The sequence below is a fragment of the Chryseobacterium sp. 22458 genome (assembly GCF_052044975.1).
Taxonomy (GTDB): domain Bacteria; phylum Bacteroidota; class Bacteroidia; order Flavobacteriales; family Weeksellaceae; genus Chryseobacterium.
In genome coordinates this window covers 115,344-173,014 of the sequence record NZ_JBQEOA010000002.1, presented here as the reverse complement: position 1 = coordinate 173,014, position 57,671 = coordinate 115,344, and the positions used below count along the sequence as shown (strand labels likewise).

Sequence of the window (57,671 nt, the reverse complement as noted above, 5' to 3'; positions counted from 1 at the left end):
CAATTCATACAGTATCAAAAAAAATCCCCAGATACAATCTGAGGATCTATTATTTCTATAAATCTATTTCTAAAACTTGTAAGCAAGATTCCAGGCAAATCCCATATTGAATTTAGAAGAGCTTCTCCCAAAGCCAGGAACAATCATGGGAGAAATATCATCTTGCTTGGAAGTGTATACCCAATATCTGGGCTGAAGGTTTACATCAATATAAAAGTTAGAGTTGAACAACTGTACTCTACCACCCAATGTTCCTTCCAGCCAGAAAGTTGACTGTGAAGAAGAAGGGAACGCTACAGAAGAATTACTTCCTCCAAATCCACGAACCGGGATGGCCATATACTCCTGATTGTAGAATGCTCCAGCAACTTTTCCTCCCACGTAAAATCCGTTGAATTCATTTTCCGCATCTTTTGCCAGCATATAAAATGCACCTAACTTCACAAAAGGGCCGTTTACCTTGGCATCATAACCATTTTTCTGATAGATATTCTTTTCAAAACCAGCTTCTGCAACAGCATGGATATTTCCTTTAACTTTTGAAGAAATGAATCCCTGATACAGTTTCCTGTCTGAAAAGAAACCAACCCCGGCATTCAGAGCATCAAAACCAACCATAAAGTTCGGTTCGTATTTCCAATGTTCTTTTTTTTCTTCTTTTTTATCCTGCTTATCCTGTGCCCAGCTTATTACGCTTATTACACTAAAAAATAAGGTAAAGATTAGTCTTGTCTTCATTCTCTATTTGGTTTTGTCCTTGTTCCAGATCCATAACAGGATCCGGAGTTACTAACTCTGAAGCTAAATTCTCGTAAGATTTTTTAATACCGCATCCCGGAGATACATAAGTTGCCCTGGTAGTATATTTTACTCTTACTTTTGATTCTGCCCCTTTGATTCTGGTTTTAAAATACAGATCCGTATAAGGTGAATCGTCTACCCTTAAAGGAATCAGCCTTGATTCAACATTTGCAAGTTTTCCCAAATCCACTTTTCCTGAGCCGTAATCTACTGCTACATAAAGGGTATCTACATTCGTTAATTTCCCTCCTGACTTGAAAGCTACTTTCATCCTTGGAGTACCTTCCCCACTTTCGCAGATATCATCATCTCCTCCACAGGAAAAGAACAGTCCTAAGAAACAGATCGCTATGAGAAATTTAAAATATTTCATCTGTATATTTTTATTTTTTTATTGAGTCAGACGGAACTGGCGTTTTATATTAAGCTTTCAAATTTAATAAATTTATTTTTTCACCAGCAATGCGATATTCTCAACATGATGGGTTTGCGGGAACATATCTACAGGCAATATCTTTACTACCTGATAATGGTCTTTCATCAATGCCAGATCTCTTGCCTGGGTTGCTGAGTTACAACTTACATACACCACTTTTTCAGGAGAAAGCTTTAAGATCTGCTCTACTACTTTCTGGTGCATCCCGTCTCTTGGCGGATCGGTGATCAATACATCTGCTTTCGGATGGTTTTCCAGGAACTCGTCATTGAAGACATTCTTCATATCTCCACAATAGAAAGTACAATTGGTAAGGCCGTTCAGTTCTGCGTGCTCAATAGCGGCATCAATAGCTTCCTGAACAGATTCTATTCCTATTACCTGTTTTGCATTCCTGGCCACATACTGTGCAATGGTTCCTGTCCCCGTGTAAAGGTCATATACCACTTCATCTCCTTTTAAATCGGCAAATTCAAGGGTTTTTCTATACAGTTCCAGGGCCTGCTTATAGTTGGTTTGAAAGAATGATTTCGGTCCTATTTTGAACTTTAACCCATCCATTTCTTCCATCAGGAATCCTTCTCCAAAATAAACTTCAATATCCAGATCATAGATAGAGTCATTCTGCTTAGGATTGATCGCATACACTAATGTTTTTATCTGCGGGAATTTTTCTAGCAGGAATTCAAAAAGCTTTTCCCTGTTTTCTTTTTCTTCTCTGTAAAGCTGGAAAAGAACCATCCATTCTCCTTTAGAGTTCTGTCTCATCATTAAAGTTCTCAAAAATCCTTCATGATTTCTCACATCAAAGAAGTCAAGACCATTCTCTACCGCATAGTTCTTCACCGCTAAACGGATGGCATTGGAAGGATCTTCCTGCAGGAAACATTCTTTAAGATCCAGAATTTTACTCCACATTCCGGGAATATGAAATCCTAAAGCATCTTTACTTCCGAAATTTTCTTCAGAACTGATTTCATATTGGGTAAGCCATCTTGCATTGGAGAAAGAAAACTCCATTTTATTTCTGTAAAAATACTGTTCTACAGAACCCAGGATAGATACTGTTTCAAAATCTTCAATACCTCCGATTCTTTTGATGTTGTTGTATACTTCTTCCTGTTTGAAATCCAGCTGTTTTTCATAGGTCATATTCTGCCATTTGCAGCCCCCGCAGGTTCCGAAATGCACACACTTCGGTTCTGCTCTGAAGGGAGATTTTTCCAATACTTCTACTGCTTCTCCTTCATAGTATTTGGATTTCGCTTTTTTTACTCTTACATTCACAAGGTCTCCCGGAATTGCTCCTGAAACCAATACTGTTTTACCGTCTTCCGTTTTACCAATAGCTACTCCTTTTGCACCGGCAGTTAACAGCTTAATATTTTCAAGAACTATATTTTTCTTCTTTCTCATTCCACAAATTCTATTTTTTCTAATCATGAACCCTTCCGGATTCATTCTGCAAAAATACAATAAAAAAAACCTTATCCGAAGATAAGGTTCTAACTATGTGAAAGTTTATTATTTTGTTGTAGCCGGTTGAGGATTGGCAGGCTGTGGAGCGGGTTGTTGCGCTGAAGGATCAATCTGCAACTGAGGCTGCTGCATTCCCGGATCTACCCTTGGTGCTGAAAGTCCTGTAAGCTTATCCAGAATCGTTACCAGTTCCTGCTCTCCTAAGTTTACAAAGGATCTGCTGGCGATTTTACCATCTTTATCTATAATGACAAAGCAAGGTAATTTGAATCCATATACTCCGTATTTTTTAGCAATATCAGATTCCATTCCTTTTTCTCCGTAAACATTTACTCCCTGAATTCCTTTTAATAAAGAATTGCTTGTTTTTACAAACTGATCTTTGGTATCGTCAACGTTTACGAATACAAAGTTCATTTTAGATTTATAGAAGTTAACCACCTCTTTTAAAACCGGGATTGTAGCTTCACTGATGTAAGGATTCCATGAAGCATAGAAGAATAACATATATGGTTTTCCTTTGTTTTCAGAAAGCTGATAAGCTTTTCCATCCTGTTTTACCAATGCTGCTTCAGGAGCTGCATCACCGATTTTAAGTCCTGTAATAGCTACCTGCATTTTCAAAAGGTCACTTTTGATTGTAGCATCTTTAATATCTGTATCGATAAGTTTCTTGATCTTGTCAATATTCTTTGCCGGAGTGGTAGGATGAATATCTGCCTGAGCCATTACGAATGCCAGAAGATAATCTTTTGCAGTCTGAGAAAGATCTTTTTTAGTCTTTAAATACTGCGCAAACATTTCTGAAGTTGTAATATCTTTTTTCCCTTTGCTGTTTGCCTCCGCATATTTCTGGAAATCCGGAGTCATTTTTACAAGAAGATATTGTCTGTAAAGAGGGATTGTTTTCACCATCGCATCTTTATCACTATCTAATTTTGTTTCATAATCTTTAAAAGCTTTGGAAGCTTTGTAAGACGGGTTCCCTGACATTGGACCATGCGACATTTCATAGTTCGCAAGAAGGTTCAGAATCGTTACTTTTGCATCGTTTTTCTTCCACTCCAGAAGTGCTTTGCTAGGGTTGTTTTTCTGAGCAAGATCATCAATATTCTTGTTGATATCAGCTTCAACTTTCTGCATTCCTTTTACGAATGCATTTTCGTCTCCTGCCATCAGGGCACCCAGGTTCACTTTATTACCATACTCACCTAAGAACTTCTGAGTTGCCGTAAGGAAATCATTATTCTTTTTAGCATCTCCCGTGATAACATATTCGTTAGGGAAAGTCATTGAATTTCCTGAGATGTTTACTTTTTGTCCACCTTCAAGATAGATCAGATTTTGTTTGTTGGCATAGTTGATGACGTACATTCCGTCTTTAGGCGCTTCAAAGCTTCCAGAGAAGTTACCGTCTTTATCTAAACCTATATTAATCAAAGGTAAGGTTCCTACTCCTGAAGCTTCTACAAATTCGATTCTTTCCAATGGTGAACTTCCAGTAATTTTTCCTTTAACCTCTACTTTTTTTGAACAAGACATCACGAAAGCTGTGATGATAAACAATAAAAGATATTTTTTCATTTCAATTTTAATATTATACAAAAATAAGCTTTTTAGGGCTTGCTAATTCACACTGATTATTTTTTTTAAAAATTTTATTACAACCGATTCAAAGGGAGTTTCCAAATACTTTTTTCAACTGTTTTCTATCGGTAAAAAGCCGTTTGAAATGTTTCTCACAATACAATTCAACGACCCTTCAAATATATACTTATTAAATAAAGAATACCAAAGCTTATCAATAAGTTAACAAATTTTAACAGGAAAATTGTGTTCACAAAAAAATCGCCTCCGAAATGAAGGCGATTTTTTACGTATTTTGAATCAATTCTATCCTTGATCTACAAGAGCAGCCATGTATTCTCTGTTCATTCTTGCGATATTTTCAAGAGAAATACCTTTAGGACACTCTACTTCACAAGCACCGGTATTTGAACAGTTACCGAATCCTTCTTCGTCCATAGCCTTCACCATGTTCAGAACTCTTCTTTTCGCTTCTACTCTACCTTGAGGAAGTAAAGCATACTGAGATACTTTAGCACCAACAAAAAGCATTGCAGATCCGTTTTTACATGTAGCTACACAAGCTCCGCATCCGATACATGCAGCAGCATCCATTGCTTTGTCTGCATCTTCTTTAGGAACAGGAATAGCATTGGCGTCCAGGGTATTACCTGAAGTGTTCACAGAAATGAAACCTCCCGCAGCCATTACTCTGTCAAATGCGCTTCTGTCTACCATCAAATCTTTGATAACAGGGAAGGCAGCACTTCTCCAAGGTTCAATAACGATGGTTTCACCGTCTTTGAACATTCTCATGTGAAGCTGGCAGGTCGTGATCCCGGTATCCGGACCGTGCGCTCTACCATTGATGTAAAGGGAACACATTCCGCAGATCCCCTCACGACAGTCGTGATCGAAAGCGATAGGTTCTTTTCCTTCGTTAATTAAATTTTCGTTCAGAATATCCAACATTTCCAGGAATGAGGAATCTGTAGATACATCTGATATTTTATAGGTCTCAAACTGACCTTTAGATTTATTATTTTTTTGTCTCCAAATTTTCAGCGTAAGATGTAAGCCTTTTTTTGCACTCATAATGTTATATTTATAGGTTGGAGATTATTTGTAACTTCTAGTTTTAACCTCGATGTTGTCGTAGATCAGTTCTTCTTTATGCAACACTTCTGCGTTGATATCCGGTCCCTGATATTCCCAAGCTCCGACGTATTTGAAGTTTACGTCATCTCTTTCCGCCTCCCCATCAGGAGTTGCGTGATCCCAACGGAAGTGACCTCCACAAGATTCTTCTCTGTTGAGTGCATCGATAGCCATTAATTGTCCTAATTCAAGGAAGTCTGCTACTCTGAATGCTTTTTCAAGCTCAGTGTTCATTCCTTCTCCTTCACCAGGAACTTTTACATTTTTCCAGAAATCATTTCTTACTTCTTCGATTTCTTTGATTGCTTCTTTTAATCCTTCAGGAGTTCTTCCCATTCCTACTTTATTCCACATAATGTGTCCCAGTTTCTTGTGGAAGTAATCTACTGAATGAGTTCCTTTATTATTGATGAAGAAATCAATTTTATCTTTAATTCCTTTTTCAGCTTCAGTAAATGCTGCTGAATCGGTAGGAATAGCTCCTGTTCTGATGTCTGCAGAAAGATAATCTGCAATCGTGTAAGGAAGTACGAAATATCCGTCTGCAAGACCTTGCATCAATGCAGATGCTCCCAATCTGTTTGCACCGTGATCTGAGAAGTTTGCTTCACCAATTACGAAACATCCCGGAATGGTAGACTGAAGATTATAATCAACCCATACACCACCCATTGTGTAGTGAACTGCCGGATAAATCTTCATTGGGGTTTTGTAAGGATCATCTGCAGTAATTTTTTCGTACATCACGAATAAGTTACCATATTTCTCCTCAACCCACTTTTTACCAAGGTCATAGATCTGCTGATCTGTAGGATTGTGAATATGTTTTTCGATAGCGGCTTCTTTACCTTTTTTCATGATCTCTGTAGAGAAATCAAGGTATACCCCTTCCTGAGTATCATTATTTTCGATTCCGTATCCTGCATCACATCTTTCTTTAGCTGCTCTTGAGGCAACGTCTCTCGGTACAAGGTTACCGAATGCAGGGTATCTTCTTTCCAGATAATAATCTCTGTCTTCTTCTTTGATATTTTCAGGTCTAAGCTTACCTTCTCTGATGGCTACTGAATCTTCAATCTTTTTAGGAACCCAGATTCTTCCGGAGTTTCTTAATGATTCAGACATCAAAGTCAGTTTAGACTGCTGAGTTCCGTGAACCGGAATACAAGTCGGGTGAATCTGTACATAACAAGGGTTTGCGAAGTAAGCCCCTTTCTTGTGAATCTTCCATGCAGCAGAAACGTTTGATCCCATTGCGTTGGTAGAAAGGAAATATACGTTTCCGTATCCTCCTGAAGCAATTACTACAGCGTGAGCAGAGTGTCTTTCGATTTCACCTGTTACAAGGTTTCTTGCGATAATTCCTCTTGCTTTTCCGTCTACAATTACAAGATCAAGCATTTCGTGACGGTTATACATTTTGATTCTACCTTTACCGATCTGACGGCTCATTGCAGAATAAGCACCTAATAATAACTGCTGACCTGTCTGTCCTTTTGCATAGAATGTTCTTTTTACCTGAACCCCACCAAATGAACGGTTATCCAGCTGACCTCCGTAATCTCTACCAAAAGGAACTCCCTGAGAAACACACTGGTCGATAATATTAGCAGAAACTTCAGCTAATCTGTAAACGTTAGCCTCTCTTGCTCTATAGTCACCTCCTTTGATGGTATCATAGAATAATCTGTAAGTGGAGTCACCGTCTCCCTGGTAATTCTTAGCTGCATTGATCCCTCCCTGAGCTGCAATAGAGTGTGCTCTTCTTGGTGAATCCTGATAGCAGAAAGCTTTTACGTTGTATCCTTGCTCAGCTAAAGTAGCTGCAGCAGAACCTCCTGCCAAACCTGTACCTACAACAATAATATCAATCTTATCTCTGTTGTTTGGTGCAACAAGGTTCATATGGTCTTTGTGATTTTTCCACTTGTCCTTAAGAGGACCCGCCGGAATTTTTGAATCTAACTTACTCATACTAGTATATTGATATTATTGAGTTATATAATGATAAATTGCGATGAAGATGAAACCTGCAGGAATAAGGATTGAATACCATTTTCCGAAAGCTTTGATCACCGGCGTATATTTTGGATGTCTTGCCCCGATTGACTGGAATGAAGACTGGAATCCGTGAGCCAGGTGTAATCCCAACAATACAAAAGAGATCACATATAAAGCCACTCTCCAAAGATCAGCAAACTTCTCATGAAGTTCCGGCCAGAAACGTTCTGCATCAGGAGTCAATCCATCTACATACTTGTAAGTAATTTCATGCAACCAGAAATCATATAAGTGAAGCGCAAGGAAAGCCAACACCACTGCTCCGGAAATAATCATATTTCTGGACATCCATGAAGAGTTCACAGATGCATTGTTTGCTGCATACTTTACCGGACGTGCTTTATTATTCTTGATCTCAAGCACAAATCCCATTACAAAATGGAAAATTACTGCAAAACCAAGAATAGGCTGCATTAAGAACTGCACAAAAGGATTATAGCCCATGAAGTCAGATGCTGTATTGAATGCATCCTTGTTCAGAACTGATAACAAATTGGTTGTCAAATGCAGTATAAGAAAAATCAGCAAAAACAGAGCTGATAATGCCATAGCGTATTTTCTACCTATCGTAGAACTCGTTAAACCTGCCATATAAGTTTAAATTTGAATTTCCACAAAATTAAGAAAGTTTAACAATATCGAAAAGTGAGAAATCTCACAATTAGACAGTTTGTAATCTTTCTAAATAAGAATCCGACCCGTTATAAATACAGGAAAACAACTAAATGGAGAACCATCATTTGAGATCATAAATCCTATCCCTGAAAACCACTTTACGGGCTGACAATGGAAGCGTCTTCACTTCATACTCGTCTATTCTTCTCGAAGAACAATAGGGCTTAACGATAAACTGTAAGGCCTTATGATAGTCTGTTTTATCTGAAATCCAGAAACAGACTTTAGATCCGCTCTTGACTGAGAATGCTTTATTCCTGCCCAAAGTATAAGAAAGCATCTCTTCTTTCCGGTTTTCAAAAACATTGCTCCCGGTTCTTACCATTAAAAATACTAAAAAAGCCATTGCAAGTCTCGTAGAATTTCTAAAATCAAATTTCAGGATCGCAGGACGTAGCAGAAATATCACTACTGAGACAGACAAAATTTCAATAAGATTCATCGGAATGTTTTCAAAAAACAAAACATCTGCTTCTGCAAACCAATGTATCGTTTTGAGCAGAATCTGAATAATAAAGTCATACAGATTATTAATTAATTCAAAATCAAAACCACCCGAAACAAGCGCTGTCATCAGAAAGGAAAATACAATGATCACTTCTGAAAAAGGGACAATAATAAAATTGGCAATCATTGAAATAAAAGAAAACTGATGAAAATAATACAGCACCAGCGGAAGAGTTGCCAGCTGGGCAGATAATGATATCGTAATAGTATTGAATATCAGCTTTTTGATATAATGATCCTGTCTTGGAAAATATTTCAGAAGCGGCTGATTCAGCCAGAAAATTCCCAACACCGCCACAAAGCTAAGCTGAAAGCCTACATCATAAAACTGCTGCGTATCGGAAACGAGGATGATGAGCGCAGACAAAGACAGCGAATGTAAAAGATCCGGCTTTCTTTGAAGCAATACCGATATAAAATAGATACTGAGCATCATGCAAGATCTCAGTACAGAGTTTCCAAAACCTATAAAAGCAGCAAATAACCATATAAAAACCAGGCTGAAAATAACAGTATACTTCCTGAATTTTAAAGGGCCTAAATATCTCATCAGAAAGTAAAATATCCCAAAAATAACAACAATATGGGTTCCTGAAATGGCCAGAAAATGAACAAGTCCGGATCTGTTGAAATCCTGTACGGTAGCAGCATCCATTTCTGTTCTGTCCGCAAGAATGATCCCTTTCAAAAATTCTTTGGTTTTTACAGACATTACCGTCCTGTCAATTTTCTTAAGCACCTTGAATCTGTACTGATGGAGCCTATCTGAAACGCTTAAGTCAGCACGTTCTGCTGAGGAAATTTCTTCCTGAAGATAAACCTGTTGCTCAATATTTTTCCGTTTTAAGTATCCTGCATAATCGAACTGGAAGTCGTATTGCGGAGAATAAGGCTGCGTAATAAAAGCGTCAGCTTTATAATAATGCACAAAATCCAGCTCTTTGGTGCTTTTAGGAAGGTATATAACGGCATTAAAGTTTTTGTCTTTCAACTGTACCGCACCTTCGTATTTCCTGTACTTCTCATTTGAATTTAATTTCCGGGTAATCCTGAAAACAATACTTCCCTTTTCTTTGTTTACTGGAACAGGATCCGTCTCAGGGGTATTATAGAAATGAAAGACACTGCCGGCACAAAAGAACAAAAGACCTGATAAAAAAGACCTTACAGTGTGCAAAAAATAAGAATGAAAAAACAGGAGAACCGAAGCTCCCAACCCAATCAGTATCACCAGATAAATGTAAATATCTGTCAATACTATTTTATCCTGAAAAACGATTCCAAGGATGAAGCAAACTGTGAGAATAAGGAGAGGCTGTTTTTGCAATTTCCAATCATTTGTATGACCAAATTATGAAATTCTCCCTTTTATTGCTATCTCTGTAATCGCTGATTAAATATAATTTAGCAGATAAAACCGCCAATAGAACGCTTGATTTTTTGCTGTTAAAATAACATTTAAATTCAAATTATTCCACTTTCAGAAACTTATCCGTCAGTCGTTTCGTTTCTTTGATATAAAACCATGGATCTTTCCCGTAATCTTCATAAGTAAAATCTCCAACCTTTTTAGGAACGGCAGGTTCTATCTGAGTTCCTTCATGCCATTCATTGAACGAAGTGATCCCGATAAAATCAGGTTTCACTTTAATAGCCGCATCAAACATATTTTCGTAATATTTACCTCCGTTTCTGTCTTTAAAATTAGTTTCATTCCATGGCCTTATCCGGGTATCTGAATAACCTGGTCCCACGCATGGAATAAAAATCAAATGATGGTCTTTTGCATAGTCTGCAAGAAACTTCCAGTTGGCTGTTGTACTCCCGAATACAAAGCCTTCGCTCGCAAAATAGGTATAAAAACCGTCAAACCCTGCAGTATCAAAGAATGCAGAATCATTCTGTTCTACCCACAATCCGATGTACAACGCATCCAATGGAGTATTTCTAAGTGTTTCTTTTCCTTCTTTTGATAAAATTTTTGCCCATTCTTCTTTAGGAATCTTATAGCTGTCATAAACATACAGCAATGGTTTCCCGGATTTTTTATAAAAGGCATGATGAGAAGAATATGTTTTGATGAGATAGGCGATCTGATCTTTAAATTCTGTGATATTTTTGTAGAACGGTTCTATATGAAAAGCTATTTTCAAACCAAAACGGTCTGCAATATCGAGATATTTCCTGGTACTTTTATCAGTAAAGGAATCTTTACCCAGCCAGCTGATCACCACTACTCCTGCTCCGGATTGCTTAATCATTTTCATATGCTTTTCAATGATGCTGGCATCGTTGGAGCTATAATTCCCCAAGGCCGGATAAAAATTTGCTCCGATATCGTCACCGCCTTTATAATGCCCGAGATTATTCCATTTGGGATCTTTCCAGTGAGGAAGAATCTCATGGTTCCAATGGGAATAACTTCCATCAGTTTGCGGATTTCCATACCAGCCATAGTAAAAGATCTGAACCTGATCCCTGCTTTTATCCTGCGCAGAGGTTTGAGAGAAGAAAAACGCAAATACAGCGAATAACAGAAACCGGCTAAAATAATTCATAGTAAAAAGTGGATTTAAAATCTCAAAAACAGTTACAAAACTTAAACTTTCAAAATAACATCGGCAGCATGATCACTGGCACCTTTCCCACCCAATTTTTCTCTTAAAAGGGCGTAGTCTGAGAGAACCTGTTCTCTTTTTTCGCCTTCCAAAACCTTTTGAAGTTCAGCGACAAGGTTTTTGGTATTCAAATCATTCTGGATCAGTTCTTTCACTACTTCCCGATCCATGATCAGGTTCACAAGTGAGATATAATTGATATTTTTAACCAGTCGTTTAGCAATGGCATAAGAAACTTTGCTTCCGCGGTAGCAAACCACTTCAGGAATATTCAGCAGAGCGGTTTCCAAGGTAGCGGTTCCTGAGGTGACAAGAGCAGCCTTTGAGCATCGCAACAGATCATACGTCCTGTTAGAAACAAAATGTACATTATCATCCACATATTTCTCGTAAAACTCTTTGGGAAGGCTTGGTGCTCCGGCAATCACAAACTGGTAGTTTTTAAAATGCGGTCTTACGGAAAGCATGATTTCAAGCATTTTTTCCACTTCCTGTTTTCTGGATCCCGGCAGAAGAGCAATAATTTCTTTTTCATTCAGTCCGTTCTCAGACTTAAATCCTTCAATACTGATTTCTTTCAGATCCGAAATAGCATCCAGCAAAGGATGTCCTACAAAATGAGAATGTACGCCATGTTTACGGTAAAAATCTTCTTCAAACGGAAGAATGACCATCATTTCATCCACATATTTTTTGATGATTTCTACCCTGCCTTCTTTCCATGCCCAAAGCTGTGGAGAAATATAATACACTACTTTAATTCCCAGTTCTTTTGCAAAACGGGCAATTCTTAAATTAAAACCTGGATAATCTACCAGGATCAGCACATCAGGTTTGTTGTTCTGAATATCTTCTTTACAGAATTTGATGTTATTCAGGATCGTACGCAGGTTCATTACCACTTCCAGAAATCCCATAAATGCCAGGTCCCGGTAGTGTTTGACTAATGTTCCTCCTTGAGCCTTCATCAGATCTCCACCCCAAAATCTGAACTCCGCATCCGGATCTTTCTGTTTCAAGGCTTTCATTAAATTACTTCCGTGCAGATCACCGGAAGCTTCTCCTGCAATAATGTAATATTTCATTTCTTCCGAAATCTTATTATTTGTTTTTTGTGCCTTCAGAACCTCAGATGATTCGGAATCATGTGAGATTTCTATGGCAGGGATAGAGAACAAATTAAAATAGATATGATCTTAATTCGTAAATTTGTTCAAAGATAATGATAAAAATGTCAGAAGAATTTGAAATCCGAAATAAAGTTGCCGAAAGCGGTCTTATCAATTTTGACCTGTCTACCTTAGTTCCAAAAGGAGAAAGAAAGGGGATAGATCTTAAAGATTTTCTGTTTCAGGAAATGATCCTTAAGGAAAAAGATTTCCGTGAAAAGGTAGAAGCCATCAATGTGGACGACTATAAAAACACTTATATTTATATTTACAATTCTGTGGATACCATTATTCCACTTTGGGCTTATTTTGTACTTACTGCAAAGCTTACGGATGTTGCCAAAAAGATTGTTTTCGGGAACCGTGAGGACCTTGAGGTTATCCTCATGCACAATGCCATACAGACCTATGACTTCAGTGATATGACGGGTAAAAGGGTCCTGGTGAAAGGCTGCTCAGACAAAGAAATTCCTGAAAATGCTTATATAGAACTGGTGGAACAGCTTAAGCCTCTTGTTAAATCACTGATGTTCGGTGAAGCCTGCTCTAATGTTCCTATTGTAAAGAATTAAGAATGAATAAATATCTATCTGCATTATTCATATTTATTGTCTTTCTGGGAATTTATTATATGGGGAGTTTCACAAGAATTCCTTTTGCAGATTGTGTAGGATTTGTGCTGACGGCAGAAAAAGAAATCTGGGTACCAACCGCTGATGCCACCAGTCATTTTTTATATAACAATACTGTTATTTTAGTAAAACTTCTCACGGGATTGAATGCGATAGAGGCCAGCCGGTTTGTAGTCGTTACCTCTGGAGCAGCAACGGTTTCTGTGATTTACATTACCCTTGGAAACCTGATCAGAAAAGACTGGGTTGCCGTCACTGCAGCTGTTGTGTTCGGGTTCAGCTTTTCTTTCTGGAGAAATGCAGAAATTGTAGAGGTCTACACTTACAATACTTTATGGGTAAGCCTTTTTTTCTTTTCTATGATAAAGGTTTTTGCAGAAAATAAAAATAAGTACATTATACTCAGCAGCCTCTTTTTAGGGATTGGCCTTTGGGTACATATTCAGAATATCCTGCTTATTCCGTCCCTGCTTGTTTTCCTTTTTTATTTCAGGCATGAAAAAAAGTATGCCTATACTTCCCTGCTTATTTTCATCGTATTATTTTCATCTTTGTTCATTGTAAATACAGCACAGGGATTACCACTAAACTCGCCTTATTCGTCACCCCAGGGAAACTGGGTGGAAAACTCTTTAAAAAAAGCTCCTTTGCAGTATGTAAAAGATTTTTTCATTTCACTGGCTTACCTTGTTCATAATTTTAATCTGTTCGTATTTTTCGGAATAGCGGGTGTGATTATGTTGTATAAAGCCCATAGGAGAATGTTTTATGTTTTCTTTACAGGAGCTGTATGTGTGTACGGTTTTTCAACATTCTATGCGGTTTCAGACAATTATGTATTTTTTCTCCCCTTTAATGTAATTTTTGCCCTTTCCATAGGCTATGGGTTGTCTTCTGTACAATATGCCGGGTTCAGAAGATTCTCATGGATATGCCTTCTTATTCCTTTAGGATATCTCCTTTCCTACAACATCGTTTTGTTTACCGAAAAAGGTAAAGAAACTGATCATTTCAAAAGCTATAAAGGAGGACTTGCGTATTATTTACTCCCATGGATGTACAATAATGCAGGAATTGTAGGCTTTACCCTGGATAAAAAAGAAGCTCCCGAACCTATTGAGTGGATGACAAGGAGTGCCGAAGAATATATCATGGTTTTGAAAAGCAAAGGATACACTGACGAGCAGATCAGAAAACTTTAACAATAATTATGAAGCGGAGGTATTTTGTAAGGCATATTTTTTGATAACTTTGGTTCACTTAATACTTAACAAACACAAAAATGAGTTTAATTGACCTACTTACAGGGAATACTAGCAACCAGGTTGCTGAACAGGCTGAAAATAAATTCGGAATCAGCAGAAATCAGGTTATTGCCCTATTGGCTGTAGCTGCCCCTCTTATTATTTCTTACCTTAGAAACAAGTCTCAGGACGCCAAAGAAGCAGAAGCTTTAAATAACGCTTTAGATAAAGACCATAACGGCAGTATCTTAGATGATCCTTCACAAGTTGAAGCAAGACAGGCTGAAGGCGGATCGATCCTTGACCATATTTTTGGAGGTCAGAAAAGCAGTGTAGAAAACCAACTATCACAGAATACAGGAATTTCCATTGATAAGATAGGCCCTATTCTTGCCATGCTGGCACCTGTAGTAATGGGATACATCGGACAGCAAAAACAGCAGAGCAATGTAGGAGCAGGAGGTCTTGGTGATCTTTTAGGGGGAATTCTGGGTAATGCATCCAACCAGGCTCAGGCTCAGCAGTCAAATCCTTTAAATGACATTCTGGGAAGTGTTTTAGGTGGCGGACAATCTCAGTCTTCAGGCAATCCTTTGAATGATATTCTGGGAAGTGTGCTGGGTGGCGGTGGAAACCAGCAACAGCAAGGCGGCGGCTTAGGCAGCATTCTTGGAAATATTTTTGGAAAATAATTAATTTAATTTGTATAAAAAAAAGACCGAAGAAGATTTTCTTTGGTCTTTTTTATTGTCATTACTTTTTAGATTTTTCTTCTGTCGTCACAAAAGATTTTGAAGCTTTTCTCGGTCTTCTCTTTCCATAACTTCCGGAATTGATCTTTCCTCTTCTGGATTTTTTGTCTCCTTTTCCCATAGTAATAAATATTTGTTGTTATGACGAATTTAGAAAATATGGATTAAAAAGCCAAGAAACCAGGCTGTTAAAATTTTATAAAAAGTAGGAAGATGGATGCTGGAAGATAGAAGGAGAATTGCCGGCAGGAATATAATTATCTGACAATTCTATAAATAATGATTCATATTTTCATTTGATCAATTTACAGTGTCTATTCCTTCTAAACTTTAATGGTTTTCCATTTTCCTCTTTTAAATAAAACAAATGCAACGATAGTAATTAAAGTCTCTGCTGCCGGAATCGAAATAAAAACACCCTTAGGTCCCATTCCCAGATATTTTGAAAGGAAATAAGCCAAAGGAATCTGGAAAAGCCAGAATCCGAAGAGGTTCACCCATGTCGGGGTCCAGGTATCTCCTGCCCCGTTGAAAGCATTGATCATTACCATCCCGATACCATAGAAGATAAACCCCGTGCTCATAATGTGAAGGGCATTCTGGGCAAAACTTTTAATCTCTGCTTCCTGGGTAAAGAAACTGACCAGAAAATTGCTGAAGAGGATAAATATCAAACTCACGGTCAACATGAAGATCACATTATATTTCACCGTTTTCATTACAGACTGCTCAGCTCTCAGCATTTCGTTGGCACCCATATTCTGTCCGACCAGTGTAGAAGCCGCATTGCTCAGTCCCCATGCAGGAAGCATAAAAAACATCATCAGTCTCAATGCTGTCTGATAACCGGCCGAAGCATTTTCACCACCTGTTGTAGCAACAAGTTCTGCAAGGAAAATCCAGCTGCATGAAGCAATCACAAACTGAAAGATTCCGGGAGTTGCAATTTTGATAATAGACTGAATCAAACCATAATCCGGTTTAAAATAAGCAAGCCTGATACGGATCTGGGTATCTGCTACCAGCAAATGATACAACTGATAAATTACTCCTATACTTCTTCCTATTGTTGTAGCCAATGCAGCTCCCGTAAGCCCCATCGCAGGAACCGGACCGAAGCCTTTTATCAGAACCGGACAAAGAATAATGTTGGCAATATTGGCAATCCATAAACTTTTCATAGCAATGGTTGCATTTCCGGCCCCTCTGAAAATACCATTGATCAGAAACAGCAGCATGATAATGGTGCTGCTCCCCATCATAATCCTTGTAAAATCTTTTCCATATGCTGCAGCTTCAGGTCTTGCCCCCATCAGAATAAGAATTTCTTCTGCGTATATTACTCCCAGTAAACTCAGGATCAATGTGACCGCAACCGAAACCAATAATACCTGCGCAGCACTTCTGGATGCCTGTTCCGGATTTTTCTCACCAATTCTTCTTGCTACCAGAGCTGTAGCCGCCATACTCATCCCGATGGCTATAGAATACATCACAGAAAGTACTGACTCTGTAAGCCCTACCGTCTGAATTGCAAAACCGCTTTCTTTCAGATGTCCTACGAAATACAGATCAACCAGAGCAAATACCGATTCCATAGCCATTTCAAGCATCATCGGTATTGCCAAAAGTAAAACTGCACTTCTGATATTTACCTTTGTGTAATCAGTATCTTCTCCATTAAAGGCCTTCTTCAAAAAATCAAGGTATCGTGTCATAATCTTTGTGATTTGTATGACAAAAGTATTGATTCAAAACCAATTGCAAATTGGCATATGAAAAGTTTTTTAAAAGATTAATCTCTGTTGAAAGGACTTCAGTTTTTACATCCTTAAAAAAATACAAAAAATAAGAAATTCTATTTTACAATAATTTTTTATTGTAATACAATAAATTTTTATACATTTACAACAAAATAACAACTATGAAATTAATTGGCAACAAATCTCTGTCTACCATTTTAAATAAAATATTACTGATCGGATGCATCGTTCAGCTTCTGTATTTAGGTTATATGGTCTTCGGTTTTATCATCTCTTATATCAACCTTCACAATGGAACCTATTATTTTTCTGATATTTTTATGGTTGGAAACCTCAGTAACGGAGAAGTAAAAGAGGCGCCGGATTCGCTGAATTTCCGGTTCAGTATGCCGTTTACTGATGCTATAACTATGGGAAGCTATACATGGCACAGTTTTATTTCAATTGTATTTTTCCTTGGGTTCTACAGTACATTTACCTTTTATCTGTTCAGAATATTTAAAGGGATGAGTCATGATCTTATTTTTAATGTTGAAGTGATCCGGGATCTGAAAAAGTTTGCAGTACTCAACATCCTGTTCATACCTATATACTGTCTCATTCTTTACTTTCTGAAACAGTCTCTTTACAGTATTGATCCCATGCAGGTATTACTCCATTTCGTCACAGGAATCATCATACTTTTTATCATGGAATTCTTTAAAAAAGGATATGAACTGCAGACCCAAAATGACCTAACCATATAATTATGCCCATTATTATCAACATAGATGTGATGCTTGCCAAACGAAAAATGCAGTCTCAGGAACTGGCCGAAAAAATCGGAATCACGCAGGCTAACCTCTCCATTCTAAAAAACGGAAAAGCAAAGGCAATTAAGATCTCCACTCTGGAAGCCATCTGCACAGCCTTAGAATGCCAGCCAGGCGATATACTAGAATTTAAACTATAAAAATAAAACACCATGAAACGTACACAAGTATTTCAAAAGAAAATATGTCTTATTATCGGGATTATTCTTGCTCATTGTATTTACGGCCAGGAACTTACCAATGACCACAAGCAAATGTTAAAGTACGACAATACAGCCTACTTTGCAGCTTTAGTCAATAAAGAAAATATCAATGCATGTTACCCTATAGAAAATACAGCATACACCCTCTTAGGATTAGCCATCAAAATGAACAGCAAAGAAGTATTTCAAAAACTGATTGATGAAAAAGCAGATCTGGAAAAAACCTGTGATGGAAAGACCCCGCTAATGTTTGCTGCAAAGTACGGTAATACTGAAATGGCCAAAAAACTCTTAACCAAGGGAGCCCAAAAAGATACCAAAACCGATAGAGGATATACAGCACTGGATTATGCAAAAAAGTATGAAAAACCGGAAATCATCAAACTTCTGGAATAATATTTCGTATATTATCTACTATAAACTCCCGGTCCGTGATCGGGAGCTTTTTATTATTTAACAGTCAGTTGTTATTCAAACCTACCATTTAACAAAGATCAATTTGTTAAAATTCTCTTAAAGCATAAATTTATATTGATAAAATTTACTTAAAAATTACTCTGGAATAGCTGATAAATTATTTAACTCACTAGATTTGGCAAAAATAAATACCATGAAAAAAAACATCATCACATTTTTGATGCTTCTGCCTTTCGCATACCAGGGACAAAGTAAAATTGATAATTTAAGCTTCGAAAATGTTGAAAACAATCTGCCGAAATCATGGAGCATCATTGGAGACAGCCCGGCAACGATTTCTGTTGATAATAAAGAAAGACAGGATGGGCAATACTCCGTTCTTGCACAATCTACCGTGAAAGGTATGGCAGGACTCATGTATACACTTCCTGAAAACTATGCAGGAAAAAAGATCACCATTTCCGGTTATATCAAAACAGAAAACCTTACTGACGGATTTGCAGGAATCTGGATGCGGATAGATCCCAAAGTCGGCTTTGACAATATGCAAAGCAAAAATATAAAAGGGACAACTCCATGGACGAAATATGAAACTACCCTTACCCTCTCTCCCGAAAACTCAAAAAAAATTGTAATCGGAACTCTTTTTACAGGCAAAGGAAAAGCATGGTTTGATAATATCAGAATAAGCATTGATGGAAAAGATATTCAGGATGCTGTAGCCTTTCAGAAGCCACAGGTGAATGCCGATCTTGATCACGAATTTGATAAAGGTTCAAAAATAAGCAGTATTGATACCGGTAAAAAGAATATGGATAATCTAAAAAATCTGGGTCTGATCTGGGGATATCTGAAATATTATCATCCCAATGTAGCCGGAGGAAAATATAACTGGGATTATGAGCTTTTCAGGATCTTACCTAAAATCAGTGGCGCTTCAGCGAAACAGAGAGATGAGATCCTGGCAGACTGGATCAAAGGTCTGGGAACATTTCAAACCGAGAAATTCACCTTCGATACAAAAAAAGTAAAGATAGCCCCAGATCTCAACTGGATCACCAATTCAGGGTTTTCAAAAGAACTTTCCGACCTTCTTCTTCAGCTCAAAGATGCTAAAAGACCTAAGGCAAATTATTATGTAGACTTCTATGATAATATTGGAAATCCTGATTTCAGCAATGAAAAGCCTTACGAGAATGAAGCATATCCGGATGCAGGTTTCCGTCTTCTTTCGCTTTACAAATACTGGAACATCATTCAGTATTATTTCCCGTACAAAAACCTCATCAGGGAAGACTGGAAAGAAGTGCTACCCGAGTTTATTCCCAAATTTGCCGACGCAAAAAATGAGACCGATTATACGCTTGCCGCTTTAGAGATTATTGCAAGAATTCATGACACTCATGCAAACGTATGGGGATCTAACAAGGCATTGGACAAGTATTTCGGAGCAAGACATGTTCCTGTAAAACTTACCTTCGCAGAGAATAAAGCAGTAGTAAGCAGCTATATCAATGATCAGCTTGGTAAAGAATCCGGACTGCAGACAGGAGACATCATCACAGAAATTAACGGAAAACCGGTAGATCATATCGTAAAGGAAATGCTGAAAATAAGTCCTGCTTCCAATTACGCTACCCAACTGAGAGATATTGCAAGAAAATTGTTGAGAAGCAATTCGGAAACAATGAATATTAAGATTTCCAGAAACGGAAAAACGGAAAGTCTGGCTGTAAAAACGTTTGAACCTAAAGAACTCAATATTAAAAAAGAACCAAAAGATTTTTTTAAAATGCTGGATAACCAAACCGGTTATTTTTATATGGGAAGTGCTGACGGTAAAAAGCTTTCCGAGAGCTTCGACAAACTCAGGAATACCAAAGGAATTGTAATTGACTTAAGAAGCTATCCATCTGATTTTGTTGTGTTTTCTATGGGGAAATTATTAAAAAAGGATTCTTCGGATTTTGTAAAGTTCACTCAAACCACCAACCAGATGCCGGGACTTTTTACATTTACTCCAAATCTTGGCGTAGAAGGAAACGGACCTGAGCATTATAAAGGAAAAATTGCAATTCTCATCAATGAAACTACGCAAAGTAGTGCAGAATATCATACAATGGCTTTCAGGACGGCTCCCAACTCAAAAGTTTTTGGTTCTACAACGGCAGGTGCTGATGGAAATGTTTCAAGAATTCTCCTTCCAGGAAATATTTCAACCATGATCAGTGGTATCGGAATTTATTACCCGGACGGAACAGAAACCCAGAGAACCGGAATTGTTCCGGATGTAGAGATTAAACCTACAGTAGAAGGAATCAAAAATGGTAAAGATGAGGTACTGGATAAAGCTCTTGAGTGGATCAAAAGCTAATTCTCAAACTGCCTTAGAAGGACTCAGACATCTTCAGTTATTCTTTTATCAGTAAAAAACAAATTCAAAAAAACTTCCTTTCGGAAGTTTTTTATTTATAAAACCTGCAAAAATCTTATCTTTGCCAACGAAAAATTCAAGGTTCGGAACTGAACCTTAAACATTGAACTTTAAACAAATAATTATGTTTCGATCACACACCAACGGAGAATTATCTCTGAAAAATCTGAATGAAGAAGTTACACTATCAGGATGGGTACAGACTATCCGTGATAAAGGATTTATGATTTGGGTAGATCTTCGGGATCGTTACGGAATTACCCAGCTGGTTTTTGACCAGGAGCGTTCTTCTGCAGCACTTATGGAAGAAGCAAAAAAATTAGGACGTGAATTTGTGATTCAGGCGACAGGAAGAGTTATTGAAAGAGTCAGCAAAAATCCTAATATTCCAACTGGGGAAATTGAAATTTTAGTAGAGAAATTAACGATTCTTAATGATTCTCAGCTTCCTCCTTTCACGATAGAGGATGAAACTGACGGAGGTGAAGAATTAAGAATGAAATACCGTTACCTGGATATCAGAAGAAATCCGGTAAAAGATAAACTGATCTTCCGTCACAAGATGGCTCAGAAAGTAAGAAATTATTTATCTGAAGAAGGTTTTATTGAAGTAGAAACTCCTGTTCTGATCAAATCGACACCTGAAGGGGCAAGAGACTTTGTGGTCCCAAGCAGAATGAACCCGGGACAGTTTTACGCATTGCCACAATCTCCGCAGACTTTCAAACAGCTATTGATGGTAGGGGGAATGGATAAGTACTTCCAGATTGTAAAATGTTTCCGTGATGAGGATTTAAGAGCAGACAGACAGCCGGAGTTTACACAGATCGACTGTGAAATGGCTTTCGTAGAGCAGGAAGACGTGATGAATGTTTTTGAAGGAATGACCAAAACGCTTTTAAAAGATATTACAGGTCAGGAATTCGGAGATTTCCCAAGAATGACTTTTGCAGATGCGATGAGAAAATACGGAAACGACAAACCGGATATCCGTTTCGGAATGGAGTTCGTAGAACTGAATGAACTGGTAAAAGGAAAAGACTTTAAGATATTTGATGACGCTGAATTAGTTGTCGGGATCAATGTAGAAGGATGTGCAGACTATACAAGAAAACAAATCGACGAACTTGTTGATTGGGTAAAGCGTCCTCAGATCGGGGCTTCAGGAATGGTTTGGATAAAATTCCAGAATGACGGAGTGAAAACCTCATCAGTCAATAAATTCTACAACGAAGAAGATCTCGCAAAAATCATTGAAAAATTCGGCGCTAAAGAAGGTGATTTAATGTTGATTCTTTCAGGAAACGAAAATAAAGTAAGAGCTCAGCTTTCTGCATTAAGAATGGAGCTAGGAAACCGTTTGGGATTAAGAAAAGGAAATGTATTTGCCCCTCTTTGGGTAGTTGACTTCCCTCTATTGGAATGGGATGAAGATACTGAAAGATACCATGCAATGCACCACCCTTTCACGTCTCCGAAACCTGAAGATATCCACTTACTGGAAACAGATCCTGGAAAAGCAAGAGCCAACGCTTACGATATGGTACTGAACGGAAACGAAATCGGAGGTGGATCTATCAGAATCTTTGACAGAGATCTTCAGTCTAAAATGTTTGACCTGTTGGGATTTTCAAAAGAAGAAGCTGAAGCTCAGTTCGGATTCTTAATGAACGCCTTCAAATACGGAGCTCCGCCACACGGTGGTTTGGCATTCGGGTTTGACCGTCTGGTAGCGATCCTTGATGGAAACGAAGTGATCAGAGATTATATCGCATTCCCTAAGAACAATTCAGGAAGAGATGTCATGATTGATGCTCCGGCTTCCATTGCTGACGCACAGCTTGATGAATTAGAATTAAAATTAGATTTAAAAGCATAAATGTAAAGCGGGGTATTTGCCCCGCTTTTTTTATATCCTCAATTACAGAAATCTTCAATATAAATCTTATGAAATAATTATTCATAAGGCAGCATTATCTGGAGTTCATAACCCTAAAGATTTCATTACACTTTATCAATTTATTAATAGAATAAACTTTATGCTGGTATAAAGTATGGTTTCGACCCGCATGTCAATTATTAGTGAAATAACTTAATTTGTTATTCGCTAGTAAAAAATAAAACACAACAAAATAATTAACGAAATAAATACATTTATCAATTAAAACAACAACAAAATAATCATTATATTATGTTATATACAAACATAATCTTTTATTAATATATTTACAACACACAGCTGGATTATAATGAAGGATTTAGTCAAACTTAAGAATTGATTAATTTTAATAATCTTTTGGGTAGGGTAATAATATAGCTGTTCATATTTAAAACCTGATCATCAACCAATATAAATAATATGAAAAGCAAACTATTACTCTTATCAGGATGCCTTCTTCTGGCATTGAATTCATGTAGATCGGATATTGAAAATGCACAGGCAGATTCAATAGATCAGACAACAACGAATCTGGGCAATACAAAGATTCACAAATTATTAATTGACGGAAAATACACCTATGTTAATGAAATAAATGGTGAATATTTTTATGCAGATGATATTACTATTAGCTCCGAGCAGTTTAATAATTTAAAGACTCAGGCAAATTCCGAAATATCCACAGCAGAAAAAAGCACAATTGTAAGCTCATTTATTAAGACATGGCCGGATGCCACAGTCTACTATACATTACCCAGCCAGGGAACTATGAGCACTCAGAATTACAATACGTTCCTTACCAATATCAACAAAGCGTTTGATATGATCTCTTCTCAAACCAGTGTTCAGTTTGTTGAACGTACCAATCAAACAGAATACATCACCTTTACTTATACAACATCCAACAGTTCTCCGCTTGGATGGCAAAAAAACAGAGTTAACGGTATCAAAATCTATAATATTACTTACCCCGCAATTATTGCTCACGAAGTAATGCATTCTATGGGAATCATGCATGAACAGTGTCGCCCAGATAGAGATCAGTATATTATTGTAGATGTTAACAAAGCCGTGGAAGGAAGCCGTCATAACTTCAATCTTTATAATGATTATGCAGGCCACGGTGCATTTGATTTCGGTTCAGTCATGATGTATCAATCTACAGATTTTGCCATAGACCCGAGCCAGCCTGTAATGACTAAGCTGGACGGTTCCACTTTTACCAAGCAAAGGACAGGATTATCTGCCGGTGATTATGCCGGAATAAATCATTTGTATGGGCCTGTTAATGCCTCCTCTGCAATCGACGGAACTTATACAATGGCAACAGCGTTAGTGAATGATAAAAATGTAGATGTTACCGGAAGTTCCACGACAGACGGTACCAGTATAATTTTGTATTCCGCTTCTACTGGGAATAACCAGAGATTTACTTTCAGCAAATCAGATCATGGATATTATATCATCAAATCTATACTGGATCCTTCAAAGGTGTTAACTGTAAAAGGTGGCGGAACAACGAATGGAACTGCTGTTGAATTAAGAACCAATTCCAATACAGATTCTCAGAAATGGCTATTATTCAATCTTGGAAACAATGGCTTTGGATTCGCTCCCAAAAATGCACCGGCATTGAGACTAGAGGTAAAAGATGGCTTAACGACCAACCTTACCCCAATTGTAATCGGCACTACAGACCAAACGGTTCAGCCTTCTACAAAGCAACGCTTTAAACTTACAAAAGTTAACTAAACTTTTATAACTTAAATAAACAGGTTAGAAAATAAGTTTCCTAAGAACAATTCATGTAATGATTGATTCACCTGTTTCTATTCCAGGTGTGCAGCATAATGAACGTATTACAATTGAATTTAAAAGCATATATTAGAGCGGGGTATTTACCCTGCTTTTTTATATATCAATAGAGAAAATTCGACAGATGAATAATTCAGAGGAAAAGACAAGCAATCCACTCCCTAAAAACAAAAAATGGACACCATGGACCATTGCAATCGCCGTCATCTGGTTAGTTGGTCTTTTTTTCTTATTTCACGGAATTGGCTATTCAAAATATAAAGATAGTTTAGATTTTAAAGCAGGCTATTTTGTAATCGGAATTCTTATGCTTGCTCCTGTTTATTATTATATTCATTCGACTATTGCCAGTGAAAAGGGATTTCCACTGGAAAATTTCAATAAAGACCTTATCATTGAGGATATAAAACGGTACAAAATCTGTGGTCTTGTAGATTTGAGAAATGCTATGATAGAAAATTTTGTTTTTGGTGTAGGAAAAGACCAAAATGATTATGTCAATATCTCTTACAATAAAGACGATATTGAATTTGTAAAAACCAAAATCACCGTAGAATATACAGAAGGGAATTCTATCCGATTGCTTACAGCATTTACTAATGTTGATAAGGTAACTTTAAAAGAAATTTTTAAGAATCAGCACTTTTCAACAACGGTTTATTTTGACAAATATATTCCCGGAAATTACTATCTTGATCTTGAGTTTCTTCACAACTGGAAAAAATAAAAGCGGAACTCAGTCCCGCTTTCTTTATTGGTAAAATCATTTCATTTTTATCATCTGCTCTCTTCCAGGCCCCGTAGAAAGATACCCTACAGGAATTTCCAGTTCTGCTTCCAGAAACGATAAGAAACTGATTATTTCCTGCGGCAGCTCAGCAGCACTTTTCATATTGGAAAAATCGGCGTTCCATCCTTCCATCCATTTCAATACAGGCTGGGCATTTTCGGGAAGTGTACCGGAAACAGGGATACTTTCACCGTTCAGTTCATAATGCGTACAGACAGCTACTGATTTCAACCCGCTCAATACATCTGCTTTGGTCAGAACAAGCTGAGTCACACCGTTGATCATTACCGCATACTTCAGTGCAGGAAGATCCAGCCAGCCTATTCTTCGTGGGCGGCCTGTATTGGAACCGAATTCATTGCCTTTCATTCTGAGATCATCTCCAAATTCGTCTAAAAGTTCCGTTGGAAAAGCTCCGTTCCCTACTCTTGTACAATAAGCTTTGGCTATTCCGTAAATTTCACCGATCTTTTTCGGTGAAACTCCTAATCCGCTGCTTGCCCCCGAAGCTGTGGTTGAAGAGGATGTTACATACGGATAAGTACCATGATCAATATCCAGCATGGTTGCCTGAGATCCTTCCGCCAATATTTTTTTACCTTCAGCCAAGGCTTTATTAAGATAAATTTCAGTTTCTGCACAAGTGAATTTTTTAAGGAATTCCACTGCATCAAAAAATTCTTTAGTGATTTCTTCTAAGGCAGGCAGCACAATCATTCCCCCATCTTCCAGCATTTTGTAATCTCTTTTGAGAATATGTGATGCCCTGCTTTCAAAATCCGGAGACCCGATATCTCCCACTCTCAGATTCTGTCTTAATATTTTATTGGAATACGCCTGAGCAATACCGTTTTTTGTAGTTCCAATGGTAGTGTATTCCGGATTTTCCTCCATAAATACATCCAGAAGCTTATGCGTAGGCATCACCACATGAGCTTTTTTAGAAATTATAATATTTTTTTCCGGTTGAACGGTATGATCAAATGCCTGAAGATTCAGAATCTCTTTTTTAAAACTTACAGGATCAAGAACCGTTCCTGTACCAATGATGTTCTGCACCTCTTTCATAAAAATCCCTGAAGGAATCATTTTAAGCGTTATTTTCCGTCCGTTTCTTTCTATACTGTGTCCAGCATTAGATCCGCCGTTAAAACGGGCTGTAATGTCATAATTTTCACTGATAAGATCAATAAACTTTCCTTTACCTTCATCTCCCCACTGCAATCCCAAGACAATATCCATATTTTAAAATTTTATGGTACAAAGCTAGGGAGGATCAGAAGGCAGACCATTGTCATTTGACAAAAAGAGAATTGAACTGGAAAATAGAAAATGTATTAATGACCAAAAGCCATCATCAATCATTCTAGACTATATTTCTCCTGATCCGGCTCAGCGACGAAGGTGTAATCCCCAGATAAGATGCCAGCATAGATTGCGGAACCCTATTGGCCAGACCGGGGTAATGGTTTAAAAAATGAATATAGCGGGATTTTGCATCCTGATTCAGCATAATGCTTGCCACCTTAAGTTTGTTTTCTGCAACAAAGCCATGAATTCTCGCAAATAAAACCGGCCATATTGTAATTTTTTCTTCCAGGATCTTAAAGGTATTAAGATCTATCACAAGTAATACGGCATCTGTAATGGCTTCAATATATTCATGGGCAGGAAGCTGATCAGTAAAGCCCTGGAAATCTCCGATGAATCTTCCTTCGTAAATAAAATACCGGGTAAAATCATCCCCTTGCTTATTGTAATATAAAGACCGGAAAACCCCTTCTTTCACAAAAGCAATTCTTTGGCTTACCTTTCCGGCTTCTATAAAGGGATCACCCTTCTGAACAGTTATTTCCTGAATTCCTTTAGCAATCAAAAGCTCATCCTGTGCATTCAGGATTCCGAATTTTTTGATGTAGTTAAAAAGCTCTTCCATGTTTTTGCTGTATCCGCCCATTTACGGAAAGATAAAGGTATAAAAGTCGTCCGGAAAAACCATTGTCATTTGGCAAAAAGCTTAACAACACGTACCACACAAAGCTCTATCGGCATGTTAATTGCTTGATTTTTAAAAACGTAAGACAATGAAAGCAATCTGGAATGGCGCCATTGGCTTCGGTTTAGTAAATATTCCTGTTAAGATTTACTCTGCAACGGAGACCAGCAAATTGGACCTTGATATGCTCGATAAATCCGATTATTCCAACATCAGATTTAAAAGAGTGAATGAAAATACAGGAAAAGAAGTAAAATGGGAAAACATCGTGAAAGGTTATCTCATGGATGATAAATACATCGTTCTGGATGAGGAAGATTACGAAGCTGCAAGCCCTGAAAAAACAAAAATCCTTTCTATTGATCAGTTTGTAAAGGAAAAAGAAGTAGACAGTGTTTATTTTGAGACGCCTTATTATCTTGAGCCGCAGAAAAATGGTGAAAGCGCATACAGACTTTTGCTAAAGGCACTTGAAGAGACCCAAATGGTAGGTGTAGGAACATTTGTTCTCCGTGAAAGTGAAGCCATTGGGATGATACGTCCTTATAACAATGATATTCTGATTTTGAACCGTCTTAGATTTGATCAGGAAATCAGAGATTATTCGGATTTAAAAATTCCTGCTCACAAAGCTCCTAAGCCTGCCGAGCTGAAAATGGCCATTAATCTTATTGAACAGCTTTCTCAGGATTTTGATCCTGCCATGTATAAAGACACCTATTCTGATGATTTGTTGAAAATTATCAAGCAGAAAGCGAAAGGTAAAAGTAGCAAAGCCAAAAAAGCTCTTCCTGCCAAAGAAGGTAAAGTGATTGACCTTATGGCTCAGTTAAAGGCCAGTCTGAACAGTTCCAAATCTAAATCTGCATCGTAATGGCTCTTAAAGATTATCACAGCAAACGTAAGTTCGATGAGACCAGCGAACCCAAGGGAAAAACAAAAAAAAGTAAAGACAAACTTATTTTTGTAATTCAAAGGCATGCCGCTACCAGACTTCACTATGATTTCCGGCTGGAAATGGAAGGCGTGCTGAAAAGCTGGGCAGTACCAAAAGGTCCTTCACTGGATCCTAAAGACAAACGTCTGGCAATGATGGTAGAAGATCACCCTTACGATTATAAAGATTTTGAAGGAAATATTCCTGAGGGAAATTACGGAGCCGGACAGGTTGAGGTATGGGACAGCGGAACTTATGAACCATTAGACGAAAATTCCAGACTTTCTGATGAAAAGGAACTGCTGAAGGAATTGCATGCAGGCTCTTTAAAATTTATTTTACATGGTAAAAAACTTAAAGGGGAATTTGCCCTTGTCAAAATGAAAAGCTCTGAAGATAATGCATGGCTCCTGATCAAACATAAGGATGAATTTACTGAAAGTCCCTATGATGCTGAAGAAAACACCTCACCAAAATCTTTGGTCACCCAATTTTTAGAGGAAAAAAAAAGCCTGAAAAAAAGCAAAAAAAAGAGGTCATAACTTCGGAAAAACACTTTCAGAAATTCAATTCCCTGACTAACGAAAAAAAATTAAAATCCTTTATCAGGCCCATGCTTGCCAGACTTTCTGAAGAAGCATTTGATGATAAGAACTGGGTTTTTGAAATTAAGTGGGACGGCTACAGGGCTATTGCAGACCTCAGCCGGGACACTCCCCTTTTTTACTCCCGGAACGGCATTTCATTTATACCGAAATTTGACAAAATAGCCCAGGATTTTAAACAACAAAAGCATCAGATGATCCTGGATGGTGAAGTGGTGGCCTATGACGATCAGGGGAAACCCAATTTTCAACTTTTACAGCAAATCGGGGACAATCCCAATCTTGCTCTCGTTTATCAGGTTTTTGACCTCCTCTGGCTGAACGGCCATTCTACAGAAGAACTTCCACTTATTCAAAGAAAGGAACTTTTAAAAGAGGCACTGGTAGAAACTGATGTCATCAAATATTGTGAACATATTCCGGAAAAAGGTATTGCATTTTTTGAGCAAATGAAAAAAATGAAACTGGAAGGTATGATCGCCAAACGGGCGGATAGTCAGTATGTGGAAAATCACAGAACCAGTGACTGGCTTAAAATCAAATTTTCCAATACGGAAGAAGTAATTATCTGCGGATTTACGGAACCCAGAGGTTCAAGAAAAGGTTTTGGGGCTTTGATTCTTGGAAAATATATTGACGGAGAACTGACTTATTGCGGTCATACGGGAACTGGGTTCAATGCTGCTTCTTTAAAAGAGATGTATGAAAGGCTTCAGAAACTGGTAATCAAAACCTCTCCGTTTACAATTGTTCCTAAAACCAATATGCCTGTAACCTGGACAAAACCTGAACTGGTATGTGAAATCAAATATTCTGAGATCACCAAAGACGGAATCTTCCGTCATCCGGTATTTATAACCCTCCGTGAAGATAAAGAACCTGAAGAAATTAACAACAACTCATCATTCAACGAAAAACCTAAAGAAATGACAACTAAAGCATCTTCCAAAAAAACACAAACTGCTGAGAAAGAAAAAGAGATCACCTTAAATAAACATAAAGTGAAACTTACGAATCAGGATAAGGTTTATTTTCCAAAAGATGGAATCACCAAAGGAGATGTCATTGAATATTATCAATCTGTTGCCTCTTATATTTTACCTTATCTGAAGAACCGCCCGCTTTCTCTCAATCGTTTTCCCAATGGAATTGAAGAACAAAGTTTTTATCAGAAAGATGCAGGCGATCATATTCCGGATTGGATCAAAACCACTGAGGTATATTCTGAATCGAATGACAAAAATATAGACTATATCTACTGTAATGATAAGGCAACCTTAGCTTATCTGAATAATTTAGGCTGCATCGATATGAATCCCTGGAACAGTTCTTTACCGGATCTGGAACATCCGGATTATCTTGTTTTAGATCTTGACCCTTCCACCAAAAATTCTTTTGATGAGGTGATTGAAACCGCCCTTCAGGTGAATGAAGTTTTAAATGCAGTTTCCGTAAAAGGCTATTGTAAAACTTCCGGAAGTACGGGTATTCATATTTATATTCCCATGGGTGGACGTTATGATTTTGACCAGGTAAAAGATTTTGCCCACATTCTGATGAAACAGGTCAATGAAAAAATACCGAAGATCACCACCCTGGAAAGGAGTCTTCAAAAAAGAGACCCAAAGAAAATTTATCTGGATTATCTTCAGAACAGGACCGGGCAAACCCTGGCCAGTGCTTATAGTTTGCGACCTAAACAAGGTGCTTCCGTTTCCATGCCCTTGGATTGGGACGAACTGAAGCCGGGATTAAAGCCTACAGATTTTAACATTCATAATGCGCTGGATAGGATCAAAGAAAAAGGAGATCTGTTTAAGCCTGTATTAGGCAAAGGAATTGATATGATGGAGGTACTGGAGTTTTTACAGAATATTGACTGACCAAAATAAAAAAGACGAGAAGAATCCCGTCTTTTGTTTTATTCCTTGATGAACTTATGGGATGTATTTCCCATTTTCAGATAATAAATACCTTTCTGCAGTTCATTTACATTAAGTTTATTGTCTTTAATACCTGTTTTTAATATACTTCTACCCGCTGCATCTGTAATTTCAACATTCAGATCTTTCGTCTGCCCGCTATTGATATGAAGAATATTTTTTACAGGATTAGGGTAGATACTTACAGATTCAATCTTAGAACGTTCTTCCTTAACGGACAATGCATTTGTATTATTCAGAATCTTTGTAATAAGCCCTTTAACCGGAGTCTGATAATTTCCAAATACCATAATTTTCTGATCAGGGGTAATAATGGCTGATCTCATCACCTCTCTATAATTCAAATCGATTTCTGCTAAACCATTGTTTCCAAAACCTGTATCTACAGTTCCGTTAGGTTTGAATTTCTTAACAAAAAGATTCATATCAGCACTATTTCCAGTAGAACTTACTGTATTTACAACAAATATGTTATTGTTATTATCCAACAACAATGTAGGATAATGTAGGTTAGTATCAATAAGATAATTATTGTTATTACTGTAATAAGGTTCATGTACAATCCCATTTGTTCCAAAACTGCTATCAAAATCTCCGTTTTGATTAAGTTTCATTAATGTAATAAAAGCAGTGAATGAATTTGTAGATGGAGAGATCGAATATATGTAAGTATTATTATCTTTTCCCACAACATTGAAAAGAGTACTTGTGTGGTCTACCAAAGGAGTATATTGTAGTACACTATTATTATAAGAAGTATCTAAAGTACCATCTCCAGTATATCTGAATTTCATATAGGTCTTATCAGCTTTCTGACCTATAAAAATTATTTTTGAATCATTTTGAAGAGCGAGATTACCATACTCAGCTACATGTAATAACAGCCCATTATTTCCAAAGGATGTATCAACAGAACCATTTTCATTAAGACGGGTAATCATATATTGTGATTCTTGATTTATGATGACCTTAATACATAATAAAATTTTGTTATCATTAGTTGGAAATATATTACTTAGTTTAAATGCACTGATTCCGTTAGGGCTGAAATAGGAATCATAAATATGCGTATCAACAACTCCATTATTACCAAATCCTGTATCATAAGTTCCATTTTCATGTAACCGAATTAACCTTCTTCCAAAGATATCACCCAATAAGATTTTCTGATCAGCTTGAATGTTCATCCTTAGAAAACGAATAGAATTTATAACCAATGGAGGAGGAATAGCCAGTGCATTAAATGTATTATCTAATGTTCCATCTGCATTTAATCTTTGGACAACTGTAGTAATATCCTGACCGCTAGTAGACGTAGGATAATAGCTTCCGCTAACTACTATTTTATTCTGGGATGTTACAATCCCTGTTTCATAATTAAAATTGGTTGTGTTACCAGGCGTATAAGTAACGACACCATTAGTACCAAAAGTAGGGTCAAGAAACTGATTTTGTGCTTTTACTGATAGTATTGAAAAGGAAATTATAGCTAGGAAAAGAAACCTGTTTATCATGTTTATTATGTTTTTCGTACAAATATAATTTAATATTTTTCAGCTTCAATATTAAAATACATTCCTTACCTTTTAATATTTGTAGAAAATATTCTGAAGGGAACCTTTAAAAAATCAACAAAAAAAGAACAAATAGAAATTCCCGCATTCATTAGATGCAGGAATTTTCAGTACAATTTAAATTAAAGTTATATCTATTATTGATTATAAACATGCACATCCCTTTGTGGAAAAGGAATTCCGATTCCGGCATTATCGAGGGCTTCTTTACATGCTATGATCAACTCTTCATTCATTGTCCAGAAATTTTCAGTGGAAGTACTTACCCTCACCGATACATTTACGGCACTGTCTCCAAGCTCTGTTACCACTACCTGTGGCGCGGGATCCGTAAGTGCGTATTGATTATTTTTAATGACCTGCATCAGAATATCTTTGGTCAGTCTGAGATCTGCATCATAAGCAATACCGATATCCAAAGAAGTTCTGCGTGTCCCTAATTGAGTAAAATTGGTAATACTGTTGTTTGAAACCACACCATTGGGAATAATAATCAATTGATTCTGCGGAGTGATCAGTTTGGTATGAAAAATATCAATAGCCTGCACCGTTCCCGATACACCGGAATTAGTAGAAATAAAATCACCGATTTTAAAAGGTTTTAATAATAAAATAAGAATTCCTCCTGCAAAGTTGGTAAGCGATCCCTGCAAAGCTAAACCTACAGCCAGACCGGCAGCACCAATCATTGCTACAAATGCCGAAGTTTGCACTCCCAACTGGGTTACCACTACAATAAAAAGAAGAATATTAAGCCCCCAATTGATAATATTTAAAAGGAAAAGCTGTAATGATGCTTCCATATTACGTTTTTTGAAAGCTTTCTCAACCAGCTTTTTTATCATTCTGATCATCCAAGACCCGATAAGGTAAATCAGTAATGCGGAAATGACTGCTGTAATAACTTTAGGTGCCCATGCAATGGCTGAAGAGATTAAGGTATCCCAATGCTGCTGAATTTTGTTCAATTCTAAATCGTCCATTTTTTCTACTGCTTATTTTTATATAATTATTCTTTGATTTTCTCTGACGGAAAGTAAAAATGAGGTGGAGTAAGTGAAATCTACTATCAAAAAGAAACCGGTCTTCAATCTTCAGATTAAAGAAACGGACAGGATATATGAAAATAGTTTGATGACGAAAAAGATGACGTCCGCCTTACTCAATGATCATTTTAAAATCAGGTCTTACTGAGAAGAAAATAATTCCGGGACATAGAATTACAAAAACGATACCGCTTTTAAATAATCCATGCAATTTTAAGACTTAGTTATCAGTTATCTCATGTACAAACGATATCAGAGCGATCATGGAAGTTTTGCCACCAGGCTTTCAGGCAGCAATCTCAGGATATGATAAATGATCTTCCATTTAAAATTCGGAACAATGGTAAATGATTTTTTTGCATTGACTATAAATTCTGCTACGTAATCCGGTTCCATAATCAAAGATTCATTCAGTTCTAATCCTTCATTTATTTTTGTCCTGATATAACCGATGACCAGGGCATTGACAATGATTTTACGGGAAGCCAGTTCCTGTCTTAATCCTGCAAGAAACTGAGTGAATGCTGCTTTTGTACTTCCATACACAAAGTTGCTTTTTCTGCCTCTTACTCCGGATAAGGAAGAAAGACCGATTATTCTTTCAAGATTTTTATTGCTTTTATCCATAGCAAGAATGCTCAGGATAGAAACAGCTCCCATATAATTGACCTCCATCATTTGTCTGGCACCTTTAAAATCAGTGAGTGCCTGTTGGTTATCCACCAGAAAACCGGCAGCATATACAACGATATGAGGTTTTATGGAAAGTGCCGAATAAAATACCTGATGGGAATCAAAATCTGCAGCATCAAAATACAAAACGGAAACCTGAGTAGGGTTCAGATGATTCTCTACAATAAAACTTTCAAGAGATTTCGTATTTCTGGAAGCAGCTATAACAGAAAATCCTTTCGATACATATTTTTTGATACATTGCTTTGCCACATCTGAATTGGCTCCCAGAATGAGAACTGTTTTATTTGTATTTTGACTCATGGGGCAAAGATAATTTTTTAATGAATACTATTTCTACTAATATTTTTACAATATTTTTCTGGAGTTATTAGATTAAACGTTGACAGCATTACTTCCGAAAGGTAATAAAAGGCTGCGGCGGGTGAACTTCGTTCACCCGCCGCAGCTAAATATTTTCAGACTGAATTATTTTTTTTCTTCAGTTTCTGTTTTTTCCGTTGCTTTTGCTTTATCTCCAAAACGTGCTTCAGTCATTTCTCTTGAAATGGCAGCTTTTTCGAATTTCAGTTTTCCGGATAATGTTTCGATTACAAAACCGTCATCCTGAACCTGAGCAATTCTTCCGTGAAGACCTGATGTAAGGACTACTCTGGTTCCTACTTTAAGGTTTTCCTGGAAGTTTTTTTCCTGCTTCTGCTTTTTCATCTGAGGTCTTATCATCAGGAAATAAAACCCGACAAACATTACCCCCATCATGATCAGCATCATTGATGAAGATCCTCCTGGCTGTGCCTGCAAAAATACTGTCAACATATTTTTATAATTATGGTTGGATGTTCGCTGTGAACGTTAATTTAATCGGAGCTTTTTCTACATTAGCAAAAACATCAGCATATTTCTGTACGTTTCCGTCAAAGCTTGATGAATCGAAATGCAGGGTAATTTTACCTTTTTTACCAGGCATAATCGGTTCTTTTGTAAAATCCGGTGCTGTACATCCGCATCCAGGTCTTACTTCAGAGATAATCAATGGATTTTTTCCGGTATTGGTCACTTCATATACGTGCTCTACTTTATCTCCTTTTTTGATTTTCCCAAAATCGAAATTGCTTTCAGATAAAGCAACCGTAGTAGATGGCTCATTTGAAGTTCTTGCTGTTTCCTCCACAGGAGCAGCAGGAGTTGCTGTAGAATCAGCAGTTACCGGAGCTCCGATAGCTGTAGAATCTGTAGCTACTGTTTCAGCAGTCTGGGTTTCTTTGTTTTCTTTTTTACATGAAACCAGCCCAAAACCTATAATAGACAAGGCGATAATTGATAACGTCTTTTTCATTTTATATTCTATTTTGATCTTTACAATATTTATCTAAAATACCATTAATGAAGATATTGGAACGGTCTGTAGCAAATACTTTTGCAATTTCGATATATTCATTAATAATAACTCTTGAAGGTGTGAAAGCAAAATTATCCAATTCTGAAATCGCAGTAGACAAGATAACTTTATCCATTAGAGAAACTCTTTCCAGATCCCAGTTTTCAAGTCTTTCTTCCAGCTTTTTCTCGTTGTTTTCCCAATTGTTCAGGGTATCTTTTAAAAGTTTGCTGGCAAAAGTCTTATCATCTTCATCTTTGATCATTTTGATCAGTGTTCTGCTTTCTTCATCTTCTCTCAGGAAACCGATTGTTTTCTGTACCATTGAGTTTGAAATATGGATGTCGTCATACCATGAAAGTTCCTTATCTCCAAGATAATCATGGAAATCATCATTTTCAGCAATATATCGTAAAAATAGTTTTCCGATAAATTTCTGATCTTCTTCAAAAGAATAACCTTCTTCTTTCATGAAATCCTGATAACGTTTCCCGGCAGTAATTCTTTGGAAAGTCTTTACCAGAAGATCATCGTGCATATCCCATTTCAGCTGTTTGTGCTGTCCTGTAAAGAATAATCTTTCAGGATTTTCTTCCAGCTTCTGCAATACCTGGTTGTTGATGAATTTCTGGTTAGGATTAATATCAGCATCTGTTTTAAGATATTTGTTCTTTCCGATTTCAATCTGGTGTTCTGCCAGATCTTTCAGGGCCACCAGGAAATTAAGCTGGTAGATATAGAGATAATAGATTTTCTCTATTCCAGCGAACATGTTTTTCTCTAAAACATCAAACTTTACAGGATTCTGATAGTAAGAATACACTGTCTGTACTACTTTTTCACGGATTTGTCGTCTTCCTAACATTCAAAGAGCTTTTTTATGCGTGCAAAGATACAAAATTTAAAATTGATGAAATTCGTAGTATGATGACATTTTTGTAATTTTGTGCAACTATATGAAAGCGCTTAAAACCTTAAACCCCTATTTTTGGAAACACAAAATACTTTTGTTTTGGGGGATACTCTTTATCATTGCCAGTAATTTCTTCAATATATATAAGGTTCAGTTTGTAGGAAAATCTGTAGATGAGCTTACCAAAAGCGGAAATCTTGGTTTCAATCAACAGGTGCTTATCTATGTGGGAATCATTGTAGGATGCTCACTTCTAACAGGATTCTTTACTTTTATGATGAGACAGACGATCATTGTTGCCTCCAGAAGAATTGAATATGAGCTTAAAAATAAAATTTACAGGCATTACCAGGATTTATCTTTAACGGATTATAAGCAGACAACCATCGGAGACCTGATGAACAGGCTAAGTGAAGATGTGGTTGCTGTAAGAATGTATCTTGGTCCCGGAGTCATGTATGTGGCCAACCTCATCGTTCTGGTCCTGATCACTGCTATTTATATGGTAAAAACGGATGCATCCATGACTTTATGGACTTTGCTTCCTCTTCCTATTTTATCTTTTGCTATTTATAAAGTAAGTTCCATTATCAATAAAAAGTCGAAGATTATGCAGAAAAGCCAGTCTGCGATTTCCACTTTTGTACAGGACAGCTTTTCGGGAATTCGTGTGGTAAAGTTTTTTGCAAGAGAAAAGTATATTGAAAAGAACTATGGAATAAAGGTTACCGATTATCAGAACAAGGCATTGGATCTTGCTAAGACGGAAGCTTATTTTTTTACCATTATTTTATTTGTTATCGGGCTCCTGAACGTTGCGATTATCTGGATCGGAGGAACAAAATATATTGCCGGAGAATTAAGTATCGGTAAAATTGCTGATTTTTTCATGTATATCAATACCCTGATTTTCCCATTCTCAATGGTAGGCTGGGTAACTTCCGTGAACCAGAGAGCGGAAGCTTCTATGCAGAGGATCAATGAATTTATGGATAAAAAATCGGAGATCGTTAATACCAATTTTGAGAACTATACCATTAAAGGAGATATTGAATTCAGAAATGTTTCGTATGTATATCCTAATACAGGAATCAAGGCACTGGATAATTTAAGTTTCAAAATCAAGGCAGGAGAATCTTTGGCTATTATGGGAAAAACCGGAAGCGGAAAGTCTACGATTGCTTTACTATTATGCAGGCTGATAGACCCTACTGATGGTGAAATTTTAATTGACGGTAAAAACCTGAAAGACCATAATCTAGATAACTACAGAAATTTTATCGGCTATATTCCTCAGGAAAGCTATCTGTTCTCAGATTCTATTGAAAATAATATTGGTTTTGCCATTGATCATCCTTCTCATGAAAAGGTAGTAGAATATGCTCAGATTGCAGATGTTCACAAAAATATTGTTGAGTTTAAAGAGCAATATAAAACACTTGTGGGTGAACGGGGCGTTATGCTTTCGGGAGGTCAGAAGCAAAGAATATGTATCGCCAGGGCCTTAATCAAGGACCCGAATATCATTATTTTTGATGACTCTTTGTCTGCATTGGATACTGAAACGGAACAGAATATTCTGGAAAATATTGATAAAAAAATCAGCAACGCCACTTCCATAATCATCACACACAGAGAGTCTAGCGCTCAAAAAGCCGACCAGATCATCAACCTTACGGAAATTACCAATTCTGTAACCGCATAGCCGTTTCGTTCTCAATTGTTAAATAAATCATAAAAAAAATTTTGTGATTAAAAGAATTCTTTTATATTTGTTCTTAACAAGATTAAAAAATATCTAACAATGAGTGAATACAAGGAACGCCATGAAAATGAGATTTTCACGAAGGTGTTAAAAGCAGGGAGAAGAACTTATTTCTTTGATGTGCGCGAGACGAAAGCAGGAGATTATTATCTTACAATCACTGAGAGTAAGAAGAATTTCGGAGAGAATGGGGAAGCTACATTCGAGAAGCACAAAATTTACCTTTATAAGGAAGATTTTAAAAGTTTCCAGGAGATGTTTAATGAGTCCACAGATTTCATCATTAATGAAAAGGGTGAGGATGTAATTTCAGAAAAACATGACAAAGACTTCAAAAGCAGATCATTCACAATTGATTCTGACGACGAGGTTTAAAAAAAGAATATCTAAAAACACAAGCATCTGAAAAAGATGCTTTTTTTTATGTTCTGAAGTCATTTCTATCTAAAATATGAATATAGATTTTAACTACCCAAGAGTACTTAAAGATTTTAGTAAGCCATTTTTGCATACTTACACAAGATTTATAAGTAGAAACTGAAAAAAGTATTCAATAAAAAATAAACAAAAACAGAGTTGCCAATGATTGAAATGGATAGAAAATAAAAAAGTACACTTTCAAAAAGTGTACTTTCTTTGGGTGAATGATGGGTCTCGAACCCACGACCTTCGGAACCACAATCCGACGCTCTAACCAACTGAGCTACAATCACCGTTTTCTGAGTGCAAATATAGGACAATTTCCTCAACTACCAAACAATTCCGTCAAAATTTTTCAAAGAAATTAATCTTTCTGACGTAAAGCCCTCAGCATAAGTCACTCCCGATAATCTTCCCAAATCCTGTGCACGGTAGGTTAAGCTTTCAAAAAAGTCTTTTGTCGTAATCGGAGTCTCGGGTTCTTTTGAAGTCGGGTCATAAAACTGGGTTTTATAGGCCATACATGACGCAATCTTTTTATCCAGAAATTCTGAAATATCAATAACGAACTCCGGTTTGACATCTTTCCACTGAATATAATGAAAAACATGCTTTGGTCTCCATACTTCCTGGGCTTCTCCATCCACTACGGTCTCAATTTTTCTTAATCCGGACAAAAAGCACGCATCCGACACTAATTTCGCTCCTTTTGCATGGTCCGGATGTCTATCATCAATCGCATTGGCTAAGACGATTTCCGGCCTGTATTTGCGAATCATTTTTACGATCCTCATCTGGTATTCTTCAGAATTGACCAAAAAGCCGTCTTTCATCCCAAGGTTCTCTCTTGCAGAAAGCCCCAAGATTTTGGCAGCTTCTACAGCTTCTGCTTTTCTTGTTTCATCTGTACCTCTGGTCCCCAGCTCTCCTCTTGTAAGGTCTACAACAACACATTTTTTTCCTTCTGAAACCATTTTGGCAATAGTTCCGCCACATCCAAGCTCTACGTCATCCGGATGTGCTCCAAAAGCAAGTATATCAGTTTTCATATATTTCAAAGATAGGTTTAAAATAAAAACTTCCCAAACATTAAGAATGGGAAGTTTTAATATCTATAATTTAAATTTTAAATTACTTATTGATTTCTGCATTTAATTTTACAGCATCCTGGTAAGTAGGATCCAACTGTAAAGATTTTGCAACATAGTCTTTTGCTTTTGCCATATCAGAGTCTTTGCTCATATAAGCTACTGCAAAGTAAGCATAGGCAAGAGTCTGCTTGTTAGCTTCCTGATCAGCCGGTTTTACTGTACTGATGAATTTTTCGTACGCTAATTTTGCAGCATCATTGTTTCCTGCCTGCTGGTAAGAATATCCCTGGCTGTAATATGCCGGAGCCCAGTCAGGAAGAAGTGCAGACATTTTCTGCCATGTAAGGATTGCTCCATTCCAGTTTTTAACATCCTGGTAAGCTGTTGCTAATTTAAACAGAGCATCAGAATCCTGGCTGTTAGCAGCTACCTGTTTCTTCAGAGCTTCAATGGTAGGGTTAGTAGGTCCTTTATCAGCTTCAGCCTGAGAAGCACCACCACCTCCAGCGATGTTGGCCAATTCTAAATCCCACTTCATTGTTTCATCTTTTGCAGCTTTTGCAATCGCCACTTTCTGCTGAGACTCAGTCATTAAAGCAGATTTTTTAGCAGCATCTTTTTCATCTTTTGCTAATCCTGCAGCGATAAGCCCCTGTAACCCCTGGTCAGCAGGCTGGATTCTTGTTTTCTCAGCCTGAGAAACAAATGTATCCATGTTTTGCTTTGCATCTGCATAGTTTCTGTCAGCATAAGCCTGGTAAGCTCTTAATTTGAACTTGATAGGGTCATCAATTTTATCAAAGATTTTATCTAAAACTGATTTAGAGTTTGCATAATCTTCGTTGGTGAAATATAATTTAGCAATTTCTAACTGAGTATACGGATCCTCATCAGCATATTTTGTATAGTTGATAAGGTCCTGTGTAGCTTTTGCATTTTGCTGGTATCTGATATCATATCCTGCCAGTGCCTTATATGCAGGAGCATATGTAGGGTCTACAGCGATTGCTTTATCAACACTTTCTTTTGCTTTTTGCCATACCTGCGCAGCCATCCATAGAGTTGCCATTCTTGTGTAAACGGAAGCTTTATTTTTAGCTACAGGTAATGCCTTATCATAAGCAGACATTGCCTCACCCGGAGCTCTTTTCAATCTGTAAGCATCTCCTAATGTATAATAGTAGTGTGCAGGAACTCCTTTTTTCTCAGCTTTTTCAATCGCTTTAGTCAGATATTGGATAGCAATATCAGGAGAACTGTTTTTTTCGAATAAAGTTAAAGCTTCAGCAGCTCTGAACAGTACTTCAGCATCTTTCTCTCTTGAATCTGTTACTACTTTCTGAATTTCTGCAACAGCATTTTTATCTCCTTTTCCTAATTTAACGGTAGCAAGACCGATTTTGTTAAGGTAGCTTTTGCTGTCAGCAGCCAATCCTTTGTTGAAGCTTTCAGTAGCTTTTGCATAATCCGGCTCTCCTTGTTTTAAGAAAGTATTTCCTAAATAGAAGTAGTTTTCAGCAGTAGGTTCTTTAGCGATCATATCAGTGAAATTTGTTTTTGCCTGAGCAAATTTATCACTGTCTATACTGTTGATACCGTCCTGCAATGTCTGTGCAGAGGCAAAACCCGTAAAAAATACTACGGCTGCTCCAAAAGCAATCTTCTTTACATTCATATTCATTATATCTTTCATTTTATATTTTCTAATAATTGAGTTATATTCTACACAATTTTCAGACCAAAATCATATTTTTTTTAAAGGTAAATTGTGAGTTTAATAATTTTTAACGCATCTGTACTTCTCTTTTGTACAGATTATAGGGCTGAAGGCCTTCTTTCTGAACAATTTTCTGCCCTAAATGGGTACATGAAAATCTTATAAATCCATTGGCAATGTTAAAGTTACCTTCATTTACAAGGAAGTAAAGTACTCTTGTAAAAGGATATTCCATGGTACTAAGGCCGGCATGGTCTGCAGTATAGGTTACTCCTTTATCTACCACAGGCAGAACTTTCACCATATCTCTCAGTTTCTCTGAGGCTTTATCATAAGGACGGCTGAAAGTATTCAGTCCTACAACGCCTATTTTATCAGGATATTTTCCCATTTCCTCTATGATTTCCTTATTTCCGGGAATAATGGAGTATTTAAGGTCCTTCGGCTGTTTTTTCAGTTTTTCAGCTACAAAATTCAGGTTACTGGAATTATTTCCGTCAAAGATAAACTCTTTTTTATCTGATAAGAGACCGCTGTTGATCTCATCCATCGTAATGCTTTCTTTCGGAGAGTCTTTAGGAACTACAAAAACAACTGCATCCGCTGCAAATTTGGCAGGGAGAAATTTAAGATCTGTTCTTTCTTCAAATGTCTTTATTTCCTCAGGATTAAGGTTTCTGGACATTACCACTACCTTTGCATTTCCCTTCAACAAATCAAGAAAACCTAAGTCTTCTTTCTTTGTTTCTACTTTGATACGGGTATCAGGGTAGTTGATCATATAGCCTTCAGCTAATGCTTCGGTAACACTCTGAAAAGATTCGTCAGTAAGAATAGTAAGATCACCTTTATGATAAGAGGGAGATTTCTCTTCTTTTTTACAGCCTGCCAGCATCATCATCACAGCAAAAAGGGCTGTAATTTTAAAACTATTCCTCATCTCTCGATTTTTTTATTTTTGAAACTGCCCTGTAAATTCTGAATATTCCATAGATCACCAGCAGCACACCTAATGCATAGGCCACTGCAGGTTCCAGAATGGTAAAGAAGAATTTATAGACAATCACTACAATTCCTAAAACGATATAAAACAATCCCGTGATCAAGGATAACCAATTGAACATCATGTAACAAAAATACAAAAAAAATAAAAAGGGAAGCATATGCCTCCCTTTTTATTTATATTCTGAATAAATAAGTCTAATTATTCAAAGTTCATAGTAAATGGTACGCTATAGTAAGATCTAACGCTCTCCCCGTTTCTCTTCGCAGGAGTCCATTTTTTCAGTTTCTTAACTACACGCATTGCTTCACTGTTGAAGTCGCCATTTGGAGATTTCTCTTCAATGGTAACATTGGAAACAGTTCCGTCTTTTTCTACAACGAACTTAAGCTTAGCTTTAAGTGTACCTTCACCTCCTTCCATCAGGGAAGTATCGAAGTTATCTCCTAAGAATTTTCTTAATGCACCCATACCTCCAGGATATTCTGCAGACTGGTCTACATCTTTGTAGATTTCGTTAGGGTTATTCGCTTTCACTTCTACTGTACTTGCTTTAGTACCTGTAGATGGTGGTGGCGGTGGTGGTGTATAAGCCGGAGCTTTTACCCCCTCCTGATTCTGTAAACCAGTTTGAGTTTCCAACTGTTTAGAAATCGGTGGTGGTGGAGTTTCAATTTTCGGAGCTTTTACAGGCTCAGGAACAACGTTCTGAATAACCTCAATTTTCTCCTCCTCTTTTGGTGGTGGAGGTGGTGGTGGTGGTTCTTCTTCTTTCGGCTGATCAATAATCGGCTCATCTTCAATAATCTCTACAAGATCTGCCTTTACTTCCTGCTTAGGCGGAGCTGTAAGATTTTTAATCGTAAGATAGATGAACGGTGACAAAGCTGCCAAAAGGAATAAAGCTGTTCCGATGATAAATGACTTCGTTAAAAGTCTCGGATACTGATGTCTAAGATCATAGGCACCATATTCCTTGTTTCTATTTTCAAATACAATCTCATCTAGTGTTAGATTCTGACCGTATACATTTTCATCTGCCATAGTAGATATAACAATTTTATGGTTAAATTACTTTGTAGCAGCTGGTGCAGCAGCACCTCCTACTTTCTTGTCGTACACCGCTTTTTCCCAAGGCTTCACATCGGTCACACCGTATTGCTCACTTTTGGTAATTGCCATTTCGTCAAGAATATCAACAAAGTTCTTATATACAGCATCGTCAGTCGGCTTAATGATCACGGTAAATTTCGTTTGATCTGCAGCTCTAGATTTTGCCTGCTGAATTACTTTTCTAATTCCTTCTCTATCAAGAGTAGTTTCCATAAGAGTCTGGTCATTCAAGGAAGTTGCATCCTGCTGGTGCCAGAAAACTCTGTTATTTTTTCCTAATAAGATAGAAATTGAGTTAGAAAGTTTAATTTCTGTTGGAGGTGGTTTTTGTTTTTCATCTTTCGGTTTAGCCGGAAGACCCAAATCCATAACATTCGGTTTACTGAATGTAGTTGTGAACATAAAGAAGGTAATCAATAGAAAACCCAAGTCCACCATCGGAGTCATATCGACTCTGGTACTCTGCTTCTTGGAACGGACTTTGCCGCCCTTGCCGCCTTTCTCTTGTACTTGTACTTCTGCCATTTCTAATGATTATTATGGTTTACCTTCTTGTGATGTAATCAACCAAAATTTAAGAAAATCAATATCTCTTAAACCTTCAAACAGACTCTTAACTTTAGGATATTCAGTTGTAACGTCACCTTTAATAGCTAATTTGTATTCAGGATTAACGCTTAAACTTTCTTTTACCCAGTCAATTAATTGCTTATTTGTACTGTCCATAGGAACTCCTGTAGGACTCTTATAATTCTTCTGCTCATCTTCAGACATATCCAGGTAACCTTTAAGTTTGTTCATAGGAACACCGATTGCCTGAACTTTCTGGAATGCCGCTTTTTGTTTAGTGTCAAAAGTAATACCATACTTTTGTCCCATTTTATCTAAAAGTGCAAGTCTTTCTGATGCGTTTTCTACCGGCTGGAAATAGAATTTTCCGTCCGGAGTAGCGTTGATAGTCATTAAACTAGCATCAGGAAGCAATTTTTCCGAAATTGAAGATGGCGGTTTGATCTGCTCCACGTCAGGCTTTTTAAACTGAGTGGTCAAGATAAAGAACGTAAGGAGTAGGAACGCAACGTCACACATTGCAGTCATGTCCGTAATTACTCCATGTCTTTTTGGTTTGACTCTCGCCATTATTATAAAGTATTTTTAATTAAACTTCTTTTAATTGCTAATGCAAATATCTTGCTAATTCTTAGTTGAATTCAGCGAAAGATTGTTGGATACTCATAGAGATCTCATCGATCTTGTAAGTTAATCCGTCAATTTTAGACGTAAAGAAGTTATAAAGGATAATAGCGATAGCTGAAGTACCAATACCTAATGCCGTGTTGATCAAGGCTTCAGAGATACCTGTAGATAGAGCAGCAGCATCCGGAGTACCACCTCCTGAACCTAATGCAAAGAACGCCTTGATCATCCCGATTACCGTTCCAAGTAGTGCTACTAACGTTGCAACAGTACCTAAAGTAGAAAGGATCATCATGTTTTTCTCAAGCATTGGCATCTCAAGAGTAGTAGCTTCTTCGATAGCTTTGTTAAGTGCTACCATTTTCTGCTCTTTATTTAAAGTTGTATCATGAGCAAGAGCTTTGTAAGTTGTAAGACCTTCTTTTACTACGTTACCTACAGAACCTTGTTGTCTGTCACACTCTTCGATAGCTTCATCGATTTTGTTTTGGTTTAGTAAGCTTCTTACCTGTACTACGAAGTTGTCTAAGTTTCCTTTTCCAGCAGCTTTACCAAGAACGAAATATCTTTCAAAAGAGAAAACGATTACAGTAATCATGAAAGTAATCAAGATTGGTACGATAACCCCTCCTTTGTAGATAATCCCTAAAAACGACTCTGGGTGAATGTCTTTTCCTTCAACACTTGAGAAAGCTACAGACCCACTTCCTAGTTTTTCTGCATCTTTAAAGTTTCCTGGGCTACCAAGAACGAATAAATAAATACATACTCCTATAGCAAATAGAATAGGAATAATAACAGCTGGATTTAAACCTCCTGCCTTTCTAGCAACTACTTGCTCATCATTTTTTGAAACATTCATTTCCATATTTAACTAAATTATATTGTTTTAAAATTTTACAGGGTGTAAATTAAAGGCAAAATTAATTAAAATGCAAGAGTCTTAATTAAACATTTTGCTTTTTTTTGATAAAGAAATTTTAATACGATTTCGAAATAATAATTATTTTAAATTATTTTATTTATTTTTTCCAAATTTAACATTTAGGTTAAAAAATCAAAAAAATAAGACACCCATTTTTTTTAATTTCCCAATGTTAATTTTTTTTTAAATTACGATATTCACAATACGGTGAGGGACTACAATGATTTTTTTAGGGGTTTTTCCTTCCAAAATCTGTTGCATTTTCTCATTTGAAATCACCAAATCTTCTACCTCCTTAGCAGATAATTGAGCAGAAAGCGAAATTTTGAACTTCATTTTACCATTTACGCTTACAGGATATTCAATTTCATCCTCGATCAGATAATCCTCGTTTAATGCCGGAAACTTCTCGAATTCGACAGAGGTGTCGTGTCCTGATAAACTCCACAATTCTTCACAGATATGCGGCGCATATGGAGAAATGATAACGGCAAGAGGTTCTAAAATATTGCGCTTGTTACATTTTAATTTCTGAAGTTCGTTTACGGCAATCATAAATGATGATACTGAAGTATTGAAAGAGAAGTTTTCAATATCATAAACGACCTTCTTTATTAAGGTATGTAAAACTTTATATTCTGCTTTTGTAGGCTCTTCGTCTGAAACTTCAAATACATCTCCGTTGAAATACAGGTTCCAGAATTTTTTAAGGAAACCGTATACTCCGCTAAGTCCCTGTGTATTCCAAGGCTTGGACTGTTCCAATGGCCCTAAGAACATTTCATATAATCTTAAACCGTCTGCTCCGTACTCTTCACAGATGTCATCAGGATTTACTACGTTATATTTTGACTTGGACATTTTTTCTACTTCACGGTCTGTGATGTATTTTCCGTCTTCCAGAATAAATTCTGCATCTGCATAATCCGGCCTCCATGCTTTGAAGGCTTCAGTATCCAATTCGTCAGAGGTTCCTTTTAATAAGGATACGTCAACATGGATCTGCTGAGTCTGATATTGATTGGCCAGATTTTTAGATACATATTGATTCGTACCGTCAATTCTATAAACAAATGCACTCATTCCCAAGATCATCCCCTGGTTGATCAGTTTCTGGAATGGCTCATCATGACTGATATATCCTCTGTCTTTTAAGAACATGTTCCAGAAACGGGAATATAATAAGTGGCCGGTTGCGTGCTCACTTCCTCCTATATATAGGTCTACCTGTCCCCAATAATCTGCCAGTTCTTTTTTAACAAAAGTTTCTTCATCATTAGGATCCATATATCTAAGGAAATACCATGAGCTTCCTGCCCAACCCGGCATTGTAGATAACTCTAACGGGAAAATAGTTTTGTCATCAATTAAATCTGTAGCTACTACTTTCTGATTGGCTTCATCCCATGCAAATTCTTTTGCATTTCCTAGTGGCGGATCTCCATCTTCTGTAGGTAAATATTTTTCAACTTCAGGAAGTTCCAACGGTAAAGCAGAGGTTGGCAACGTGTAAGGCATTCCATCCTTATAATATATAGGAACAGGTTCTCCCCAATAACGCTGTCTTGAGAAAATTGCATCACGCTGTCTGTAGTTTGTAGTTCCGTGACCGATTCCTTTCGTTTCAATCTCAGCAATTATTTTTGTTTTTGCATCATTATAACTCAATCCGTTTAAGAAATCAGAGTTTACACAAACGGAATCTTTGGAATCAAAAGATTTTTCCTGAACATCTTCTTCGGTTTCTACAACCTTTTTAATTTCAAGGTTAAATTTCTTTGCAAATCTGTGATCACGCTCATCATGTGCCGGAACAGCCATTACAGCTCCCGTTCCATATCCCATCAGTACATAGTCTGAAATATAGATCGGCATCTTTTCTCCGCTGAACGGATTGATCGCATAACTTCCTGTGAAAGCTCCGCTCACGTTTTTCACGTCAGACATTCTGTCTCTTTCCGTTTTTTTGGAAGTTTCTTCAATATAAGTATCTACTTCTGCTTTTTGAGCATCTGTAGTAATGGTTTCCACTAATGGATTTTCCGGAGCCAAGACCATAAAAGTTGCTCCGAAGATCGTATCAGGTCTTGTAGTGAACACCTCAACGATTTCGTCGTGCCCTTCTACCTGGAACTGAACCTGTGCTCCCTGAGATTTCCCGATCCAGTATTCCTGGGAATCTTTCAAAGGCTGTGGCCAGTCTAATGTATTTAATCCCTGTAACAATCTTTCAGAGTACGCAGAGATTCTCATACTCCACTGCATCATTTTCTTTTGGAATACAGGGAAACCTCCTCTTTCGGATTTTCCATCCTTTACTTCATCATTCGCTAAAACAGTTCCTAATGCAGGGCACCAGTTTACAGTCGTTTCTGCTCTGTAAGCAAGACGGTAGTTTAATAAGATATCTTCTTTATCAAGATCAGAAGCATTTTTCCACTCTTCTGAAGTGAAATTTAATTCGTCATTCTGATTGGCATTTAATCCTTCTGTTCCTTTTTCTTCGAAATGCTTGATCAGGGTTTCGATAGATTCTGCCTTATCTGTATTTTTATTATACCAGGAGTGGTACAGCTGGATAAAGATCCACTGTGTCCATTTATAATAAGAGGCATCTGAAGTTCTCACCTCTCTGCTCCAGTCAAATGAAAATCCGATTTTCCTTAACTGCTCTTCATATCTGTTGATATTCTGTTCTGTTGTAATCGCCGGATGCTGGCCTGTCTGAATGGCATACTGCTCAGCAGGAAGTCCGAAGCTGTCATATCCTACCGGGTGAAGCACATTAAACCCCTGATGTCTTTTATATCTCGCATAAATATCTGATGCAATATATCCCAGCGGGTGACCTACGTGAAGCCCTGCCCCGGATGGGTACGGAAACATATCGAGTACATAAAATTTAGGTTTATCCGTGTTATTGGAGGTTTTATAGGTTTGATTTTCCTCCCAGTATTTCTGCCACTTTTTTTCTATCTGCTGATGATCGTAAAACACTTTATTATATCTGTTATATGTTAGACTTTAAATATTGAATAATTTTCTTTTTAACAAGATTCACAAAATTAGTGATTTTAAAGGAAATAAAAATTTAATTTATAATGAATTGCCATTCTCCGCTCAACAAAAAAATCCCATCCGGAGATGAGATCTGTTTTTATATCCTGAAGTATATACTATTATTGAGGAACTCTTTTGAAGGTATATGTTCTTGTCTGGAATATAGTAGGATCCTGCGTCTCCTCTCTTACAGCAAGATTGAGCGTTGTAGCATCCAAAGTAATAACCTTTGCATTCTGTGGCTCTACGATCCCCTGAATTTTCATCTGAACGTCTTTCCCTTCCTTATTATAGGTATAATTGAATTTTATATCTGAAAGAATAGCACACTGACCAGGTGTAGCGGTATCTCCCCAGTTCGTTTTGCCTCCTTTAGAGTCAACGCTGAACCACCATCTTGTCTGTTTCTGACAATCTGTATAAGTAATCGTGTTAGAAACCGGGTCTTCACCAACTTCTACAGTGGTAACTACTTCTTTCAACGGTTGCCATGTCCCAACAAGAGGAGCTTCCAGAACAGTATCATTGTCATCACTACAGCCTGTAGCTACAGCAAACAAAGATAAACCTGCAAATAGTAATGCTAATTTCTTCATAGATCAATTTTTTCAAGCGCTAAAATTATAATTTTTTTGATTTATATTACTATTTTTTATGAAAAATTATTTCATCTCCCTTTATTTATATATATTTAAAAACGTGAAGACCTCATTTTCCCTTTATTTAACAAATAATGAATGCATGAGCACTGAACATTTTATTAAAAAAGTTATTTTTGCAGGAAACAAAATGCAAATGCAGGATATAACGAAAAACAATTTTGATTTCATCCGTGTTCTCCTCGCCTTTATTGTCTTTGTGGGACATCTTGGCACCCTCAGCGCCTCTCCTGATCTCAAGATTTTTGAGCACAGCCCTATAGAAATTGCCGTATTCGGCTTTTTTGCAGTGAGCGGATTTCTTATTGCAAGAAGCTACGACAGATCTTCAAGCCTCAAAAGTTATTTAAAAAAGAGAATCAAAAGAATTGTTCCCGCTTACTTATTGGTTATTTTTTTATGTGCAATTTTATTAAGCCTGGTAAGCACCTATTCTTTCACCGAATATTTCAGTAATACACAGGTTTACAAATATCTTTTCTGGAATTCATTATTTTTAAATTTCAAGGCACCATGGCTTCCCGGAGTGTTTGGAAATCAGGCAGTGAATGGTGCGCTGTGGACACTGAAGATAGAAATGTGTTACTATTTCTCTGTTCCTTTGCTCTTTTTGCTTTTCGGAAAGAATAATAAGTACAGAAATATAAGTTTGGTTATTTTATACTTCCTTTCGCTTATTTATCTGAATTATTTTGAATCTTTAAATAAAATCTCAATTGCCAAACAGCTTCCCGGAACGTTATCCTATTTTATCCCCGGAATGCTGATTTATTTCAATTTTGATAAATTCATCCAACATAAAAATCTCATTTTCATCATTGCGTTTGCCACTGTGTGGATTGATCTGTATTTAAATATTCAGCTTTTTTCCCCAATGATGATTGGTGTTATCGTAATGTATATTGCCTATTCATTCAAGTTCTTAAATAATTTCGGCAAATACGGAGATTTCACCTATGGCATTTATATCTTCCACTTCCCTATTATCAGGGTGTTCCAGACATTGGGACTGTTTGAAGATTATAACCCTTATATGATGAGTTTTGTCTGTATGCTGACCGTAATTGGAGTCGGAATTGCCTCATGGCATTTTTATGAAAAAAGATTTTTATAATTTTACAGATATTTTACAGCACAAATGAAAGATCTTGTCTCCATCATCACCCCCTGTTACAACTCAGCAGAATTTATTGAAGAAACAATACAATCTGTTCTGAACCAGACCTATGAGAATTGGGAATGGCTGATCACTGATGATCTTTCTAAAGACAATACGGTTGAGATCATCAGAAAATACAACGATCCCCGGATAAAACTTCAGGTTTTGGAAAAAAATGGCGGGGCCGGTAATGCAAGAAACAACAGTCTTGAAAGAGCCCAGGGGCGGTATATCGCTTTTCTGGATTCCGATGACTTCTGGTACCCGGAATACCTTGAAACCATGACGGATCATATGCAGGAACACCACGCAGAACTTGTTTATTGTAATTATTCCAGATGTAATGAGCAGCTTCAGCCTATCCTTAAAGATTTCCTGGCTGATACAGTGGTAACATTCTCTAATCTTCTCAAGACCTGCCGCCTGGCACCGGTTTCAACAATGTACGATACAAAAAGGGTTGGAAAGTTTCTGTTCCCGGTAAAAAGCAAACGTGAAGACCATGTGATGTGGCTTAATCTTTTAAAAGTAATTCCCGAAGGAATGCCCATCAATAAAACATTAGCCAAATACAGAATGCGTGAAAACAGTGTTTCCAGAAATAAGAAAAATATCATCAAAGACCAGTACCTCGTGTATAAAGATTTCATGGGATTTTCTACCCTGACTTCTTTGTATTATACGGCTAACTGGGCATTAAACGGATTCCTGAAATATTCGAAAATTTTCAATTAATGGAGTATTCAAAAGAATTTAAAGCGGCATTGAGTGCTTTTTCCGGTCCTGAGAAAGATAAACTGATCTTCAGATTGCTGAGAAAGGATAAATTGCTTTCTAAAAAGCTGTATTTTGAGCTCATTGATCCGGAAACTACGGATGATAAAAGAGATGCCATGGAAGACCATGTAGAGACACAGACTCTTCTGGCTACAAAATATGTGGGAAATGCTAAATATTTTCTGTCTACTGTTAGAAAAATAAGTGCTGAGATCACAGAGCACGTAAAAATAACAACTGATAAATTCGGAGAGATTTCCCTGAATCTTCTTCTTGTCAACAAGATACTGGAAAACAACAGCGATTTCAGCAGACAAAGGTTTGACAATGTTTACAAGCTTTATATTTATATTATCAACAAAATCTTTAAATCATTGATCCTGGTAAAAAAACTGGACGAAGATTATTGGATGGAAATTGATGAATATTTCCGTAATACTCAAAAGAAGATCTCAGAGAATCATTATCTTCAAAAACTCTGTATCAATAATGGTCTTGACATTAACTGGCTGGAATGTGACAGGATTCCGGAAAATATTGACCAGATCGTGAAAGACATTAAAAGCCAGGGATTTTTAAGATAATATTTTCGCTAAAATCATAGCGGTAGAATCAGGTTTTTCATCTACAAACTTTCGGGCATTCTGTGACATTGAGGCAAGCTCTTCTTCGTTATCTCCGTTGGTCAGAAAAAGAACAAATTCTGCTGCTGCATATTCGTCTCCAAAAGACTTTCCACCATCATAAGAAATCAGTTCATCTGCTTCAGGATTCTTTTTGTAACGGTTTCCAAAAACTACAGGAACTCCAAAGGTTGCCGCTTCCAAAATATTATGCAGTCCCGCATCATGAAATCCTCCGCCTACTACTGCTACATCTGCATAGGAATATATTTTTGATAATAAACCTATACTGTCGATGATTAAAATTGAATAATCAGTAATCGGTAATTCACTGGTTTCTATTTCACTGTACAACAATGCATCAGGATACAGATTTTTTAAATGCTCTACTCTTTTCAGATCATGGGGCGCTATAATAATTTTCAGATAAGGATTTTTCCTGTAAACTATTGCTGCAATTTTCTCTTCTGCCTGCCATGAGCTTCCAAAAACAACAGCTTTATTGTCTCCTATGAAATCTTTGATATGTTTAACATGATTATCACGCTCACGAAGCTGTTTTACCCTGTCAAATCTCGTATCTCCTGTAACTGAAGATTGAGTAAGGCCTATACTTTTAGCCAGCGCAAAAGAAACCTGTGTCTGATGAAAGAACCAGTCTACATTTTTCTGAAGCTGTTTTACAAACCATTTCCCATATGAAGTGAAGAAGGATTGGTTTTCGTAGAAAAGGGCAGAAATCACATAGACCTTTACATTCCGGTTTTTCAGTTCGGCAAGCAGGTTATACCAGTAATCGTACTTCACCGTAAAAAATAGTTTAACATCAAATTGTGAAACGAACTCTTTTATAATCGCTTTTTTATCAAATGGAAGGTAGCAAATCGCATCGGCTATATGTTTCTTTTTAATAACATTTTCATAACCTGACGGAGAAAAAAAGGTGACGAGGATTTTATGGTCCGGAAGTTTTTCTTTGAGCTTTTCCAATACGGGAAGTCCCTGTTCATACTCTCCTAAGCTTGCAGCATGCATCCAGATTACTTTATCTGTTTCTGAAAAAGCAGCCTGCACTTTATGCAGAGATTCTTTTCTCCCTTCAACGCCTTTTTTAGTTTTTGTATTAAAGAAAGAAAATACTTTCATTCCGAAAGTAAGAAGGCTGATAAATATATTGTAAAGCAGTTCCAATGTTGGTTTGATTTAATCGTCAGATTTTTGTTTCTTTCCTGCCTGGATGGCTTTTACCATACCTACTCCAAGCACTACAAACAGTAATGCTAAAATGAAGAAAACAGCATTGCTGAGTTCGGTTTGTTTCCCTTCTGCAATACGTATACTTTCTACAACAATATCCAGGAATAAGAGCATTACAGGAAACTGCAGGGAAAACATATACAGCTCCAGTGTTTCTTTATTACGAAAGCTATCAGGGACGTTCACCAAAGGAGAGTTAGGATTTTTAGGTATTCCCCAGAAAACAAAAGAAATAAAAGCAGCAATACAGGGCGGGATCCAGATCATTGATTTTTCTGACTCTCCGTCTACATTTCCCTGGAGATCAAAATGGGTAGGAATAATTTCCGGAAGTTCCGAATACTTTATGCCTGTAAAGATCCAGATCACGATAAGCAAAAGGATATTTACAATCAACAGTATTCTGGAAGTTTTCATATTATCTCGTTCTAAATAACACTTCTGAGTACCCTCAGCTTATGAGTATGCTTATTCATTTCTTTATTGAAAATCCCTGTAGAATCCAGAGTATCGATTCTTACTTTTCCTGATGCGTGAATGATCTTCTGGTTTTCCAGCATAATCCCTACGTGGATGATCTTTCCTTCGGCATTTTCAAAAAAAGCCATGTCTCCCGGCTGTGTTTCTTCCACAAAGGTAAGGGCTTCTCCCACTTCAGCCTGTTGGGAAGCATCTCTTGGAATTTTGATTCCGTGAATTTTATAAACCAGTTGGGTAAATCCGGAGCAGTCTACTGCAAAAAAGCTTTTCCCGCCCCATAGGTAAGGGATATTAAGGAATTCTTTCGCAGTCAGGGCAATACTTTCTCTTACATCATGACTTCTTCTTGAAGCCACTACAGGAAATTCTACTTCCGATCCCATAGACAGCAGCATTTTCCCGTCATTCGTTAATACGGAAGAAAAGTCTTCAGTAACTACGGTTGTTTTTCTGTTGGTTAGCTCCTCATCTGTTACAGGTTTTATCTGTTTCGTATCCATCCATCCTTCATAGCCGTCATAGTGCATTTTTATTTTGGTCCAGTTTTTATCAACTTCCAAAATATCCGCACTTTCCCCGAACAATATTTCCGTAACAATTTCTGCTCTGTCAGAATTTTCTGCCCGAACCGGTGCTACCGTAACTATACAAATTCCTTTATTCATTGATTAAAATTAAAAGATTGAATGATTTAAAGATTAAAGAATCAGATTCCGTAAAATATTTTAATTTTTTAATTTTTAAATCTTTTAATTTATTTTCTTCTAAGAAAATTTACTCCGTCCCGCAAAGGTAAAATAAGATTTTCAAAATCGTCGTCTTTTGCCACTAAATCGTTTAATTCTTTGATAGACTGTGTGGATTTCTGTTTCGGGTTTTCTTCCAGCACCTTCCCATACCACAGTACATTGTCAAACAGAACTACGGTTCCTGATTTTGTATGAGGTTTTATCAGTTTAAAATATTCAGCATAATTCTCTTTATCTGCGTCTACAAAAATCAGGTCAAAAACCTCATCGGTTTCTTTTAAAAATTCTTTAGCATCCTGCAGTCTGAAATCAATCTGACCGGCAAATTCACTTTCTTCAAAGTATTTCTCCGGCAGATACGCCAGATCTTCATTCACATCAAGCGTAGTGATTTTCCCATCCTTACTTAACCCTGACGCCAGGCATAATGTTGCATAGCCTGTAAAAGTTCCTATTTCAAGAATATTTTTCGGCTGCAGTATCTGGGAAATGATTGTAAGCAGCCTTCCCTGCTGGTATCCTGAGATCATATGCGGCTGCGTTGTTTTTTGATAAGTTTCTCTTCTCAGGTTTTTCAGAATTTCAGATTCCGAAGAAGCGTGTGCTTCCAAATATCGATCCATTTCGGGATTTTTTTCTTCAAAAAAACTCATACAATTTTAATTTAAACAAATTTACGGAATTTTAAAGTTTATTTCTTGAATACTGTGGCTGTATTCACAAGATTAAACGGAAAAGAGAGAAATTAATCTCTCTTTTCCGTTTAACTGCTTTGATGCATTGAAGCTTAAATTGCTATACAATATTGTCCTCTTCCCGGGCATGCCCATCCCGGACAGCAGTCTGTATGTCTCTGACAAATTATCTGCGGGTTACAATCAACGGCAGCTCCCTGCACATTTTTCATCTGTCCTCTTGAAAGTTTTTGTAGATTTTTCATAATGATTTTGGTTTAGTTTAATTTCCTACTCTTAAAGATTTTCGGATACCTCTGTAATTATTTCATCAATAAGAGATTTTAATATACATATTTTTATTTAAATAAGCAATTGATTTCATATAAGTTAAGATTAGTGCCACCATAAAATAAATTCATAGTTTATTATATCCTGAAACCGGAAAAAATAATTTCATCAGGGAAAACCCCATATAAAATACCGGGAAAATACGGATGTTTTTGATGTGGTATTAATAATAATTTTGTGAAAAGAAAAACGGGTAAAAACACTAAGAGAACAAATGATTGCAGGAGAAGCACAAACTAACCATGGGAATCAAACTGTTCTGCCGAAAGGCAGAACAAATTCTTCTGCCAAAAAAACTAAGACTGAAATATCCAATTCATTTTTACGACGAATTATTTCGCTCTTGAAAAAGGAAGAATTAATTTGATTAACAAAATAAGCTCCGATCTCCTTCGGGGCTTATTTTTATTTGCATTAAAACAACTCCTGAGATCTTGCTTTAAAATCTGTCCCTATTTAACTTTCACTATTTCATTTCTTTATAAAGCTTCCAATACTATTTCAAGCCTCAATAATATTTATAAAACTTTTTTATTTACGCAGACTTATCAAAAAGAACAGTTTGTATTCCAACATCTGCGGAATCACTTATAATCTTCTAATAGTTTGTTTAACACGGCTATTTGTTCGTTGACACTTTCTGCTTTTTGCGGATTCTGCTTCAGAAACTCCATTTTCCGGGCAATCCCTTCTTGCAGCATCTGAGAAAACTTCGCTTTGGTTTTCGGATCTTGCAGAACAAAATCTTTTACCTGTCTTAAAATTTTAGCCATTCCTTCTGTTGCTGCCTTATTATCAGACGACATCATCCAGCTGAACCCTTCCGCTGCAGATTTTTCCAGCTCCGGATTTTTCTCCCGGAATAACGGATAAAGCACCACAACCGGAACAATATGCTGCATTTGGGAAGTCACATTATTCTTAACAACAATGGGAATCATACTGATAAGTAAACTCTGGGATGCTCCGGACAGATCAATTTTATCAATCAGCTTATCGGCTTTGGAAGGATCCGTCGTTATAATAGCCTTCAGTGAATTTCCTTTTACGGAATTGGATACCGCATTCACTCCTTTCTCAAACAGGGAAAGGTATTTTTTATTTTTTGTTTTGGCTAAAGCAGAAATAGCGGCTGCCTGCACCAGGGTTTTAGGATCATTACCGGCTAATTTTTCTACATCAGCAGTAAGAGCTTTCGCCTGGTCCTTATGGGTAAGATCCAGCAGCTCCAAAGCTTTAATCCGGATTCTGAAGAAAGGATCTTTCAGGGCAGCCTGAAACAGTTTGATTGATGCAGGATCATCCGGAATATCCTTTATCCCCATCAATGCCTTATATCGGCTTAAAAATTCTCTGGACTGGGTAAACTGCAGCAGGTTCTGTGCAGCCGTTTTTTTATCTGCAATTTCAGAAAGCAATATTCCGTCAGCATTGATATTGATCAGATCAGGATTTTTTAGAACATTAAAACTGAAAGTATTCTTAGCTTTAGCATTTACCCAAACGTTATACCGTACAGGTTTTCCGTTATCATATACATCAATTGCCAGGGGGAATTCAAAAGGTTTTTCCTGAGACTGGCTGATCACCAGTTCGACCTGCTTTTTTACCGGTTCAAAGGTATATGAATAATCTAATTTAGGATTTCCGCTTCCATAATACCATTGATTGAAAAACCAATTCAGATCTTTTCCTGAAATTTTTTCAAACGATAATCTTAATTGCTGGGCCTCTGCATTTTTATATTCATAGGTTTTCAGGAAATCACTTATTCCTGTAAAAAAGGCTTCATCACCCAGATAATTTCTCAGCATATGCAGAATTCCGCCTCCTTTCTGATAAGAGACCACATCAAAAACATCTTCCGGGGATTCATAACTAAACCGTACAAGATCTTTAGTGAAATCCGAAGGGCTTCTGAGGTACCGGCCGACATTTGACATTAAATGATAATCAGCCTGGTCTTTTCCGAATTTATATTCATTCCAGAGATATTCGGAATAATTGGCAAACGACTCGTTCAATGTAAGATTGCTCCAGCTTTCATTGGTCACCAGATCTCCAAACCAATGATGAAACAGTTCGTGAGCAATGTATTCTTCCCATTTATTTTCATCAATCAGTTGTCCCGGCTTCTGCAATACATCATGACTATGAAGGGTAGCGGTTGTATTTTCCATGGCTACACTTGTATAATCTCTTGCTGAAATTTGCGCATATTTTGGCCACGGATAATCATAGTCTAATTTTTTAGAGAAAAACTCCATCATTTCAGGGGTATTTCCGTAAATCTGT

54 protein-coding genes and 1 tRNA gene (1 of these 55 only partly in view) are annotated in these 57,671 nt (G+C 37.0%); 18 read left to right on the top strand and 37 right to left on the bottom strand.

The features are described from left to right. Positions 1-69: 69 nt before the first annotated feature. The 10 genes from ACTJJF_RS08105 to lpxB all read right to left on the bottom strand — a co-directional run bounded on the left by ACTJJF_RS08105 (position 70) and on the right by lpxB (position 12,386). Positions 70-738, bottom strand: a complete 669-nt coding sequence (locus ACTJJF_RS08105; RefSeq protein ID WP_312303452.1) for a DUF6048 family protein — start codon at positions 736-738, stop codon at positions 70-72. After that, a complete protein-coding gene (locus tag ACTJJF_RS08100; RefSeq protein ID WP_440699314.1) occupies positions 704-1,174 on the bottom strand; it encodes a DUF6452 family protein in 471 nt (156 codons plus the stop codon). Before ACTJJF_RS08100 ends, ACTJJF_RS08105 begins: the two co-directional genes overlap by 35 nt. Positions 1,175-1,246: 72 nt before the next feature. Next, positions 1,247-2,653 carry a 23S rRNA (uracil(1939)-C(5))-methyltransferase RlmD gene (rlmD, locus tag ACTJJF_RS08095; RefSeq protein WP_440699313.1) on the bottom strand — a complete coding sequence of 469 codons (1,407 nt, stop codon included), beginning with the start codon at positions 2,651-2,653 and terminating at the stop codon, positions 1,247-1,249. Between the two features lie 108 nt (positions 2,654-2,761). Then, positions 2,762-4,300, bottom strand: a complete 1,539-nt coding sequence (locus ACTJJF_RS08090) for a TlpA family protein disulfide reductase (protein ID WP_312303443.1) — start codon at positions 4,298-4,300, stop codon at positions 2,762-2,764. A 309-nt stretch (positions 4,301-4,609) separates the two neighbouring features. After that, a complete protein-coding gene (locus ACTJJF_RS08085) occupies positions 4,610-5,377 on the bottom strand; it encodes a succinate dehydrogenase/fumarate reductase iron-sulfur subunit (protein ID WP_065399437.1) in 768 nt (255 codons plus the stop codon). 24 nt (positions 5,378-5,401) lie between these two features. Further along, positions 5,402-7,414 carry a fumarate reductase/succinate dehydrogenase flavoprotein subunit gene (locus ACTJJF_RS08080; RefSeq protein ID WP_312303436.1) on the bottom strand — a complete coding sequence of 671 codons (2,013 nt, stop codon included), beginning with the start codon at positions 7,412-7,414 and terminating at the stop codon, positions 5,402-5,404. Between the two features lie 15 nt (positions 7,415-7,429). Beyond that, entirely contained in the window at positions 7,430-8,092 is a 663-nt protein-coding gene (locus ACTJJF_RS08075; protein ID WP_312303433.1) for a succinate dehydrogenase cytochrome b subunit, read from the bottom strand. Positions 8,093-8,237: 145 nt separating this feature from the next. Continuing rightward, positions 8,238-10,010: a ComEC/Rec2 family competence protein gene (locus ACTJJF_RS08070; protein ID WP_440699312.1), complete on the bottom strand. Its 1,773-nt coding sequence runs from the start codon at positions 10,008-10,010 to the stop codon at positions 8,238-8,240. A 142-nt stretch (positions 10,011-10,152) separates the two neighbouring features. Beyond that, positions 10,153-11,241: a glycoside hydrolase family 99 protein gene (locus ACTJJF_RS08065; RefSeq protein ID WP_440699311.1), complete on the bottom strand. Its 1,089-nt coding sequence runs from the start codon at positions 11,239-11,241 to the stop codon at positions 10,153-10,155. A 41-nt stretch (positions 11,242-11,282) separates the two neighbouring features. Then, positions 11,283-12,386, bottom strand: a complete 1,104-nt coding sequence (lpxB, locus tag ACTJJF_RS08060; protein ID WP_440699310.1) for a lipid-A-disaccharide synthase — start codon at positions 12,384-12,386, stop codon at positions 11,283-11,285. A 146-nt stretch (positions 12,387-12,532) separates the two neighbouring features. On the opposite strand from lpxB, the gene ACTJJF_RS08055 reads away from it, so the two are divergent. From ACTJJF_RS08055 to ACTJJF_RS08045, 3 genes are all read left to right on the top strand, one after another. Continuing rightward, positions 12,533-13,042 (top strand): DUF2480 family protein, encoded by a 510-nt coding sequence (locus ACTJJF_RS08055; RefSeq protein ID WP_312303423.1) that lies wholly within the window; start codon positions 12,533-12,535, stop codon positions 13,040-13,042. Positions 13,043-13,044: 2 nt separating this feature from the next. Further along, positions 13,045-14,304 (top strand): protein O-mannosyl-transferase family, encoded by a 1,260-nt coding sequence (locus tag ACTJJF_RS08050; protein WP_440699309.1) that lies wholly within the window; start codon positions 13,045-13,047, stop codon positions 14,302-14,304. 80 nt (positions 14,305-14,384) lie between these two features. After that, entirely contained in the window at positions 14,385-15,038 is a 654-nt protein-coding gene (locus ACTJJF_RS08045) for a DUF937 domain-containing protein (RefSeq protein WP_312303417.1), read from the top strand. 61 nt (positions 15,039-15,099) lie between these two features. Here ACTJJF_RS08045 and ACTJJF_RS08040 read toward each other — a convergent pair whose 3' ends face one another. Next, on the bottom strand, positions 15,100-15,219 hold the full coding sequence (locus ACTJJF_RS08040; RefSeq protein ID WP_440699308.1) for a 30S ribosomal protein THX: 120 nt from the start codon (positions 15,217-15,219) through the stop codon (positions 15,100-15,102). Positions 15,220-15,421: 202 nt separating this feature from the next. Continuing rightward, positions 15,422-16,816: an MATE family efflux transporter gene (locus tag ACTJJF_RS08035; protein ID WP_440699307.1), complete on the bottom strand. Its 1,395-nt coding sequence runs from the start codon at positions 16,814-16,816 to the stop codon at positions 15,422-15,424. A 206-nt stretch (positions 16,817-17,022) separates the two neighbouring features. On the opposite strand from ACTJJF_RS08035, the gene ACTJJF_RS08030 reads away from it, so the two are divergent. From ACTJJF_RS08030 to ACTJJF_RS08000, 7 genes are all read left to right on the top strand, one after another. After that, on the top strand, positions 17,023-17,607 hold the full coding sequence (locus ACTJJF_RS08030; protein WP_440699306.1) for a DUF2975 domain-containing protein: 585 nt from the start codon (positions 17,023-17,025) through the stop codon (positions 17,605-17,607). A 2-nt stretch (positions 17,608-17,609) separates the two neighbouring features. Next, positions 17,610-17,813 (top strand): helix-turn-helix domain-containing protein, encoded by a 204-nt coding sequence (locus ACTJJF_RS08025; protein ID WP_440699305.1) that lies wholly within the window; start codon positions 17,610-17,612, stop codon positions 17,811-17,813. 12 nt (positions 17,814-17,825) lie between these two features. Next, positions 17,826-18,272 carry an ankyrin repeat domain-containing protein gene (locus ACTJJF_RS08020; protein WP_440699304.1) on the top strand — a complete coding sequence of 149 codons (447 nt, stop codon included), beginning with the start codon at positions 17,826-17,828 and terminating at the stop codon, positions 18,270-18,272. Between the two features lie 214 nt (positions 18,273-18,486). After that, complete coding sequence (locus ACTJJF_RS08015) at positions 18,487-20,667, top strand: S41 family peptidase (protein ID WP_440699303.1); 2,181 nt, start codon at positions 18,487-18,489, stop codon at positions 20,665-20,667. A 184-nt stretch (positions 20,668-20,851) separates the two neighbouring features. Further along, positions 20,852-22,606, top strand: a complete 1,755-nt coding sequence (aspS, locus tag ACTJJF_RS08010; protein WP_440699302.1) for an aspartate--tRNA ligase — start codon at positions 20,852-20,854, stop codon at positions 22,604-22,606. A 480-nt stretch (positions 22,607-23,086) separates the two neighbouring features. Continuing rightward, positions 23,087-24,418, top strand: coding sequence for a M12 family metallopeptidase (locus ACTJJF_RS08005; RefSeq protein ID WP_440699301.1), 1,332 nt, complete (start codon positions 23,087-23,089; stop codon positions 24,416-24,418). A 187-nt stretch (positions 24,419-24,605) separates the two neighbouring features. Then, entirely contained in the window at positions 24,606-25,208 is a 603-nt protein-coding gene (locus ACTJJF_RS08000) for a hypothetical protein (protein WP_312303388.1), read from the top strand. Positions 25,209-25,244: 36 nt separating this feature from the next. Here ACTJJF_RS08000 and ACTJJF_RS07995 read toward each other — a convergent pair whose 3' ends face one another. Beyond that, complete coding sequence (locus tag ACTJJF_RS07995) at positions 25,245-26,513, bottom strand: adenylosuccinate synthase (protein WP_440699300.1); 1,269 nt, start codon at positions 26,511-26,513, stop codon at positions 25,245-25,247. A gap of 124 nt (positions 26,514-26,637) precedes the next feature. After that, positions 26,638-27,207 carry a Crp/Fnr family transcriptional regulator gene (locus ACTJJF_RS07990; protein ID WP_312303384.1) on the bottom strand — a complete coding sequence of 190 codons (570 nt, stop codon included), beginning with the start codon at positions 27,205-27,207 and terminating at the stop codon, positions 26,638-26,640. 148 nt (positions 27,208-27,355) lie between these two features. Here ACTJJF_RS07990 and ku point away from each other — a divergent pair, with 148 nt between their 5' ends. The 3 genes from ku to ligD all read left to right on the top strand — a co-directional run bounded on the left by ku (position 27,356) and on the right by ligD (position 30,692). Further along, on the top strand, positions 27,356-28,141 hold the full coding sequence (gene ku / locus ACTJJF_RS07985) for a non-homologous end joining protein Ku (protein WP_276159478.1): 786 nt from the start codon (positions 27,356-27,358) through the stop codon (positions 28,139-28,141). Continuing rightward, positions 28,141-28,746: a DNA polymerase ligase N-terminal domain-containing protein gene (locus ACTJJF_RS07980; protein ID WP_440699299.1), complete on the top strand. Its 606-nt coding sequence runs from the start codon at positions 28,141-28,143 to the stop codon at positions 28,744-28,746. Before ku ends, ACTJJF_RS07980 begins: the two co-directional genes overlap by 1 nt. Positions 28,747-28,817: 71 nt before the next feature. Continuing rightward, a complete protein-coding gene (ligD, locus tag ACTJJF_RS07975; RefSeq protein ID WP_440699298.1) occupies positions 28,818-30,692 on the top strand; it encodes a DNA ligase D in 1,875 nt (624 codons plus the stop codon). A gap of 38 nt (positions 30,693-30,730) precedes the next feature. Here ligD and ACTJJF_RS07970 read toward each other — a convergent pair whose 3' ends face one another. The 6 genes from ACTJJF_RS07970 to ACTJJF_RS07945 form a co-directional block, all read right to left on the bottom strand. Then, a complete protein-coding gene (locus tag ACTJJF_RS07970) occupies positions 30,731-32,266 on the bottom strand; it encodes a T9SS type A sorting domain-containing protein (protein ID WP_440699297.1) in 1,536 nt (511 codons plus the stop codon). Between the two features lie 197 nt (positions 32,267-32,463). Then, positions 32,464-33,309, bottom strand: a complete 846-nt coding sequence (locus tag ACTJJF_RS07965; RefSeq protein WP_440699296.1) for a mechanosensitive ion channel family protein — start codon at positions 33,307-33,309, stop codon at positions 32,464-32,466. A gap of 324 nt (positions 33,310-33,633) precedes the next feature. Beyond that, complete coding sequence (locus tag ACTJJF_RS07960; RefSeq protein WP_312303366.1) at positions 33,634-34,368, bottom strand: SDR family NAD(P)-dependent oxidoreductase; 735 nt, start codon at positions 34,366-34,368, stop codon at positions 33,634-33,636. A 165-nt stretch (positions 34,369-34,533) separates the two neighbouring features. Beyond that, positions 34,534-34,881, bottom strand: a complete 348-nt coding sequence (gene yajC / locus ACTJJF_RS07955) for a preprotein translocase subunit YajC (protein WP_312303363.1) — start codon at positions 34,879-34,881, stop codon at positions 34,534-34,536. 10 nt (positions 34,882-34,891) lie between these two features. Beyond that, positions 34,892-35,401, bottom strand: coding sequence for a DUF1573 domain-containing protein (locus ACTJJF_RS07950; protein WP_312303360.1), 510 nt, complete (start codon positions 35,399-35,401; stop codon positions 34,892-34,894). A 1-nt stretch (position 35,402) separates the two neighbouring features. Next, positions 35,403-36,308 carry a transcription antitermination protein NusB gene (locus ACTJJF_RS07945; protein WP_065399459.1) on the bottom strand — a complete coding sequence of 302 codons (906 nt, stop codon included), beginning with the start codon at positions 36,306-36,308 and terminating at the stop codon, positions 35,403-35,405. Between the two features lie 91 nt (positions 36,309-36,399). Here ACTJJF_RS07945 and ACTJJF_RS07940 point away from each other — a divergent pair, with 91 nt between their 5' ends. Continuing rightward, positions 36,400-38,061, top strand: a complete 1,662-nt coding sequence (locus ACTJJF_RS07940; RefSeq protein WP_440699295.1) for an ABC transporter ATP-binding protein — start codon at positions 36,400-36,402, stop codon at positions 38,059-38,061. Positions 38,062-38,160: 99 nt separating this feature from the next. Continuing rightward, complete coding sequence (locus tag ACTJJF_RS07935) at positions 38,161-38,496, top strand: DUF3276 family protein (protein ID WP_027375472.1); 336 nt, start codon at positions 38,161-38,163, stop codon at positions 38,494-38,496. 263 nt (positions 38,497-38,759) lie between these two features. Here ACTJJF_RS07935 and ACTJJF_RS07930 read toward each other — a convergent pair. The 11 genes from ACTJJF_RS07930 to ACTJJF_RS07880 form a co-directional block, all read right to left on the bottom strand. After that, a tRNA-His gene (locus tag ACTJJF_RS07930) sits at positions 38,760-38,835 on the bottom strand. A gap of 35 nt (positions 38,836-38,870) precedes the next feature. Beyond that, complete coding sequence (gene bshB1 / locus ACTJJF_RS07925) at positions 38,871-39,590, bottom strand: bacillithiol biosynthesis deacetylase BshB1 (protein ID WP_440699294.1); 720 nt, start codon at positions 39,588-39,590, stop codon at positions 38,871-38,873. An 82-nt stretch (positions 39,591-39,672) separates the two neighbouring features. Further along, positions 39,673-41,325: a tetratricopeptide repeat protein gene (locus tag ACTJJF_RS07920; RefSeq protein WP_440699293.1), complete on the bottom strand. Its 1,653-nt coding sequence runs from the start codon at positions 41,323-41,325 to the stop codon at positions 39,673-39,675. A gap of 91 nt (positions 41,326-41,416) precedes the next feature. Next, a complete protein-coding gene (locus ACTJJF_RS07915; protein WP_440699292.1) occupies positions 41,417-42,289 on the bottom strand; it encodes a PstS family phosphate ABC transporter substrate-binding protein in 873 nt (290 codons plus the stop codon). After that, positions 42,279-42,476: a DUF308 domain-containing protein gene (locus tag ACTJJF_RS07910; protein ID WP_312303339.1), complete on the bottom strand. Its 198-nt coding sequence runs from the start codon at positions 42,474-42,476 to the stop codon at positions 42,279-42,281. Before ACTJJF_RS07910 ends, ACTJJF_RS07915 begins: the two co-directional genes overlap by 11 nt. Before the next feature lie 77 nt (positions 42,477-42,553). After that, on the bottom strand, positions 42,554-43,396 hold the full coding sequence (locus ACTJJF_RS07905; protein WP_065399466.1) for an energy transducer TonB: 843 nt from the start codon (positions 43,394-43,396) through the stop codon (positions 42,554-42,556). 27 nt (positions 43,397-43,423) lie between these two features. Further along, complete coding sequence (locus tag ACTJJF_RS07900; protein ID WP_065399467.1) at positions 43,424-43,990, bottom strand: ExbD/TolR family protein; 567 nt, start codon at positions 43,988-43,990, stop codon at positions 43,424-43,426. 12 nt (positions 43,991-44,002) lie between these two features. Beyond that, positions 44,003-44,605: an ExbD/TolR family protein gene (locus ACTJJF_RS07895; protein WP_312303330.1), complete on the bottom strand. Its 603-nt coding sequence runs from the start codon at positions 44,603-44,605 to the stop codon at positions 44,003-44,005. 61 nt (positions 44,606-44,666) lie between these two features. Then, entirely contained in the window at positions 44,667-45,530 is an 864-nt protein-coding gene (locus ACTJJF_RS07890) for a MotA/TolQ/ExbB proton channel family protein (protein ID WP_065399469.1), read from the bottom strand. A 240-nt stretch (positions 45,531-45,770) separates the two neighbouring features. Next, positions 45,771-48,584 carry a leucine--tRNA ligase gene (leuS, locus tag ACTJJF_RS07885; protein WP_440699291.1) on the bottom strand — a complete coding sequence of 938 codons (2,814 nt, stop codon included), beginning with the start codon at positions 48,582-48,584 and terminating at the stop codon, positions 45,771-45,773. A 182-nt stretch (positions 48,585-48,766) separates the two neighbouring features. Continuing rightward, the gene (locus tag ACTJJF_RS07880) at positions 48,767-49,243 is read right to left on the bottom strand and encodes a lipocalin family protein (RefSeq protein WP_312303326.1); all 477 of its coding nucleotides are present in this window, start codon (positions 49,241-49,243) and stop codon (positions 48,767-48,769) included. A 145-nt stretch (positions 49,244-49,388) separates the two neighbouring features. On the opposite strand from ACTJJF_RS07880, the gene ACTJJF_RS07875 reads away from it, so the two are divergent. Genes ACTJJF_RS07875 through ACTJJF_RS07865 form a run of 3 tightly spaced genes read left to right on the top strand, consistent with a single transcriptional unit; the run spans position 49,389 to position 51,826 of the window. After that, the gene (locus ACTJJF_RS07875; RefSeq protein ID WP_440699290.1) at positions 49,389-50,420 is read left to right on the top strand and encodes an acyltransferase family protein; all 1,032 of its coding nucleotides are present in this window, start codon (positions 49,389-49,391) and stop codon (positions 50,418-50,420) included. A 24-nt stretch (positions 50,421-50,444) separates the two neighbouring features. Next, positions 50,445-51,200 (top strand): glycosyltransferase family 2 protein, encoded by a 756-nt coding sequence (locus ACTJJF_RS07870; RefSeq protein WP_440699289.1) that lies wholly within the window; start codon positions 50,445-50,447, stop codon positions 51,198-51,200. Further along, positions 51,200-51,826, top strand: coding sequence for a deoxyuridine 5'-triphosphate nucleotidohydrolase (locus tag ACTJJF_RS07865; protein ID WP_440699288.1), 627 nt, complete (start codon positions 51,200-51,202; stop codon positions 51,824-51,826). Before ACTJJF_RS07870 ends, ACTJJF_RS07865 begins: the two co-directional genes overlap by 1 nt. On the opposite strand, the gene ACTJJF_RS07860 is transcribed toward ACTJJF_RS07865, so the two are convergent. The 6 genes from ACTJJF_RS07860 to ACTJJF_RS07835 all read right to left on the bottom strand — a co-directional run. Then, entirely contained in the window at positions 51,818-53,056 is a 1,239-nt protein-coding gene (locus tag ACTJJF_RS07860; protein ID WP_440699287.1) for a 3-deoxy-D-manno-octulosonic acid transferase, read from the bottom strand. The genes ACTJJF_RS07865 and ACTJJF_RS07860 overlap by 9 nt on opposite strands. 12 nt (positions 53,057-53,068) lie before the next feature. Further along, on the bottom strand, positions 53,069-53,539 hold the full coding sequence (locus tag ACTJJF_RS07855) for a DUF1648 domain-containing protein (protein ID WP_440699286.1): 471 nt from the start codon (positions 53,537-53,539) through the stop codon (positions 53,069-53,071). Positions 53,540-53,550: 11 nt separating this feature from the next. Beyond that, entirely contained in the window at positions 53,551-54,267 is a 717-nt protein-coding gene (locus tag ACTJJF_RS07850; RefSeq protein WP_440699285.1) for a C40 family peptidase, read from the bottom strand. A gap of 89 nt (positions 54,268-54,356) precedes the next feature. After that, a complete protein-coding gene (locus tag ACTJJF_RS07845) occupies positions 54,357-55,004 on the bottom strand; it encodes an O-methyltransferase (RefSeq protein ID WP_440699284.1) in 648 nt (215 codons plus the stop codon). Between the two features lie 134 nt (positions 55,005-55,138). After that, complete coding sequence (locus ACTJJF_RS07840) at positions 55,139-55,291, bottom strand: CCPGW family putative bacteriocin (RefSeq protein WP_312303306.1); 153 nt, start codon at positions 55,289-55,291, stop codon at positions 55,139-55,141. Positions 55,292-55,960: 669 nt separating this feature from the next. Further along, positions 55,961-57,671: the 3' portion of a M1 family metallopeptidase gene (locus ACTJJF_RS07835; RefSeq protein WP_440699283.1), read on the bottom strand. 785 nt of this gene lie beyond the right edge of the window; the window shows 1,711 of its 2,496 coding nt (coding positions 786-2,496); the start codon falls outside the window, past its right edge; its stop codon occupies positions 55,961-55,963.

Bases quoted from the DNA above. Each gene is read 5' to 3' on its own strand.
- ACTJJF_RS08105 (WP_312303452.1), bottom strand. From the start codon at position 738: ATGAAGACAAGACTAATCTTTACCTTATTTTTTAGTGTAATAAGCGTA.
- ACTJJF_RS08100 (WP_440699314.1), bottom strand. From the start codon at position 1,174: ATGAAATATTTTAAATTTCTCATAGCGATCTGTTTCTTAGGACTGTTC.
- rlmD (WP_440699313.1), bottom strand. From the start codon at position 2,653: ATGAGAAAGAAGAAAAATATAGTTCTTGAAAATATTAAGCTGTTAACT.
- ACTJJF_RS08090 (WP_312303443.1), bottom strand. From the start codon at position 4,300: ATGAAAAAATATCTTTTATTGTTTATCATCACAGCTTTCGTGATGTCT.
- ACTJJF_RS08085 (WP_065399437.1), bottom strand. From the start codon at position 5,377: ATGAGTGCAAAAAAAGGCTTACATCTTACGCTGAAAATTTGGAGACAA.
- ACTJJF_RS08080 (WP_312303436.1), bottom strand. From the start codon at position 7,414: ATGAGTAAGTTAGATTCAAAAATTCCGGCGGGTCCTCTTAAGGACAAG.
- ACTJJF_RS08075 (WP_312303433.1), bottom strand. From the start codon at position 8,092: ATGGCAGGTTTAACGAGTTCTACGATAGGTAGAAAATACGCTATGGCA.
- ACTJJF_RS08065 (WP_440699311.1), bottom strand. From the start codon at position 11,241: ATGAATTATTTTAGCCGGTTTCTGTTATTCGCTGTATTTGCGTTTTTC.
- lpxB (WP_440699310.1), bottom strand. From the start codon at position 12,386: ATGAAATATTACATTATTGCAGGAGAAGCTTCCGGTGATCTGCACGGA.
- ACTJJF_RS08055 (WP_312303423.1), top strand. From the start codon at position 12,533: ATGTCAGAAGAATTTGAAATCCGAAATAAAGTTGCCGAAAGCGGTCTT.
- ACTJJF_RS08050 (WP_440699309.1), top strand. From the start codon at position 13,045: ATGAATAAATATCTATCTGCATTATTCATATTTATTGTCTTTCTGGGA.
- ACTJJF_RS08045 (WP_312303417.1), top strand. From the start codon at position 14,385: ATGAGTTTAATTGACCTACTTACAGGGAATACTAGCAACCAGGTTGCT.
- ACTJJF_RS08040 (WP_440699308.1), bottom strand. From the start codon at position 15,219: ATGGGAAAAGGAGACAAAAAATCCAGAAGAGGAAAGATCAATTCCGGA.
- ACTJJF_RS08035 (WP_440699307.1), bottom strand. From the start codon at position 16,816: ATGACACGATACCTTGATTTTTTGAAGAAGGCCTTTAATGGAGAAGAT.
- ACTJJF_RS08030 (WP_440699306.1), top strand. From the start codon at position 17,023: ATGAAATTAATTGGCAACAAATCTCTGTCTACCATTTTAAATAAAATA.
- ACTJJF_RS08025 (WP_440699305.1), top strand. From the start codon at position 17,610: ATGCCCATTATTATCAACATAGATGTGATGCTTGCCAAACGAAAAATG.
- ACTJJF_RS08020 (WP_440699304.1), top strand. From the start codon at position 17,826: ATGAAACGTACACAAGTATTTCAAAAGAAAATATGTCTTATTATCGGG.
- ACTJJF_RS08015 (WP_440699303.1), top strand. From the start codon at position 18,487: ATGAAAAAAAACATCATCACATTTTTGATGCTTCTGCCTTTCGCATAC.
- aspS (WP_440699302.1), top strand. From the start codon at position 20,852: ATGTTTCGATCACACACCAACGGAGAATTATCTCTGAAAAATCTGAAT.
- ACTJJF_RS08005 (WP_440699301.1), top strand. From the start codon at position 23,087: ATGAAAAGCAAACTATTACTCTTATCAGGATGCCTTCTTCTGGCATTG.
- ACTJJF_RS08000 (WP_312303388.1), top strand. From the start codon at position 24,606: ATGAATAATTCAGAGGAAAAGACAAGCAATCCACTCCCTAAAAACAAA.
- ACTJJF_RS07995 (WP_440699300.1), bottom strand. From the start codon at position 26,513: ATGGATATTGTCTTGGGATTGCAGTGGGGAGATGAAGGTAAAGGAAAG.
- ACTJJF_RS07990 (WP_312303384.1), bottom strand. From the start codon at position 27,207: ATGGAAGAGCTTTTTAACTACATCAAAAAATTCGGAATCCTGAATGCA.
- ku (WP_276159478.1), top strand. From the start codon at position 27,356: ATGAAAGCAATCTGGAATGGCGCCATTGGCTTCGGTTTAGTAAATATT.
- ACTJJF_RS07980 (WP_440699299.1), top strand. From the start codon at position 28,141: ATGGCTCTTAAAGATTATCACAGCAAACGTAAGTTCGATGAGACCAGC.
- ligD (WP_440699298.1), top strand. From the start codon at position 28,818: ATGCTTGCCAGACTTTCTGAAGAAGCATTTGATGATAAGAACTGGGTT.
- ACTJJF_RS07970 (WP_440699297.1), bottom strand. From the start codon at position 32,266: ATGATAAACAGGTTTCTTTTCCTAGCTATAATTTCCTTTTCAATACTA.
- ACTJJF_RS07965 (WP_440699296.1), bottom strand. From the start codon at position 33,309: ATGGACGATTTAGAATTGAACAAAATTCAGCAGCATTGGGATACCTTA.
- ACTJJF_RS07960 (WP_312303366.1), bottom strand. From the start codon at position 34,368: ATGAGTCAAAATACAAATAAAACAGTTCTCATTCTGGGAGCCAATTCA.
- yajC (WP_312303363.1), bottom strand. From the start codon at position 34,881: ATGTTGACAGTATTTTTGCAGGCACAGCCAGGAGGATCTTCATCAATG.
- ACTJJF_RS07950 (WP_312303360.1), bottom strand. From the start codon at position 35,401: ATGAAAAAGACGTTATCAATTATCGCCTTGTCTATTATAGGTTTTGGG.
- ACTJJF_RS07945 (WP_065399459.1), bottom strand. From the start codon at position 36,308: ATGTTAGGAAGACGACAAATCCGTGAAAAAGTAGTACAGACAGTGTAT.
- ACTJJF_RS07940 (WP_440699295.1), top strand. From the start codon at position 36,400: ATGAAAGCGCTTAAAACCTTAAACCCCTATTTTTGGAAACACAAAATA.
- ACTJJF_RS07935 (WP_027375472.1), top strand. From the start codon at position 38,161: ATGAGTGAATACAAGGAACGCCATGAAAATGAGATTTTCACGAAGGTG.
- bshB1 (WP_440699294.1), bottom strand. From the start codon at position 39,590: ATGAAAACTGATATACTTGCTTTTGGAGCACATCCGGATGACGTAGAG.
- ACTJJF_RS07920 (WP_440699293.1), bottom strand. From the start codon at position 41,325: ATGAAAGATATAATGAATATGAATGTAAAGAAGATTGCTTTTGGAGCA.
- ACTJJF_RS07915 (WP_440699292.1), bottom strand. From the start codon at position 42,289: ATGAGGAATAGTTTTAAAATTACAGCCCTTTTTGCTGTGATGATGATG.
- ACTJJF_RS07910 (WP_312303339.1), bottom strand. From the start codon at position 42,476: ATGATGTTCAATTGGTTATCCTTGATCACGGGATTGTTTTATATCGTT.
- ACTJJF_RS07905 (WP_065399466.1), bottom strand. From the start codon at position 43,396: ATGGCAGATGAAAATGTATACGGTCAGAATCTAACACTAGATGAGATT.
- ACTJJF_RS07900 (WP_065399467.1), bottom strand. From the start codon at position 43,990: ATGGCAGAAGTACAAGTACAAGAGAAAGGCGGCAAGGGCGGCAAAGTC.
- ACTJJF_RS07895 (WP_312303330.1), bottom strand. From the start codon at position 44,605: ATGGCGAGAGTCAAACCAAAAAGACATGGAGTAATTACGGACATGACT.
- ACTJJF_RS07890 (WP_065399469.1), bottom strand. From the start codon at position 45,530: ATGGAAATGAATGTTTCAAAAAATGATGAGCAAGTAGTTGCTAGAAAG.
- ACTJJF_RS07880 (WP_312303326.1), bottom strand. From the start codon at position 49,243: ATGAAGAAATTAGCATTACTATTTGCAGGTTTATCTTTGTTTGCTGTA.
- ACTJJF_RS07875 (WP_440699290.1), top strand. From the start codon at position 49,389: ATGAGCACTGAACATTTTATTAAAAAAGTTATTTTTGCAGGAAACAAA.
- ACTJJF_RS07870 (WP_440699289.1), top strand. From the start codon at position 50,445: ATGAAAGATCTTGTCTCCATCATCACCCCCTGTTACAACTCAGCAGAA.
- ACTJJF_RS07865 (WP_440699288.1), top strand. From the start codon at position 51,200: ATGGAGTATTCAAAAGAATTTAAAGCGGCATTGAGTGCTTTTTCCGGT.
- ACTJJF_RS07855 (WP_440699286.1), bottom strand. From the start codon at position 53,539: ATGAAAACTTCCAGAATACTGTTGATTGTAAATATCCTTTTGCTTATC.
- ACTJJF_RS07850 (WP_440699285.1), bottom strand. From the start codon at position 54,267: ATGAATAAAGGAATTTGTATAGTTACGGTAGCACCGGTTCGGGCAGAA.
- ACTJJF_RS07845 (WP_440699284.1), bottom strand. From the start codon at position 55,004: ATGAGTTTTTTTGAAGAAAAAAATCCCGAAATGGATCGATATTTGGAA.
- ACTJJF_RS07840 (WP_312303306.1), bottom strand. From the start codon at position 55,291: ATGAAAAATCTACAAAAACTTTCAAGAGGACAGATGAAAAATGTGCAG.